We start from the raw sequence: 57009 nt of genomic DNA on the forward strand, positions 1-57009 counted from the left end.
TCGGCAGAACGTCAAAGTCTGATCCTTTGCCGCCAACCCGGTTGTCTACCCGCTCGACGGCAATGCGACGATGGCAGCGTTGGGCACCAAACAGCTCAACCGCCTGTTCCTCAGCCCCATGCCGCTGCGCATCGAACACAATGTGCCCACCTTCGACTGCATGCCGCAGGTGGGCGAGGGCGCTCAGCATGACCCTCTAACCACGAGCCCAGCGGCGCCGCCTGTGCTTAGAGGATGTTCAACGGGTAGCTGACAATCACCCGATGCTCATCACTGTCCCGTTGGGTCGTCACTTCAGTGCGCAACGACGCGTGGCGCAGGGCAATGCTCAGGTTCTTCAACGGCCCCTGCTGGATCACGTAGCTCACCGACAGGTTGCGCTCCCACTCGCTTTTATCCCCTGTGGGCGTGCGGATGTTCGAGCCGCTTTCGTACATGCCCATAAAGTTCAGGCCTGGCACGCCGACCGAGGCGAAGTCATAGCCGTAACGCACCTGCCAGGTGGTTTCCCCGGCGCGCTGGAATTTGCCGATCATCGACTCGGTCATGAAGTAGGCCGTGGAACCGTCACCCTGGTTCAACCACACCGCATCGCTGTCGCCGCTGACCTGCTGCAGGCCGGCGGCAATCGTGTGGCCGTTGACCAGGTAGGTGAATTGGGCGCTGCTCAGGCGGCTGTCGACCTTGCCCTTGGTCACGCCGTCGCCGTAGTAGCCGAAGGTGTAGAACGCCGGGTCGTTGCCGTTGGCGCCGTCGGAACGGTTGTCGAAGTGGCGCAGGTCGGTGCGCAGGGTGCCCGGGCCGATCTGCCAGTCGTACTTGAGGCCCAGGAAGTTCTGTTTGTAGAAGTCCTGCAGGTTGCCGTAGTAGTACTGCAAGGTCAGGTCTTTGGTCGGTTTGTAGTCGACGCCGCCGTAGTAGAACTTGTTGACGAACTCACCGGTACGCGCGTTGTTGGCGCCGGGAATCGACATGCCCATCTGGTCGCTTGAACCACGGCCCTTCACGTGTTCCAACTGGCCGAGGGTGAAGGTGAAATGGTCCAGGTCCTTGGACTGCACCTGCCCGCCATTGAAGGTCTGTTGCAACATGCGGTCGGTGGACATCACCACCGGCAGCATCGGCACCAGAGTGCCGTATTTCAGCTCGGTCTTGGCAAAGCGCGCCTTGGCCGTCAGCCCCAGGCTGCCGAACTCATCCACTGCGCGGCCATCGCTGTCGGTGGGGAACACGTTGCCGTTGAACGCGGTGCTTTGCGGGTTGTAGTGGCGCCCCTTGCCGGAGTCCAGACGCACACCGAACATGCCGATGGCGTCCATGCCGAAGCCCACGGTGCCTTGGGTGTAACCGGACTCGAAGTTGGCGATAAAACCCTGGCCCCATTCCTGGGTGTAGTTGGGGTCGGCGGCGCCGCTGCGGTTGTCGGCGTTGCTGAAGAAGTTGCGGGCCAGCACATTTAGCTTGCTGTCTTCCACCAGGCCTGCGGCGTAGCCCTGCTGGGCGATGATCAGGCCACAGAGGCCGGCGAGTACGGTTGGTGCGCGATTGAAAAGCTCCATTGGTGTCATCCCCATGTGTGATTGGTTTTTTGAGGGCAGTCAAAAGCGGCAGTGAAAGTTTTCTATTTTTTTTCAGGAGCGGGAGCAACGGTGGCCGGCACGACGTGCAGTCGCACCGGCGGTAAGCGGTACAGGATGAACAGGGCGAGCACCCCAATCCCCGCGCACAGCAGCAGGCCCACGCCCACCGATTGGGCCAGCGCATCGCGGGCCAGCTGCAGCCATGGCGTGGCGTCGAGATTGGCGTGCAACAGCACTTGTGGGTCGGCATACAGGGCAATGCCCTCGGCGTGGCCCGCCGCAAGAAACACCCGTTGCAGATGGGTGCTGTAGAGCAGGTTGACCAACACGCCCATGCCGGCAGTGCCGAGCAAACCGCCCACCAGACGCAGGGATTGAGTGAGCGCCGTGGCGATGCCGAGAAACTGCCGTTCGGCCAGGGTCTGGGTGAATACCGTGAGGTTGAGCAGGATGAATCCCAGGCCCAACCCGGCCAGTAGAATCAAGCCAAGCAACTCATTGAACGACGCGCTTCGTCCGACCACTGCCAACCCCAGGCACGCCAGCAGCAACGCGACAAAACCGGCCAGCGGCAACCAGTTTGGGTTGCGCAAACGGGTCACGATGCGGCTGTTGACGATGGCGCCGAGGGTGATGCTCAACGCCAGCGGTGTGATCAACACACCGGCGTCCTGAGGCGAATACCCGTAGGCGCCTTGCAGTAAGAGCGGCAGGTAAAACAGCAGCGAAAACATGATCGCCCCGGCGGCCACCGACAGCGTGAACAGCAGTTGCAGGCTCGGCAGGGTGAACAGCGCGGCCGGCAACAGCGCATGCGGGCAACGCCGCTCCCAGTGCCACAACGCAATGATCGCCGCGATGCACCCCAGACCTAACGCCGCGCTGAGTGCGAGGCTCGAATGCCCCAGCCATTCCACAAACAATTGCAGACTGCCCAACGCCAGCGCGATCAACAGTGCGCCGGGCCAATCCAGACGAATGCTGCTGTGTTGTTGCGGGCGATACCACGGCAGGAAACGCCAGGCAATCAACAGCGCCAGGCAGCCCAACGGTAGGTTGATATAGAACACCGAGCGCCAGCCGAAGGCGCCGGTGAGATAGCCCCCCAGCCCCGGGCCGATGGCATTGACCACGCTGAACAGCGCACTCAACAGCATCTGCCAGCGCAGGCGCTGGCGGGTGTCGGGAAACAGTTCGGGGATACAGGCGAACGCGGTGCCGATCAACATGCCGCCGCCGATGCCCTGCAACGCACGGCCGATCACCAGCACCAGCATGTCGTTGGCCAGGGCGCAGGCCAGGGACGCCAGAGTGAAGATCAACGTGGCGGCCAGTACGAACGGCTTACGCCCGTAGTAATCCCCCAGCCGCCCGAAAATCGGGATGGTGACGATGGACGCCAACAGATAACCAGTGGCGACCCATGCATAGAGTTCAAAGCCGTTGAGCTCGGCCACGATGCTCGGCAACGCGTTGCCGATCACGGTCTGGTCCAGCGCCGAGAGCATCAGCACCAACGAGATGCCAATCATCGCCAGCAAGGCTTGCTTGAAACTCAGGGGAGGGTGGGCCGCCGCGGTCATCGTCGATCCTCAGCGCAACGCGGCAACGGCAGCGGCAATGCGCGCGCAGCCTTGGTCGAGGGTGCTGATGTCGGTAGCAATCGACATGCGAAAGAACGGTGCCAGGCCATAGGCCGTGCCCGCCACTACCGCCACGCCCTGGCTTTCGAGCAGGTACATCACCACTTCGCTGTCGCTGTTGAGGGTTTTACCCTCGGCGGTTTTTTTACCTAGCAGACCGCCGCAGTTCACATACAGATAGAACGCGCCGTCCGGCTTGCGGCAGCTCAGGCCGGGGATTGCATTGAGCAGTTCAAGGCAACGGTCGCGTCGTTGCTGGTACACCTCGACGCTGTGTTTGACGAAGTGTTGGTCGCCGTTGAGCGCTTCCAATGCCGCCGCCTGACTGACTGAGCAGGCGTTACTGGTGGACTGGGATTGCAGGGTCGCCATGGCGCCGATCAGGTCGGCGGGGCCGGCGGCATAACCGATGCGCCAGCCGGTCATGGCGTAAGTCTTGGACACGCCGTTGACCACCAGGGTGCGGTCCTTCAAGGCCGGTTCAATGGCCAGGATGTGTGGGTTGTCCAGACCGTCGAAGCGGATGTGCTCGTAGATGTCATCGGTCATCAGCAGCACCTGCGGATAGTCCAGCAGCACGTCGGCCAGGGCGCGCAGTTCGGCGTGGCTGTAGCTGGCGCCGGTGGGGTTGCTCGGTGAGTTGAGCAGCAGCCAGCGGGTGCGCTCGGTGATCGCTTCGCGCAACTGTGCTGGGGTCAGCTTGAACCCGTTGTGTTCCGGGCAGGCCAGGGTCACCGGCTCGCCTTCGCAGGCCAGGACCATGTCCGGGTACGACACCCAGTAGGGCGCAGGGATCAGCACTTCATCACCGGCGCCTAGGGTGGCGGCGAAGGCGTTGAAGATCGCGCTCTTGGCGCCGCTGGTCACCAGTACATGAGCGGCGGTGTAGCTCAGGCCGTTCTCGCGGGCCAGTTTATCGACGATGGCCTGGCGCAGTTCCGGGGTGCCGGCGTTTTGGGTGTAGCGGGTTTCACCGCGCTCGATGGCCGCGCTGGCGGCTTGGCGGATGTGGGGGGGTGTATCGAAATCCGGTTCGCCCACTACCAGGTTGATGATGGACTGGCCTTGGCGACGCAGCTCGTTGGCGCGGTCGGACGCGGCGCTGCTGGGCGATGGTTTGATGCGTTGCACACGGGCGGCGATGCGGGAGGCGGTCACGGGCGTTCCTCGATGATGGCGTTGATGGCGTCACAGTACGAGGGCCGGGCGAGGGGGCCATAAGACGAGTTTGTTCTGGGTTGATAGGCAGTGCTTATGGCTGGGCTTGCACCAAGCAGGTGCGTCCAGTCCTGGCTGCTCCGAGCGGGTGCTTTGGGTGGGGGATCAGGAGCAACCATAGCAAAGCCTTATGGCTGGTTATGCGGGTGGCCTGTCTTTTGCAAACCTGCCAGGTGTACACAAATCCAAATGTGGGAGGGGGCTTGCTCCCGAAAGCAGTGTGCCAGTCACAGATGCATCCACTGACACTGCTATCGGGAGCAAGCCCCCTCCCACATTTAAGGCATCACTTGTCCCTTACATGAGCACCGCCATTTTGAACCTGCGTCGATTGAAGTATTTCGTAAAACTGGTCGACATCGGCAGCATGACCCAGGCCGCTGATGTGTTGCATGTGGCGCAACCGGCGTTGAGTCAGCAACTGGCAACCCTGGAAGCCGAGTTGCAACAACAATTGCTGATCCGCACCAAGCGCGGCGTGACGCCGACTGAGGCGGGCAAGGTGTTGTATGGCCATGCGCAAATTATCCTGCGCCAGTGCGAACAGGCTCAGAGCGATATCAATGCCACCGGCCATGCCTTGTCCGGGCAGGTGTCGGTGGGGCTGGCGCCGGGGACGGCGGCGTCGACGTTGTCGCTGCCGTTGCTGCGCACCGTGCGCGAACGTCACCCCGGCATTCTGCTGTACCTCAATGAAAACTTCGGCACCACGTTGAGCGAACTGATCATGAACGGCCGCATGGACATGGCCGTGCTTTACGGCGGGCGGGAGGTGCATGGTTTGAGTTTTGTCTCGCTGCTGCGCGAGCCGCTGTACCTGGTGAGTGCCGACCCGGCCATTGCCAGTCGCGAAGACATCCCGCTGGCCGAGTTGGCCGACATGGACATGCTGTTGCCGCGCCCCTACAACGTCATGCGTCGGATGGTGGACGAAGCCTTCCTGCGTATCGGCCTGGGTGTGCGGGTAGTGGCCGAGATTGAATCGTCCACCACGCTCACCGCCGCCGTGGCCGACCACTTCGGTTCGACCATCCTGCCTGAGTCGTCGGCGCGGGTCATGGCCGCGGACCCTTCGGTGCATATGTGCCGCATCGTCGAGCCCGAGGTGGAGGCGCCGTTGGCGTTGTGCCTGTCCGGGCATTTGCCGTTGTCCGTGCCGGCCCAGGCGGTCAAGGCGATTCTGCTGGAGCTGGTGGCGCAGATGCGTGGCAGCGCCGTGTGAGGCGTCATAAGGTCGGCTTATCACCCCAAAGCCAAAGCGTCTTGGCCGCGTTTCGAGGGGCTCGGTAGATTGGGCTCATCCACTCAAGACACGCTCGACAGGCAGGGGCCATACATGGATTCAGCACGTATCAAGGGGTTGATGGATTTGCTGGCCGAATCCGATCTGCTGGAACTGAGCCTCACCGAAGGCGACAGCACGCTGCGGCTGTTCAAGCAGGCGGGGCAGGGGACTACCAGCGTTGCACCCACCGTGGTCGCAGCCCCCAAAGCTGCACCGGCTGCCAGCGCCGTTGAAGTCAAAGCCAGCCTTTATGGCGTGCTGCACCTGACGCCCGCCGTCGGTGAGCCGCCCTTTGTGACCGTGGGGCAAAGCATCGAGGCCGGCCAGACCGTGGCGGTGATCGAGGCGATGAAGATGTTCCACCCGGTAAAGGCCAAGGTGGCGGGCCAGGTGGTTGAGATCCTGGTCGAGGCCGGGGTTGAAGTCGACGCCGGCCAGTCGCTGTTCCGGCTCGGTTGACCCTTACGCGTATTCGTTATTCAGGTGAATCCAATGTTCGACAAAGTGCTGATCGCCAACCGTGGCGAAATCGCCCTGCGTATTCAGCGTGCCTGCCATGGCCTGGGCATCAAGACCGTGGCGGTGTTTTCCGAAGCGGACCGTCACGCCCACTACGTGCAAAACGCTGACGAATCGCTGTGCATCGGTCCGGCCGCGCCAGGCCTGAGCTACCTCAACCAGACCGCGTTGCTGTTCGCCGCCAAGGTCACTGGCGCCCAGGCGATCCACCCTGGCTACGGGTTCCTTTCGGAAAACGCCGGGTTTGCCGAGCGCATCGAAACCGCCGGCCTGACCTTTATCGGCCCGAGCGCAGCCTGCATCCGCACCATGGGCGACAAGGTGGCCGCCAAGCGTGCCATGCGTGAAGCCGGTGTGCCGTGCGTGCCGGGGCCTGATTCGACAATGCCTACCGACGACGCCAGCATTCTCGCCATCGCTGCCGAGATCGGTTACCCAGTGATCGTCAAAGCCGCTGGTGGTGGCGGTGGTCGCGGCATGCGCGTGGTGCAGGCCGAAGCCGAGTTGCTCGCTGCCATCGCGCTCACCCGTGAAGAGGCGCGGTTGGCGTTCGGCAACCCGGAGCTGTATATCGAGAAATTCCTCGGCCACCCGCGGCATGTGGAAATCCAGGTGCTGTGTGATGCCCACGGCCATGCGATCTGGCTTGGCTGCCGCGACTGTTCCCTGCAACGCCGCCACCAGAAAGTGTTGGAAGAAGCGCCAGCACCGGGCATCGATCCCGCATTGATCGCCAAGGTCGGCGAACGCTGCGCCGAGGCCTGCCGCCGGATTGGCTATCGCGGTGTGGGCACGTTTGAATTCTTGTACGAAGACGGCGAGTTCTTTTTCATCGAGATGAACACGCGTCTGCAAGTCGAACACCCGGTCACTGAAATGACCACCGGCATCGACATCGTGCAGCAGCAACTGCGCATGGCCCGCGGCGAAGTGTTGGGCTTGCGCCAGGAAGATGTGCAGCTTAACGGCCACTCCCTGGAGTGCCGCATCAACGCCGAAGACCCGATCACCTTTATGCCCACACCCGGCTTGATTCAGCGTTGGGAAGTGCCCGGCGGATTTGGCGTGCGGGTTGATTCCCATGTCACCACCGGCTACCGCGTCCCGCCGTACTACGACTCGATGGTGGCCAAGGTAATCACCCACGGCGCCACGCGGGAAGAGGCGTTAGCGCGGATGCGCCTGGCCCTGAGCGAAATGATCGTGGACGGCATCAGCACCAATATCCCGTTGCACCGAGACATTCTCGACGATCCGGCATTCTGCGCCGGCGGTGTCGACATTCATCACCTGGAGCGCTGGTTGCAGCAAAGGAGCCCGACATGAACACCGCACCTTCCATCAGCCTGCTGGGCTCCAGCGCGTTGCTGTTCGAGGCGCCGGGCGAGCTCGACCTGGCCCCCCAGCAGCGTATCTGGCGCCTGGCCCTGCAAGCGGGCGAATGGCCGGAAATCCACGAAGCCGTGCCGGGCATGAACAACCTGATGCTGACGTTCCTCACGCCGCCCCGTGAACTCAACAGCGTGTGCCAGCGCCTGCTGGATGCCTGGGAACAGAGCCAACCGCTGCCTCTGGAAGGGCGAATTGTCGAGTTGCCGGTGGTGTACGGCGGCGAATTCGGCCCGCACATGGCAGACGTGATCGCCCACACCGGGCTGGATATCGAGACCATTGCCAACCTGCATTGCGAGCCGCTGTACCCGGTGTACGCCCTGGGCAGCCACCCCGGTTACTGCTACCTCGGTGGCATGGACCCACGCCTGGCCACGCCCCGTCGCCAGGTGCCGGTGCTGAATATCGGTGCGGGCTCTGTGTCCATCGGCGGCGTGCAGACGGGCGTCTCCGCCTCGGCCGGCCCCAGCGGCTGGAACACCATCGGCCGCACCGAGATGGCATTTTTCGACCCCGCCCAAACCCCGCCTGCCATCTTGCGGCCGGGTGATTTCCTGCGCTTGCGCATCGAGAGGATCATTCGATGATCGAGATTCTATCGGCCACCGCCCTGGCCACCGTGCAGGACCTCGGTCGTTTCGGCAGCCTGGGTTACGGCGTAGGTACCTCGGGCGCCATGGACCATCTGGCCCTGGCCTTGGGCAACTTGCTGCTGGGCAATCCCGAAGACGCCGCTGCGATTGAAATCCCGCTGTTTACGTTTGAAGTTCGCCTGCTGCAGGACTGCGCCTTTGCCCTGACCGGCGCCGCCTGCGACGCCACGCTGGACGGCCAGCCGTTGCCGCCGAACTGGGTTTGCCAGGGGCGAGAAGGTCAAGTGTTGAGCCTGGGGTATCCGACGTCTGGCAGCCGCGCTTATCTGTGTTTGGCGGGGGGCGTGGACGTGCCGTCGGTGCTGGGTTCACGCAGCACGCAATTGCGTGGCGAGTTCGGTGGTTTGGACGGCCGAGCGTTGCAGCAGGGCGATCGACTCGCTGCCTTGCGACCAGGCCTCAGCACCTTGGCGCTGGACTTCGGCGTTTTGGCGCCCAGCCTCTCGCTGCCGTTACAAGTAGACGGCGTGCCCGCGATGCGCGTGGTGCCCGCCGCTGAATACGAGCGCTTCCAGGAAACCTCCCGCGCCGCGTTCTGGGCCGGCGAGTGGAAGATCACCACCCAGAGCAATCGCTATGGCTACCGCATGGAAGGTGAACCGCTGCTGCCCATCGCACCGATGGAAATTCGCTCCCACGGCATCGTGCCCGGCGTGATCCAAGTGCCCCATGGCGGTCAGCCGATCATCCAGATGCGCGACGCGCAGCCCAGCGGCGGCTACCCCAAATTCGGCAGCGTGATCGAGGCTGACCTATGGCGTTTGGGGCAGGCGCCGATCGGCAGCAAAGTGCGCTTTATCGAGTGCAGTTATGAAGAGGCCGTTGACGCCTTGGAAACCAATCGACGTTACCTGCGTGAAGTCAGCCGTCTGGTGGAGCTGCACCGTCAAGGAGTGAAAGCATGACGCTTGAAGAGATTCGCCAACTGGCGCTGTGGCTCAAGGAACACCACTTGGCTGGCGCAGAGATGAGCAGCCCTGGCGTGCACCTGACCCTCAAGCGCGGTGCGCCTGCCGTCAGTGTGGTCACGCCAGTCGCGGCTGCGACAGTGGATGACAAGGTGCTGCGCACCACCGGCCTGGGTCGTCTACTGCTGACTCATCCGCAACAAAACCAGCCGTTCGTGGCTGTAGGCGATCAGCTTAGCGCCGGTCAACTGGTGGCCGTGCTGCAAGTGGGTGACCTGTTGCTGCCTCAGCGCAGCCCGAAAGCCGCCAAGGTCGTGGATATACGCGTGCCGTGCGGAACCACCGTCGGCTACGGCGAAGCCTTTCTGGGCCTGGAGTATCCGGTATGAAGATCGATTTGAATGCCGACCTCGGCGAAGGCTTCGGCCCGTGGCGCATGGGCGAGGACGAAGCACTGATGAGCCTGATTTCCTCGGCCAACGTCGCCTGCGGTTATCACGCCGGCGACCCGTTGATCATGGACACCACCGTACGCCTGGCGAAAGCCGGTGGCATCGACCTGGGCGCGCATGTGGGCTTCCCGGATTTGATGGGCTTCGGTCGTCGCCAAATGAACATCGAGATCAAGGAACTGGTCACCTATGTGATCTACCAGCTCGGTGCGCTGGCCGGGATGGCGGCCGTGAATGGCCATCGCATGACCCATATGAGCTTCCACGGCGCCCTGGGCAATATGGCCGCCGCCGATGCGGCGCTGGCCGAGCCGTTGGTGCGGGCGGTGGCGGCGTTCGACCCCACGCTGATCATCAGCTCTTCCAGCAGCCGCGCCATCGAAGGCGCGGCCGAAAAATGTGGTCTGCGCGTTGCCACGACGTTCCTCGCCGACCGCGCCTATGACGATGACTGCCTGCTGGTACCACGCAAGGTCGAGGGCTCGGTGATCAAGGAGCCTGCGGCAGTCTTGCAACGGGTGCGGCAGTTGCTGGAGGAGGGCACCGTGACCGCCCTGAGCGGCAAGGTGCTGCGGGTGCCGGCCCACTCAATCCTGCTGCACGGCGACACCCCCGGCGCGGTCGACCTGGCGCGCACCATTCGCCAGGAAATCGAGCAATTGGGCGGGCGGATTACCCCGATTTCCCAGCTGCTGGCGGCGTCATAAGCAGGCCTTATCGCCACACAATCATCGCGTCTTGGTCCAGCGCCTGAAGGCTGGATAGAGTCGAACCATAACCCGCGACACAAGGATCACCCCATGCCATTTTCCGACTACAAAACCGCACTGGTCACCGGCGCCTCATCGGGCATCGGTGCCGCCGTTGTGGAGCGTCTGTGCCAGGAAGGCGTGCAGGTGCATGCCCTGGCCCGCAGTGCCGACAAGTTGCAGGCACTGGCGGCAAAGACCGGCTGCATTCCCCACGCCATCGACGTGACCGATATTGCCGGCCTGACTCGGTTGTTCGCCGAAAACACCTTCGACATCCTGGTCAACAACGCCGGTGTCGATAAACCCGGCTCCTTGCTCAAGGCCGATGCCGACGGTATCGACCTGCTGATCGACGTCAACCTTCGCGCGGTGTTGCACCTGGCGCGCCTGGCGTTGCCGGGGATGGTCGAGCGCGACTGCGGGCACATCATCAACATCAGCTCGATTGCAGCGGCCTACAACTTTGGCGGCAACTCTACCTACCACGCGACCAAGGCCGCGGTGAGCATGCTCTCGCGTCAATTGCGCATTGATGCCTTCGGCAAGCGCGTGCGGGTTACCGAGATCTGCCCAGGCCGAGTGGCCACGGACATCTTTGCCCATGTGCATGGCGACTCCGAGGAGACCTACAAACGCTTCGTCGAAGGTTTTGAATTGCCCCAGGCCGAAGACATCGCCAACGCCATTGCCTTCGCGATTGCCGCGCCGATTGCCGTCAACGTCGGGCATATGGAAATCACCCCCACCCTGCAAGTGCCGGGCGGGCTTTCTACCGCGCGACCTCAGGATTATCAGGGCTGAAACCAGCCCTCTAAAACAGAACGGATCGATCCGTCATTGCTGCACCGCGCCACGGCCACGCCGGGTGACTTTGATTTCTGCCCTAGCCCAATGCCGATAGGGATTGACCATGAAGCAAGACTTCGATTTGGCCGCGATTCTGCAAGGCGAGTATGCCGAGCTGATCGTCAAGGGCATCGAAATGACCTTGCAGCTGGCGTTGTTCGCCTGGCTGCTGGCGATGGTGCTGGCGCTGACGCTGGTTACGGTGCGCCTGACCGGCAACAAGCTGGCCGACCGTCTGGTGGCGGGGTACGTGTCCTACCACCGCAACGTGCCGACCCTGGTGCAACTGATGCTGTGGTACTTCGGCGTGCCCACGTTGCTCAGCGAGTCCGCGCAACTGTGGCTGGCCAACCACAACACCGAATACCTGTTTTCGGTGATCGCCCTGGGCTTGTGCCAGGCCGCGTATTTCTGTGAAGACATGCGCAGCGGCCTGCGCGCCATTCCGGCCGGGCAGACCGAAGCGTCCAGAGCCCTGGGACTGGGCTACGTGCGCTCAATGCGCTACGTGATCCTGCCTCAGGGGGTGCGCAACTGCCTTCCGTCCTTGATCAACCACACCGTGTTGTTGTTCAAGAACACCAGCCTGGCCATGGCAATTGGCGTGATGGAGCTGACCTACGCCAGCCGCGAAGTGGAGAACTATACGTTCCGCACCTTTGAGTCGTACCTGGTGGCCACGGTGTTCTACCTGGTGTTTTCACTGCTGCTGATGGGCGCCGGGGCGTTGCTCGCTCGGCACTTCAGCAAAGCCCTCGCGAGGTAGATGGCGATGTTCGATATCGTTGAAATCCTGCAGAACAACTGGACGTTGTTCCTCATCGGTCAATACCCCCACGGCCCATTGGGTGGCCTGGCGAGCACCCTGATCCTGGCCGCTCTGGCATTGCTGTTGGCGTTCCCGTTCGGCTTGCTGCTGGCGCTGGCGCGGGTATCGCCGTGGAAAGGTTTGTACTGGGTCGCCACGGTGTGGGTCTACGTGCTGCGCGGTATTCCGTTGCTGATGGTGATCTTTTGGACGTACTTCCTGGTGCCGTTGCTGATCGGCCATAACATCACCGGCTTCATGACCATGCTCTGCACCCTGGTGATCTACCAGAGCGCCTACCTGTGCGAAATCATTCGCGGCGGCATCCAGGCCTTGCCGAGTGGGCAATACGAAGCGTCCCGCGCCCTTGGCCTGGGCTACGTGCGCACCACGCTCTGGGTGATCCTGCCCCAGGCACTGTACAACGCGTTGCCGAGCCTGATCAGCCAGTTCATCTCGATCATCAAGGAGACCTCACTGGGCTACGTGATCAACGTGCAGGAGGTGACGTTTGCCGCCAACCAAGTCAACAACCAACTGCTGACCAAGCCGTTCCAGGTGTTTTTCATCCTGGCGATCATCTACTACCTGCTGTGTTTCGGCCTGACCCGCCTGGCCGGTTATGTGGAACAGCGCATTGCGCGCAAGCGCCTGGGCGACGGAGGGCAAACCCTGCCTGGCCAACCGTTGCTGGCCACCGATAATTGAAGAGGGCTGCGCTCATGCATCCAATGATCATGTTTTCGAAAATCAATAAATGGTACGGCGAGTACCAGGCGCTCACCGACATCACGGCCGAAGTGCAACCCGGCGAAGTGGTGGTGCTGTGCGGCCCTTCGGGGTCGGGCAAATCCACCTTGATTCGCACGGTCAATCGCTTGGAAGACATCCAGGCAGGCCAGATCCTATTCGACGGCCAGGACGTTCACGGCACCGACGCGCAGATCAACCGCCTGCGTAGCCGCGTGGGGTTTGTGTTCCAGAGCTTCAACCTGTTCCCGCACCTGTCGGTGCTGGAAAACATCACCCTGGCCCCCAACAAACTGCGCAACCTCAAGGGCGCGGCGGCCAAGCAAAAAGCCATGGAGCTGCTCGACCGTGTCGGCCTGGCCCACAAGGCCGGTGCCTACCCGGCGCAGTTGTCCGGCGGGCAACAGCAACGCGTGGCAATCGCCCGCGCACTGGCGATGGAGCCGCCGGTGATGCTATTCGACGAGCCCACCAGTGCCCTCGACCCGGAAATGGTCGGCGAAGTGCTGAGCGTGATGAAGGGCTTAGCCAAGGACGGCATGACCATGATGTGCGTGACCCACGAGATGAATTTCGCCCGTGAAGTGGCCGACACCATCTGGTTTATGGATGCGGGGCAGATTCTGGAAAAGAGCAGCCCCGAGGCCTTCTTCACCCAGCCCTCGCACCCGCGAGCGCAACGTTTCATCGCCGACCTGCGGGCCCATTGAGCTGCGGCGGTTTTGCTCCCTCTGCCATTTTGCTGGTCCAACTTTCTGGAGATTTCCCATGGGTATGAAGCATCTGTTTACTGCGCTGGCGTTGGGGCCACTGGCAATCGCGGTCGCACAGGCCGACCAACTGAGCGACATCATGGCCAAGCAATCCTTGAGCTGTGGGGTGTACGCCGACGTCCCGCCATTTTCCGCACCGGACCCGAAAACCCGCGAGCTGGTCGGCATGGACGTCGACCTCTGCAAAGCCCTGGCCAAGACGCTTGGCGTAGCCCTGGAACTCAAGCCACTGTCGGTTGAAGCGCGTATTCCTGAAGTGAAAATGGGCCGTGTCGATGTGATCTTCGCCAACCTGGCCTACACCAAGACCCGCGCCGACCAGATCCAGTTCAGCGACCCTTACTACATCGCCAAGGAAACCCTGGTGGTGCGCGCGGCGAATGCCGACCAGCCGAAAAGCTTCTTCAAGGACAAGCGCATCAGCTCCACCAAGGGCTCGACCTCCGAACAGTCGATCCGCCTTGCCGGCGCCACCCCGGTGACCTTCCAGGACACCGGCTCGGCCTACATGGCCCTGCAACAGAACAAGGTCGTGGGCCTGGTGACCAACACCATGACCGCCCTCAAGCTGGTCAATCAGGCCAAGGCCGGTGGTGTGGAACTGGCGATTGCCAAAGAACCGATGGCCCTGGAGCCGATTGGTGCCGGTATGCGCCGCGACGAGCCCGCGTTTTTGGCCAAGGTCAATGAGTCGCTGATGGCGATGGAAAAGGCCGGGGAGATCGACGCGATCTGGGAGCGCTGGATCGGCCCGAACACCGAGTACAAGATGGTGCGCGAGGACAAGGTGCAGCCTTTGAGCGCGTTGAAGTTCGAGCCGTTGCCTTAAGGGTAATCGGTCACAAAAAAGCCCGCCGTGTGTGATGCACGGCGGGCTTTTTTACTGGGTGCTCCAGACAGGGTTCAGATCCTCATCAATCATCCAGTGCGGCTGGCCAGGTGTGATACGCACGCCGCCGACCCAGCGCTCATGCGTTGCATGGTCGGGCCAATAGGCTCGGCCATGGAGCACGTCCTGCCCCAAGGGGGTCAGCGCCAACATGCGTTGCGGCCATGGTTTTTGTGGGTCTGTCTCGGTCAGCAACGGCTTGTCGCCATCGATCAATGGCCGCAACAGCACCTGAAACATCATGTCCCCCATGGACGGCAGCGGGTCGCGCTTGGCCATCAATTCGGCGAACACGCGACCGAACGGCAACGGCCCAGCTTCGGCGAGGTAGGTGAGGGACAGGCGCTCGGTCAGCGACAGACCATCGTGTGTTCCCGGCAATTCCTGCACCTGGCGCAACAGCGCCGGGGCAAGCAAGGGCAGGGCGGGGTGTTTGCCGTGGGCCAACGCTGCCCATGCCATGGGAGAACTGTCGCAATAGGCTGCCCAGGCCCGTTTGGCCAGTTGCACGGCCTCGTCCCCGATCAGTCTGCGTTGCGGCCAGAGCCAGGCGAGCACGTCCGGCGCCAGTTGGCCGATGCCGATAAAGCGCTCGACGCCGGGAATGCGGTCCACCTCGATCAGCTCCAGTTTGCCCGGTGCTTGTTCAAGACCGGCCAAGGCGCGGATCAGGAACAACTGGTCATAGGCATCTGCCTCACACCACAACACGCTGTGTTCGGCGCTGGCCAGGGTTTCGAGGTGGTTGTATTCATCGTCGACACGGCGCGCTGCATCCGTCTCATTGATGGCAAAGGCTTGGCTGATAAAGGCACTGCGCATCGCACGAAATGCCGGGCTGGGCAGATCACGCACCGGACCCATGCACAGCGGGTCGCTGAGCATGTGGAACCGGCCCTTGAACCCCGCCACCTGCAGGCTATGGGCGATGTCATTGCCGCAGCGCCAGTGGGTGGTGCGCGCTTCATCGCTGGCTGCAAAGTCGGGATGGCGGGCGGCGAAGTCAATGGCGTCGATATGGGCCTTGAGCTTGGGCCAACTGCTGAAACCCAGTTGTTTGGCCACCTGCCATTGGGCCTGGGACAGTGTGGCAGCCGGGTCTTGGCTTTTCAGGTGCCGCAACAGTTCCTTGGCGCGCTTGCGCTGCTGCTCAAGGTTGAGACGGCCATCGGTGTTGGAAGATAGGGGGCGTTGCGACATACGATCTCCTTGCACAGACCTTTTCCGCTTTAAGGTTGGGAGTCGTAGAAATGAGGTGAAGCTTGAGTGTCTTGGGCGCAGCCCTTTCCGCGGAAGGTGGCGTAGAGAGCGCCAGGCGGGAAATATAGGCAGTGTGGCGCACGATTGCAAATCAGGTATGCGCCCCCGATAGGGTTTAAGAATCGTCTTAAAGTCATGCGCTCCTGCTGACGGTTACCGTGTGCACCGTTGAATGATCGACGTTGCTGCCCAACTGTCAGGTTTACCCTATGTCCACTAAAACGCTCCGCCTCTTGATTGCCGATGCTGACCTTCAGCAGCGGATCAGGATTGAGAAGATGCTCAACCTGATGGGCTATCACCGCATCGCGCCCTTGAGCTCGTTCGATGAGTTGCGGGTGCTGACGCGTTCGGGAGGCGTGGCATTCGACCTGTTGATCATCAACAGCGCATTGGTGAGTTCGCCGCAGGAGAACCTGCTGGAGTACTGCCACGCCAACCCGTTGATTCGCCACACGCTGATTTACGATGGGCAATGCACACCGCATGTGCTGGTAGCGGGCAATCAGCCGACCTTGCACCTCTCAGTGCCGCACTTGCCGGACTTTATCGCGCTGCAGCATTGCATGGGTGTCGTCGATCCTGCCCCTCGCATACGCGTGGGTAAGCGGCCGACCTTGCGCGTTGCTGACAGCCCCAATCCAGCATCGGCGCGCTTCCAGGGTGACCCGGCCTTGGTGGCGTGCGCAGTGGGGCTGTCGCCCAGGCGTTGAGGGGGTCAGGGGTTACTTGTCTTTGCGTGCATCCATGGTTTTCTGATGCTCGGCGAGGAACGGCTGCTCCGCCGGATCAAAGCGATCAATGCCGGCCGTAAAACGATGCCAGTACGGATACAACGGTTGGCTCCGCGTCACCGCTTCGATACGCGAGGACTGTTCGTCGGTGAGTTTCAGTTCGGTGGCCGCCAGGTTGTCGCGCAGATGCGCTTCAGTGCGGGCACCGACAATCAGCGAGGTAATCCCCGGACGATCCTTGAGCCACGCCAGGCAAGTGCGCGCCACCGACACGCCGTGTTCATCACCCACGGCGGCGAGGGTTTCGATGATGTCCAGCGCACGCTCCTGGTCATGCACGTAGGGTTCCGGCCAGTCGCTGCCCTGGCGGGTATTGGCCGGCGGTTTTTGCCCACGGCGCGTGGAGCCGGTGAGCAGGCCTTCGCCCATTGGCCCCCACACCAGAGTGCCGACGTTCTGATCCAGGGCCAGCGGCAGCAACTCGTACTCGGCCTCGCGGGATTCCGGGGTGTAGTAGATCTGTTGGGTGATCGGCTTGAGCATGCCGTGCAGTTCGGCCTTGCCCAGGGTTTTCATCATCTGCCAGGCGGTGAAGTTGCTGGTGCCGAAGTAACGGATTTTCCCCGAGCCTACCAACAGCCGCAGGGCTTCGAGGGTTTCCTCGATGGGCGTCATGCCGTCCCAGTTGTGCAATTGGTAGAGATCGATGTGGTCGGTACCGAGGCGCTTCAAGCTCGCTTCGCAGGCGCGAATCAGGTGGTAGCGCGAGGAGCCGGAGTTGTTCGGGTTGCTGTCTACCGGGCTGCGGCCTTTGGTGGCCAGCAGGATATCGTTGCGTTTGTCACCCAGGGCCTTGCCGACCACTTCTTCGGCCAGACCGTGGGAATAGAGGTCGGCGGTGTCGACCATATTGACCCCGGCATCGAATGCGATATCGAACATGCGCTTGGCCTGGGGCACGTCCACCGATCCGCACTTTTCAAACTCGGCGCGACCGCCAAAGGGCACGGTGCCGAGGATGATTTCGGATACCAGCAGGCCCGAATGGCCCAGTTGTCGGTATTGCATGTCGTCTCCTACTTAACGTTGAACCTGAGTTTCTGAACAACGTGGGTGGCGATAGTTTGAATTTTTTCATGAAAACTTCCTGCACCTGCTTCACCATTGCGCCCAACAGGTTTTAAGAGGAATACCGCGTCCATGAGCGCCCTGATAGAAACCCGCGCCCTCACGCGTATCGACGAGCGTCGCCAGGTGGCTTTGCTGCAACCCACGGATTTCACCTTGAAGCGCGCCGACCGCGTCTCCATCACCGGCTCATCGGGCTCTGGAAAAAGCGTCTTCCTGCGTGCGCTGGCTTTGCTCGATACGCCGAGTTCCGGGCAAGTGCTGTGGAACAACCAGCCGATCGTCAACGCGCAGATCCCCCATTACCGCAGCCATATCAGCTACCTGTCTCAACGCCCGGCGTTGCTCGAAGGCACGGTGGAGGACAACCTCAGGTTCCCGTTCAGTCTCAAGACGCTGCACCAACGCCGCTTTGACCAGGACGTGGTGACGACCTTGTTGGGGCATGCCGGCAAGGCAGCGGATTTTTTGACCAAGAACGCGTTGGACCTGTCGGGCGGTGAGTCCCAGGTGGTCTCGCTGATCCGTACACTGCAACTGAACCCCGAAGTGCTGTTGCTCGACGAGCCCACCGCCGCCCTCGACCCTGCGTCATCCCGTGACGTGGAAGCGCTGATCGACGCCTGGTTCGCCGGTAACAAGGCCCGCGCCTATATCTGGGTATCCCACGATCTGGATCAGGCACAGCGCATGAGTGACATCCACTTGCACATGAGTGCCGGTGTCCTCAGCGGAGCGGCCCAACCATGAATTATCAAAACCTCACCGCCCTGGACATGGGCATTGCCGCGTCGCTGATCCTGGTCAACGGCGCGCTGTCGTTGCTGCTGCGCCTGGGCCTTGGACGCCAGTTGTTATGGGCGGCGGTGCGCACCGTGGTGCAACTGCTGGCCATCGGTTACCTGCTGGGCTGGGTGTTTGAATTCGCCTATTGGTACGTGGTGCTGCCGCTGATGTGCGCCATGACCCTGATCGCCGGGCTTTCGGCGGCGGGACGCGGGCGGCGTACGTATCGGGGGCAGCGGGTCGACAGCATTCTGTCGGTGTGGGGCAGTTCGTGGCTGGTGACGGCGGTGGGCTTGTTTGCGGTGATCCGCATTCACCCATGGTACGAGCCGCAATACGCGATCCCGATCCTTGGCATGATCCTCGGCAACACCTTGACCGGCGTGTCCTTAGGGATTGAGCGCATGACCCAGGAACTTACCTCGGGCCGCAACACCATCGAAATGATCCTGGCCCTCGGCGGCTCACGCTGGGAAGCCGCCCAGGAAGCCATTCGCCAGGCCGTGCGCGCCGGGATGATCCCCACGCTGAACCAGATGACCGTGGTCGGCATCGTCAGTCTGCCCGGCATGATGACCGGCCAAGTGCTGGCCGGAGAGAACCCTGTGGACGCGGTGCGGTATCAAATCGTGATCATGTTCTTGATCGCCGCGTCATCGGCGTTGGGCACGGTAGGGGCGGTGTTGCTTACCTATCGGCGGTTGTTTTCGGTGAGCCACCGCTTTTTGCGCGAGCGACTGGAAGAGCGCTGACAAACCAGCCCCTGTGGGAGCCAGCTTGCCGGCGATGGCGGTCGATCAGGCAACCTCAGGTTATCTGGCCCACCGCTTCAATCCACCTCCGCCACACCAAAATCGAGCACCACCTTCATTGCCTGGGTCTTGTCCGCTGCCAGTTCAAACGCCTGCACGGCTTGCTCGAACGGCACCGTATGGGAGATCACCGGCCGTACATCAATGACCTGGCGATTGAGCAAGTCCACCGCCTGGGCAAACTCACTGTGGAAGCGGAAGGTGCCGCGCAGGTCGATCTCGCGGCTGACCAGCAGGTTCAGCGGCAGCGACACTTCACCGCCCAATCCGACAGTGACCAGCACGCCGCGCGGGGCGATGCAGTCCAGGCCGTTGCGCAGGGCTTGGGCACTGCCGGAGACTTCGAACATCACCTCGAAGTAACCCTTCTCGGCGGTGTAGCGTTTGAGCGCATCGATGCCGTCGGCGATGTTATGGGTGCGCGTGGCGCCCATTTTTTCCGCGCAGGCCAGTGCGCTGGCGGACAGGTCCACAGCGACGATTTCAGCGGCACCGGCGGCGCGCAGGCTGCCGATCAGCAGGTTGCCGATGGGGCCGCAACCGGTCACCAGTACGCGCTTGCCGAACACCGCGCCGGCCCGTTGGATCGCATGCAACCCGACCGACAACGGCTCGGCCAGCGCACCTTCGGCGAGGCTGACGTGATCGGCCAGCACATGTGCCTGATGCGTCTCGATCACCAGGCTCTGGCGAAACGCGCCCTGGATATGCGGAAAGGGCATCGCGCTGCCGTAGAAGCGCATGTTCAGGCAATGGTTGGGCAGGCCTTGATGGCAATAGCGGCAAGCGCCGCACGGGCGTGACGGCGATACGGCAATGCGCTGGCCGACCTTGAACAGGCCGGCGTCCGAGCCCACGGCGTCGATCACTGCCGATACTTCATGGCCGAGCACCATCGGCTCGCGCAGGCGCACAGTGCCGAAGCCGCCGTGCTGGTAATAGTGCAAGTCCGAGCCGCAGATACCGCCGCGGGCGATGCGTACACGCAGTTGCTCGGGCCCCAGAGCAGGGGGTTCGTCCTGGGGGCTCACCCGCAGGTCTTTTGAGGCGTGGCAGACAATGGCGTGCATAAGGTTCTCCAGGGTTACAGCGACGCGGTGATGCCACCGTCGACATACAGGATATGACCGTTGACGAAACTTGCGGCATCGCTGGCCAGAAACACCGCTGCACCGGCCAACTCGGCGACGTCGCCCCAGCGGCGGCTCGGTGTGCGCTGCACCAGCCAGTCGCTGAATTCGGGGTTGGCCACCAGGTTGGCGTTCAACTCGGTCTTGAAGTAACCGGGGCCGATACCGTTGACCGTCAGCCCGTGCGGGCCCCAGTCGATGGCCATGCCCTTGGTCAACATCTTCAACGCGCCTTTACTCGCCGCATACGGCGCGATGCCCGGGCGGCCCAATTCACTTTGCACCGAACAGATATTGATGATGCGCCCCCGTTTGCGCGGAATCATCGCCCGCGCCACGGCCTGACCCACCAGGAAGGCGCTGTCGAGGTTGGTGCTGATCAGTTCGCGCCAGTGCTGCTCGCTGTAGTCTTCCAGCGGCCCACGGCGTTGCATGCCGGCGTTGTTTACCAGGATGTCCAAGGGGCCGAAGCGTTCCTCGATCGTTGCCACCCCGTCCTGGATTGCTGCGCTGTCGGTCACGTCGAAGGCCTGGGTGTGCACCTCCAGGCCTTCGAGGGTCAGCAGGGCGGCGGCGTCACGCAATGTGCTGCGGTTACGCCCGTTGAGCACCACCCGTGCGCCCGCTTGGGCCAGGCCGCGGGCGATGGCCAGGCCGATACCAGCACTGGAACCGGTGACCAGCGCCAGCCGGCCGTCGAGGCGAAAGGTGTCTAGAACGCTTTGCATGGGCATATTTCTCCGCGCGCGCTTGTGATAATCAAAACGCTGTCTGATGGGCTTAACTTCACCTCGGTGTAGGGCGCAGGTCCAATGTTCATTTATGATCGGCTGATCAATATCCGTGATAACCAGGAGGGCTGGATGGAACTCAAGCACTTGCGCGCCTTTGTGGTACTGGCCCAGGAGCTGCATTTCGGCCGGGCGGCGGGGCAGTTGTCGATTGTGCAACCGGCGCTGAGCATGCAGATCAAGCAACTCGAAAGTGGCTTGGGCGTACGCCTGCTGGACCGCAATCGGCACTCGGTGACGTTGACCGATGCCGGCCGGGTGTTCCTGCCGGAAGCCCAGGCGACCCTGCACCAGGCCGCGCGGGCGGCGGAGGCGGCGCGGGCCTCCAACCGGGGGGAAATCGGCCGAGTGCGGCTGGGCTTTGTGTCGTCGGTATTGCCACAACTGTTGCCCGAGTTGATCCGCGCGGTGCATCAGCGCTACCCGCGTATCGAGCTGGAACTCAAGGACATGCCTGGCCCCGACCAAGCCGCCGCGTTGAAGCATGGCCGCCTCGATTTCGGCTTGATGCGCCTGCCCGCCGCCTACCCCGGTGTGCAGACCCGTGTGGTGTTGCGCGAGCCGTTCTGTGTGGCCTTGCCGATGGATCATCCGTTGGCCGCACAGGATTCGATCCAGCCCGGCGATCTGCTCGACGTGCCGGTGTACATCCTCGCGCGGCGCTATGCGCCGGGGTTCTACGACGAATTTATCCAGGCCGTGGGCATCCCGCTGCAGATTGCGTCCGAGCTGGGCGAGTTCACCACCATGCTCGCGCTGGTCTGTGCCGGGTTGGGGGTCGGGGTTTTGCCGCAGCAGGCTGCGCGGGCGTTGCCAGCCAACTGCGTGTCGCGGCCGCTGGTATTGGGAGCGTTCCAGGCCAGCACGGGGTTGGCTTGGACCGAGTTGGACAGCGCAGTGAAGGCCACGCTGTTTACGCTGATCATTGAACTGTTTGGCGAGTGATTGTTTCACCGGGTGAAATGCTGGATTGTAAAACCTGGTGATTCCATTGATCGGCGCAGCGGTGGAACATCTCAGGTGTCGGAACCCCCACCTTTTGGAGCCTTACATGTCCCAGCCTGCGATCAAACTCTATGGTTTTCCACTGTCCGGCCATTCCCATCGGGCCGAGCTGATGCTGTCCCTGCTGGGGCTGCCCACCGAATTCATCCTGGTGGACCTCAAGCAAGGCGTCCATAAATCCGCTGATTTCACGGCGACGATCAATCGCTTCGGCCAGGTGCCGGCGATTGACGATAACGGCACGGTGCTGGCGGACTCCAACGCGATCCTGGTCTACCTCGCCACGAAATACGGCAACGGCCACTGGCTGCCAAGCGACCCGGTGGGGCAGGCGCGTGTACAGCGTTGGTTGTCGGCGGCTGCCGGGCAGCTGCATGCCGGGCCCGCGACTGCACGGTTGGCCACGGTATTTGGCGCCGACGTGGACGCGGCGGCCGCCATCAGTCGCGCCCATGCCTTGTTGGAACTGGTGGAACAGCAACTGAGCGAAACCCGCTTCCTGGCTGGCGAGCAGCCGAGCATTGCAGATATCGCGTTCTACACCTACGTCGCCCATGCGCCGGAAGGTAATGTGTCGCTGGTCGACTACCCTAAGGTGCGCGCCTGGCTTGCCAGTATTGAGGCCCTGCCAGGTTTTGTGGGCATGCCGCGTACGGCGGTAGGTTTGCAATCACAGTAACCTTCCTGAGGCGCATCGATGGACCGATTTCACGAAATGCAGGTGTTCCTGGCGGTGGCCGAGGAGGAGGGTTTCGCTGCCGCCGCGCGCCGCCTGAACACCTCGCCGCCCAGCGTGACCCGCGCCATCGCGGCCATGGAACAACGCATCGGCACCCAACTGCTGGCGCGCACTACGCGCAGCTTGCACCTGACCGAAGCCGGCCAGCGTTACCTCGCAGATTGCCGGCGCATCCTCGCCGAGTTGGACGAAGCCGAAGAAGCGGCGGCGGGCAGTTATTCGATCCCCTGTGGCCACCTTACGGTGACCGCACCGGTGCTGTTTGGCGAGCTGTATGTGGCGCCGGTGCTGGGTGACTATCTCGACCGCTTTCCCCAGGTGAACATCAATGCCTTGCTGGTGGATCGGGTGGTCAACATGGTCGACGAAGGGATTGATGTGGCTGTGCGTATCGGCCATCTGCATGAACCGGGGCAACAGGCGATCAAGGTGGGCGAGGTGCGCCGTGTGGTGTGCGCGTCGCCTGGTTATCTCGACCAGCACGGTCGCCCGCTGCACCCCGAGCAATTGCGTGCAGCGCAAATCATCGGCCTATCCTCCAGCCATTTGGTCAGTGAGTGGGCGTTTGTCGACGCCGGCCAGCCGCTGACGGTACCCATCGAGCCACGCCTGGTGGTCTCGGCGAACAACGCGGCAATCAACCTGGCGCGCCTGGGTTGGGGCATGACCCGTGTGCTGTCGTATCAAGTCGCGGCAGCGGTGGCGGCCGATGAACTGGAGATTGTGCTGGAGGCTTTTGAACCGGCGCCGCTGCCGATCCAGGTGGTGTTCCAGAGCAGCGGGCGCGTGCCGGCCAAGGTCAGTACGTTTGTGGATTTTCTCAGCCAGCGCCTGGGCCAGGACGCCGCGCTCCAACGGCACGGCTGATGGAGCGCTTTCGCGATATGCAACTGTTCGCCGCCATGGCCGGGCAACCGAGCCTGGCCTCGGCGGCGCGCCGTGCGTGCGTCTCCGGCCCGACCTTGGTACGTGCCATTGCGCGGTTGGAAGCACGCCTGCACGTGACGTTGCTGCAACGCAGCACTCAAGGCGTGAGCCTTACGGACGCCGGCAGCGCCTACCTGGCCGACTGCCTGCAACTGCTGGCCAGCGTGGACGCCGCCGAAGCCTCGGCCAAGGGCGCGCATGTGCAGGCTCAGGGCAATCTGCGGGTGTTCTTGCCGCTGTTGTTCAGCCGTTACCTGATGGCGCCGGTGTTGGCCGACTATCTGGAGCGGTACCCCGACATGCGCGTAGTGGCGCGTTATCACGACTATGACCCCAACCTGCATGAGGAGGGCCTGGACGTGGCGATCCTGGTGGGCGAGCTGCCCAGCTCGTCACTGATCGCGCGGCCGCTCGGGCAGGTGCGGCAACTCCTTTGCGCCAGCCCCGATTATCTCGCCACCCACGGCGAGCCCCGGCACCCGAGCGAGCTTAAGCAGCATCGGCTGATCGCCAGTGCCGAGCACGTGCATTGGGATTTCCCAGGCTATTTGCTCAAGGCGCGCGCGCGGTTGAGTTGCTCCACGGTACAAGGCGCAATCAATGCCGCCGTGCAGGGGGCGGGCGTGGTGCGTTGCCTGAGCTACCCGCTGCACGGGCCGTTGGGCAGCGGGCAATTGCGCCGGATCTTGCCGGCCTATGAAGGGCCGCCGCTGCCAGTCAATGTGGTGTATCGCGAGGGCCGCAACGCGCCGATGCGTGTGCGCAGTTTTGTCGACCATTGCGTGGCGGCGTTGCGGGAACACCCAGCATTTCAGTTGGCGTAACAGTGGATTGTCTGGGGTGGTTATTCCCTCTGTTGGCGGGCAGGGCGCAGCATCGCAGCATCTAACGGGAGGTCATCGCCATGAATCCAATCGAACTATCCCCCTGGCATGCCGGCGAACGGCAGATGCAGGAAAGCGCCGGCGTCGCTGAGCGCATGGCTGTGGTCGGGCCCAAAGTAATTCGTGATCACTTGCCTGAGCAGCACCGGGATTTCTACCCTTTGCTGCCATACCTGTTGCTGGGTGTGGTGGACGAACAGGGCATTCCGTGGGCGACGATGGTTGAGGGCGCACCGGGTTTCGCCCATTCGCCCGAGCCGCAGACCCTGCAGATCGACAGTCTGCCCAATACCAGCGACCCCGCTCGCAATGCCGTGCGGCAAGGAGCGTCCGTGGGGCTGCTGGGCATCGACCTCAACACCCGCCGCCGCAACCGCATGAACGGCCGCATCGGCGCCCTCGATCACGAAGGTTTTTCGGTGGACGTGGTGCATACCTTCGGCAACTGCCCTAAATACATCCAACTGCGGCCGGTGGACGGTATCGCACGCAAACCCGGCACCGTGGCCGAGCGCTCCAGCAGCCTCGACGCTGGCGCCCAAGCGATGATCCGCAACGCCGACACCTTCTTCGTCGCCAGCTATGTGGACGCTGAAGGCGAACGTTCGGTGGACGTGTCCCATCGCGGCGGCAACACCGGCTTTGTGCGCGTCGACGGCAACGTGCTGACCATCCCGGACTTCGCCGGCAACCTGTTCTTCAACACCCTGGGCAACCTGGCAGCCAACCCGGTGGCGGGTCTGCTGTTCATCGACTTTGATTCGGGCGACGTATTGCAGATTGCCGGAAGCACCTCGCTGATCCTCAGCGGTCCCGAAGTGGCAGCGTTTGAAGGCGCGCAGCGGTTGTGGACGGTGACCGTGGAACACGTGGTAAGGCGCCCGGCGGCGTTGGCGTTGCGTTGGGAGTTTGAGCAGTTTTCGCCGTTCAGTCTGGCGATGGGGGGGTGGTAGTGCGCGTGCCGTTCTGGTCGAAGTGAACCCTGTACTAATGACCACAGGTAATAAGAAACGCGTGTTTAAACCTGTCATAAGTCACAGGTTACAACTCACGTTTATTCCACTTTAATACCGGTTGAACGCGCGGCGACCTCACATTGATAGTGGAGCGGGAGATCAACATGTTTGAAGACATCGAACTGTATAAGTCTAATAAAGGGACGGCCACCGGTACCATGAACGGCAAGGTCGTCAGCCTGAGCGATGATCAAACGTATCCCTTTAAGGCGACATGGATCTACCGTGACAACCAAAATGGGACGTTGAGTCTCCGTGGCACAGTGGATGATCTGGAAAGCCCTGGTCGGACATCGCTCATTGGACTGGCACTCACTCCTGAGAGCGCTCCCAGCGGCACCTATAGTATCGGCGTAAACCCTGTGACGCTGACGTTGCTTTACATGACTTTTATCCGAGACACCGGTGTCACCACAGATTACGAAGGGATTGAGGGTTGGGTTGAGCTGATAAGCGCCTACCCTGCAAAACCGATCAGCGGAAAGCTGTGGTTTAGAACAAGACCACGCGTGGGACGTGCGTACGAGGTCGAGCTGGACTTCAATATCCCAGACTTTTAAGACGTAGAGCTTCAGGTGCTTGTCGGTTTAATTCAGTCTGGCACTGAGGGAAGGTCAGGCCGGGTCGTACCGTAGACCACTTCCGGGAACAGCTGGTTGGTCATCTCGATGATCTTGTTCTGTGCGTCGATAAACTTGCCCATCCGTGCGCCACCTGAAGTCGAGTCGTACAGCGCCTGGCCGACCTGGCGGCCGTTCTCGAACACCTGGATCTGGGCAAAGCTCATGTACAGCGCCATGTCCCAGCTCCATTTGCCAATGTAGGTGGTCGACAACGCACAGCTGGCAGGCGGGCTCCCGGGCGGCAATTCGCGGGTGTGAAAACCTTTGCTGCGCAGTTGCGCGGTGTAGGTGGTGTTGAATCCTTCGCGCAGGCCTTCTGCGGGGATCGTGCAGATCTCCGGGGACTGGGTGGTGGACAGGGAAACTGGGGTGACGGTTTGCGTGATACTGCAGCCGGTAAGGGCCAGGGCAAGTGCGGGAGCTGCGATCAGGCGCATAGTGACGTCCATGTGGGGAGTAATGGCTGGATGATAGCAGTGAAGTCCTGAGGGCGATTACGATCTGCAGTACTCAGCGTCGCGAGTGCACACATTGTGTTGTGGCAAGCGGGCTCTTTGTAGTGAGCAGGCTTGCCCTGCGCTGGGCTGCGCAGCAGCCCCAAAACCCATCACTGCGGAGTGTCTGGCAAACGGCATTCCTCAGTACTGGGGCCGCTTCGCAGCCCAGCGCAGGGCAAGCCTGCTCACCACAATAAACCTGCTCACGTCCATGTGGGGAGTAATGGCTGGATGATCGCAGTGAAGTCCTGAGGGCGATTACGATCTGCAGTACTCAGCGTCGCGAGTGCACACATTGTGTTGTGGCAAGCGGGCTCTTTGTGGTGAGCAGGCTTGCCCTGCGCTGGGTTGCGCAGCAGCCCCAAAACCCATCACTGCGGAGTTTCTGGCAAACGGCATGCCTCAGTACTGGGGCCGCTTCGCAACCCAGCGCAGGGCAAGCCTGCTCACCACAATAAACCTGCTCACGTCCATGTGGGGAGTAATGGCTGGATGATCGCAGTGAAGTCCTGAGGGCGATTACGATCTGCAGTACTCAGCGTCGCGAGTGCACACATTGTGTTGTGACAAGCGGGCTGTTTGTAGTGAGCAGGCTTGCCCTGCGCTGGGTTGCGCAGCAGCCCCAAAACCCATCACTGCGGACTGTCTGGCAAACGGCATTCCTCAGTACTGGGGGCCGCTTCGCAGCCCAGCGCAGGGCAAGCCTGTTCACCACAAAGAGCCTGCTCACCAGCACAAGTCCACTCACCATCGCGGCCACTTCTTCTTGTGTGATTGCCAGCCGTGCGCAACTGGATGGCATTGGGTGGTATTTTCATTTGCCGAGTTTTCTTTTGGGATCATTTTCAGCGCAGCTGCTGTACGCGCTGGGTGGGGCGACCATCAGAAAATGCGTGTCGAAAACCCGGACTTTACTCTGCTTAACCGAACGAGCGGTGTTTGTCTCATTGGCTTCGCTGCCTGGCAGATGTATCGCTTATTGAGACTTGAAACTGTTTGAGTCAGCCTTACGCTCCAACTAACAACAAGGACCCGTTATGCAACGCAATGTCATCAATCCCGCAAGCGTATTCAACTCTCTGCAATATGGCTTCAGCCAGGCAATTGAGGTTCCCGTTGGCCGGCGCATTCTGCTTTCAGGCCAGGTCGGGGTGGATGCCCAGGAGTGTACGGTCGGCCCAGGCATGGCCGAGCAAATTGCTACCTCGCTGGACAATATCGAAAAGATCTTGGCCGAGGTCGGTGGTGATCTGTCCCATGTGGTGATGCTGCGGCTATATATCGTTGAGTCCGCACGTGATCAGCAGGAGCCGATAGCTGAGGCCTTGCGTGAGCGCTTTCCCCATAACCCGCCGCCTTCTTCGTGGATTATCGTCAGCGGCTTGTCGTTGCCGCAATGGTTGATCGAGGTCGAGGCGGAGGCGGTGATTACGCTGAAGTAGGGTTTCTCGATCATCGTTGTGAGCGGGCTTTCGTAGTGAGCAGGCTTGCCCTGCGCTGGGCTGCGCAGCAGCCCCAAAACCCATCACCGCGGAGTGTCTGGCAATCGGCATTCCTCAGTATTGGGGCCGCTTCGCAGCCCAGCGCAGGGCAAGCCTGCTCACCACAATAAGTCTGCTCACCGCAGTAGGCCTGCCCACCACAATAAGTCTGCTCACCACAGTAGGCCTTCTCACCACAATAAAGTCTGCTCACCACAGCAAGCCTGCTCACCACTGTAGGCCCGCTCGACAGCACTCACTCGACAGTTCCGCTAGCGCTGGCTCGTCAGCACCGCCCCATCCCCCCATGCACCGCCCAGCGCGGTATACAGGTTCACCTCCGCCACCAGCTGCGCCAGCCGGTCCACGATCAATGCCTGTTGCGCGCTGAACAGCGAGCGCTGGGCATCGAGGAAGGTCAGGTTGCTGTCCACGCCGCTGCGATAACGGTGTTGGGCCAAGTCGTAATACGCCTGGTTGGCGGCGACGAAGTCCCGTTGCGCGTTGAGTTGGTCGGTAAAGGTCTGCCGGGCCGCCAGGCCGTCGGCGACTTCCTGGAAGGCGGTCTGGATGGACTTTTCATACTGCGCCACGCCGATGTCTTTTTGCAGCTTGGCGTAGTCGAGGCTGGCGCGCAGGCTGCCGGCGTTGAAGATCGGCAGGTTGATTTGCGGCTGGAAGGTCCAACTGCCGGAGCCGCCCTTGAACAGCCCTGACAGTTCGGTGCTGGTGCTGCCGGCGTTGGCCGTAAGGCTTACCGACGGGAAGAATGCCGCACGGGCGGCGCCGATATTGGCGTTCGCCGCGCGCAACTGGTATTCGGCCTGAAGGATATCCGGGCGGCGTTGCAGCAGGTCCGACGGCAGCCCGGCGGGCACACGGGCTACCAGGTCATCCGCCAGAGGACGGGACGGCAGGGTTTGGTTCACCGGGCCGCCCACCAGCAGGGCCAGGTTGTTGAGGTCTTGCGCAACCTGGCGCTCATACCGTGCCACGCTGGCGCGGGTGCTTTCTACGCTGGTGCGCGCCTGCACCACGTCCAGGGCCGAGGCTTTGCCCGCCGATTTGCTGCGGCTGGTCAGGTGCAGGCTGTGGTCGTTGGCCGCCAGGGTTTGCTGGGCCAGGGCCAGCAGTTCCTGGTCGGCGCGCCAGGTGAGGTAGGCATTGGCGACGTTGGCCACCAGGCTCAATTGCGCACTGCGCCGTGCCTCTTCGGTGCCCAGGTAAGTGAGCATCGCCTGTTCGCTGAGGCTGCGCACGCGGCCGAAAAAATCCAGCTCATAAGCGCTGATGCCGAGGGTGGCGGAATAGGTGGACGTAATCGCCGGTTTACCGGTGCCGTTCACAGCCCCAGGCACACGCTGACGGGTGCCGGCACCTGTGGCGGACACCGCCGGGAGCAGATCGGCCCGTTGGATGCGGTACTGCGCCTGGAAGGCCTCGACGTTCAGCGCTGCCACCCGCAGGTCACGGTTATTGACCAGCGCCTCGCGGATCAGCTGTTGCAGTGCGGGGTCATGGAACAACTGCTGCCAGTCCGAGGAGGGCGTCAGCGTGCCGGCTTGTGCCAGCGCATACACACCGCTCTGGGGGTACTGGCCAGGCGTCGGTGCTTCGGGCCGCTGGTACTCGGGGATCAGCGAGCAGCCACCCAGCACGAAGACCATGCCGGTGAGGGTGAGTTTTTTCATCAAGCGCCTACCATCCATTTGGCCAAACCATGCCGGCCACTCACACCCAGCTTGGCGGCGGCGCGCTTGAGGTAGGTCTCGATTGAGCTGTTTTTAACACTGAGTTTTTCCGCCAACTGCGGCACGGTGCCGCCGGTCAACAGCCCGAGGCACACCTCCTGCTCGCGGGCCGACAGGGTGATGTCTCCGAGAGAAAGGCGCTTATAGAACTCACGCTGCAATTGCGATTGCTCAAGCAGTGTATGGCCCGGCTCGGACTGGTCGTGCGGCGCCTGGCGCAGGATCTGGGCGTGGCGTTCGATCAGCGGCAGAAGCGTGTCCGACAGGCACTTGAGAAACGACAACTCGGCCAGGGAAAACCCGCGCTGGGTCGGCGGCCGGTAGAACGAAATCACGCAGCGCCGGTTACCCTGGCGCGACACGAGGTTGCACTGGTGCGAGGTGCCGCGCGGGTGTGCGCTGTGGGGTCTGGCGTTCATCTGGATCAGCAGTGGGTCCTGCATGCTGAGCATTTGCAGTAGCAGCGGGTGGTCATCCAACTGGCACACCGCCAGGGGCGGCGGCAAGTCCTGCTTCTGGCCGGCGCTGCCGAGCAGCTTGATATCGAGCACGCGATCGCGCAGCTCGTCGAGGGTCCACTCACTGAGGTCCACCAAGTGGATCGGCACCCATTTGCTGACCAGATGCAGCATATGGTCGGCAAACGCCTCATGGCCGCTGTGTGCAATCAATTCACCCATTTCAGCGAAGAAATTCGGGCTCTGTGTGTTACCCATGCTGCGCTTCAAACTCATAGCCATCTCATCCTTGATGTCGAAAACCGTCAACGAACTCCCTGGGCCTCTGGGGGGCGATCCGTTCCTCATGAACGAGAGTCGGCACTCGAGATTTTATTTAGCCAGGGGATTCTTCCTACGTATGTAGCGGAAACGAGGGACACAAACTGCCATAAAAACCACGTCATTAATTCGACGTTTCTGAGAGCTGTTTCCGACTAAGTGAACGGCTGAGTCTTTTTGAATTTAACTTAACTTGCTGATTTAAATAGAAAATATACTTATCGAAATGAGGTTGTAAAAAATCAGTAGCGACCGCGTATAGCCAATTTCCTACAGCTCTTTAATCGTTTCAGCTGTGAACCTTCAGTCAACCGGGATCCATCCATTTGAATGTCCGGGTTTAGGGTGACAGACAGCCCCAACCCCCCATGCTCAAATCCGGCAATTTCGCCGTAATGGGGCTCCCTGCGCGGCCAGTGCCTGACACCCATGAGAAGGATCTTATGCAGCAATTTTCCAGCCTGCCGGCCAGTTTTCCCCTCACCGCGGCCCAACAGGACATCTGGCTCGACCAACTGCGGATGGGCGATTCGCCGCTGTACAACATCGGCGGTTATGTCGACTTCGAAGGTGCAGTGGTGCCTGAATTGATTCAACGAGCTGTCGAGCAGTTGGTGGCCCGGCACGATGCGCTGCGCACTCAACTGCACAGTGACGACCACGGCTTGCCTCGACAAACCTTCGCCCCCGCGTTGTTGACCGAAGTGGCGCAGTACGATTTATCCGCATTGCCCGACCCGCAGGCCGCCAGCCAGGCCTTGATGCAGGCGCACATGGCGCGGCCTTATCAGAGGGAGGGCGCGCCGCTGTTCCACTTCTTCCTGGTCAAACTCGCCGACAACCACTACCGCCTCGGCACCCAGGCCCATCACGTGATCCTTGATGGCTGGGGTTTTGGCCAGATGCTGCAATCCCTGGCGCAGCTCTACACCGCCCTTGAACAAGGCCGTTCATCGGAGCCGGCGGCACCGTCCTATATCGACTTTATCGACGCCGACCAGCGCTACCGCAACTCGTCCCGCTTCGTCCGCGACCGCGCCTACTGGCTGGACAAATACCAGGTGCTGCCGGAACCGTTGCTCACGCCCAAGCAGCTCGCCAACGCGACCAGCAACACCCTGGCGCAACCCTTTTCGGTTGCTTTGCTTGACCGCATGGAACAGGTGGCCAGCCGTTATCAGGCCTCGGCGTTTCATGTGCTGTTGGCGGCGATGTATGTGTACTTCGCCCGCACCGCCCAGCGCCCGGATTGGGTGGTCGGGCTGCCGATTCTCAACCGCTCCAACGCGCGTTTTCGCGCCACCGTAGGGCTGTTTGCCCAAGTCAGTGCGGTGCGTTTTCAGTTCGATGAACAACTGCCGTTCGGCGCCTTGGTGCGCGGCGTGCGCGACCAGCTCAAGCAGGATTTGCGTCACCAACGGTTTCCGTTGAGCGAGATGAATCGCGAACTGGGCCTGCGCCGTGCGGATCGCGCCCAACTGTTCGACCTGTCGGTGTCCTTCGAGCAGGACGACCATGAACTGCGCTACGGCGCCATCCAGGCCCGCGCGATCAAGGTGTCCAACCACCATGAACCGCTGCCGATTGCCATCCACCTGCGCAGCAACCGCTGCCAGGGCACCGCGACGCTGCATTGCGTGTACAACGAGGCGTACTTCCAGCACGACGAGGTGCTCGCCTTGGCCCAGCGCTTTACCGGGTTGCTGGAGCAAGGGCTGGATAACACCGAGTTGCCTGTCGGTGCGTTCTCCATGGTTACGCCCGCCGAACAGGCCCGACTGCACGAGTGGAACGCCACCGCACAGCCGATTGCGCAGCCGCACACCCTGCACGCGCGCATCGAAGCCCAGGCCGTGCGCACGCCGGACGCAGTGGCTGCGATCTACCAGGGCCGTCAGTTGACCTATGCCCAACTCAATCAAAAAGCCAATGGATTGGCCCATCAACTGATTGAGCTGGGCGTGCAGCCCGATGATCGCGTGGCGGTTCTGGCCCGGCGCAGTTTGGACACGCTGGTGGGCCTGCTGGGGATTCTCAAAGCCGGCGCCTGCTACGTGCCGGTCGACCCGGCCCATCCCGCTGAGCGCTTGAGCTATCTGCTGCAAGACAGCGCGCCGGTGGCGGTGCTCACCCAGCACGATTTGCGGCATCGCCTGCCTGCCCTGGCGCTGCCGGTGGTTGAGTTGGACCGACCGACGCTGCAGGTGGGTGCCAACCCGCACGTTGCGGTCAAACCGTCGAACCTCGCCTACGTGATCTACACCTCCGGCTCCACCGGCTTGCCCAAGGGCGTGATGGTCGAACACCACAGCGTCTGCAACCTGGTGGACTGGCACTGCCAGGCCTTTAATCTGCAGGCGGGCAGCCACACCGCCAGCGTCGCCGGCTTCGGTTTTGACGCGATGGCGTGGGAAGTCTGGCCGGCGTTGTGCGTGGGGGCCACGTTGCACCTGCCACCGGCCCATGACGGCGCGGAAGACATCGACGCGCTGCTCGGTTGGTGGCGCGCGCAGCCGTTGGACGTGTGCTTCCTGCCGTCCCCCGTGGCCGAATACGCCTTCAGCCAGCGTTTGGAGCATACGACCCTGCGCACCTTGCTGATCGGCGGCGATCGCCTACGCAGCTTCACACGCGCACAAACCTTTGACGTGATCAACAACTACGGCCCCACCGAGGCCACCGTGGTTGCCACCTCCGGTCGCGTCGATGCGGGCCAGCCGTTGCACATCGGTGCGCCCGTCGCCAACGCAACCGTTTACTTGTTGGATGACCAGCAGCGCCCGGTGCCCATCGGCGTGGCGGGGGAGTTGTACGTTGGCGGTAAAGGCGTGGCGCGCGGTTACCTGAACCGCCCGGAACTGAGTGCCGAACGCTTTCTCGACAACCCCTTTGCGCCGGGCCGGATGTACCGCACCGGTGATCTTGCGCGCTGGCTGGCCGACGGTCAGCTTGAATACCTGGGCCGCAATGACGACCAGGTGAAAATCCGTGGCATGCGCATCGAGCTGGGGGAGATCGAATCGGCCCTGGCCACCCACGCGGACGTCCAGGAAGCCGTGGTGCAGTCTCGCGACGGGCAATTGCTCGCCTGGTTTATCCCATGCCAGGCCGTCGACATCGAAACCCTGCGCACCCATCTGCAAAACTCATTACCGGACTACATGCTGCCAGCGGCCTACATTCCCCTGGACGCGTGGCCCCTGACCTCCAACGGCAAACTCGACCGCAAGGCACTGCCGGCGCCGACCCAGGCGGCATTCGTCACTCGACGGTTCGAAGCGCCGCGGGCCGGTGTGGAGACCGTCCTGGCGCAGCTTTGGGCCGAGCTGTTGCAGGTGCAGCACGTGGGCCGTCACGACCATTTCTTCGAACTGGGTGGGCACTCGTTGCTCGCGGTGCAATTGGTGCAACGCATGCGCCAGGCCGGTTTGCGCGCCGATGTGCAAGTGCTATTCGGCCAGCCGACGCTGGCGGCGTTGGCGGCGGTGAGTGAAGGCAGCGAAGTGCAAGTGCCGGCCAATCGCATCCCTGCTGACTGCCGCCACATCACCTCGGATTTACTGGCGCTGGCCGAGCTGGATCAAACCAGCCTGGACGGCATCGTCGCGGCTATTCCCGGGGGCGCGGCCAACGTGCAGGAAATCTACCCCCTGGCGCCGCTGCAGGAAGGTTTGCTCTACCACCACCTCACCGATGAGCACGACCCGTACCAGCAACAGGCACTGTTCAGCTTTGAACGGCGCGAGCAACTGGACGCCTTTGCCCAAGCCTTGCAACAGGTGATCGACCGCCACGATATTTTGCGCACCAGCCTGGCCTGGGAAGCCTTGGAGCAGCCGATGCAGGTGGTGTGGCGCGCGGCGCGCTTGCGTGTTGAACCGTGGCGTGAGGGTGATAGGCCTTTGGACTTGCGCCAGGCACCGTTGATGGCGCTGGACTATGCCGAAGCGCCCGCGGGTTGGGTCGCCCGATTGCGCTTTCATCACTTGGTGAACGACGCCACGTCTACCACGATTCTGATGCAGGAAATTCGCGCCCATCTGCTCGGCCAACAAGCGCAATTGCCGACGCCGGTGCCTTATCGCACGGTGGTGGCGCAGTCTCGTTCACCGGCGCGCCAGGCGGCCCATGAGGCGTTCTTTCGTGAGCTGTTGGGGGATGTGGACGAGCCTACGTTGGCCTTCGGCCTGCAGGAGCGCCAGGCCAATCGTAGCGACACCGAAGAAGCCCAGCGTGCCCTGAGTGATGACCTCAATCTGCGCTTGCGTGCTCAGGCCCGTAGTTTGGGCGTCAGTGCAGCCAGCCTGTTCCACCTGGCCTGGGCCCAGGTGCTCAGCCGCGTAGCGGGCCGTGATGATGGCGTGTTCGGCACCGTGTTGCTCGGCCGTTTGCAGGCAGGCGAGGGCGCCGACCGGGCCTTGGGCATGTTCATCAATACCCTGCCATTGCGTCTGCATCTGGCCGGGCAAAACGTCGCGGACGCATTGCGCGACACCCATCGCCAACTCAGCGCCTTGCTCGCCCATGAGCAAGCTTCGCTGGCCTTGGCCCAGCGTTGCAGCAGCGCGACGCCGCTGTTCAACAGCCTGCTCAATTACCGTCATACCGATGCCGAGCGCGACCTCGTCCTCGTGCCGGGCATCGCTTTGGTCAGCGCCGAAGATATCCTCAGCTACCCGCTGATGCTCAGCGTGGACGACACCGCCAGCGGTTTTCATCTCAAGGCCAAGGCACCGCGCAAGGTCGGCGCCGAGCGAATCCTGGACTATCTGGAAACGACGCTGATCAACCTGGCGGATGCATTGGAAAATACACCGCAAGCACCGTTGCGGGACGTGCAGGTGCTGCCCGCCCGTGAAGTGCAGACACTGCTGTTGGACTTCAACGCCACCGCAACCGACTACCCCGAAACCCTTACCGTCCAGGCGCTTTTCGAGGCCCACGCTCGCCACATTCCGCACGCGGTGGCGGTGCAGGCCGGCGAGCAGAAACTGACGTATCGCGAACTCAACGAGCGCGCCAACCGGCTGGCTTTTTACCTGCGTGAGCGTGGCGTGCAGCCGGATTCCCGCGTGGCGCTGTGCGTCGAGCGCGGCCTGGACCTGGTGGTGGGGTTGCTCGCCATCCTCAAGGCCGGTGGCGCCTATGTGCCGCTGGACCCCGGTTACCCCCGCGAACGCCTGGCTTATATGCTCCAGGACAGCCAACCGGTGGCGCTGCTGGTGCACGCGGCCACCCGCGACTTGCCGGGTGAAGTCGCCATCCCGGTGATCGACTTTGACCACTGTGCCTGGAGCCACGCGCCGGAGGGCAACCCATCGGTGCCGGGGCTGAGCGTCGCCAACCTGGCCTACGTGATGTACACCTCCGGCTCCACCGGCACGCCCAAAGGCGTGATGATCGAACATCGCGGCCTGGGCAACCTGATGCACTGGGGCTCGCAACTGTGCCCTAACGCCGAGGGCGGAGCGCTGTTGCAGCGGGCGCCGTTCAGCTTCGACGGATCGGTCTGGGAGCTGTTCTGGCCGCTGGCCAATGGCATGCGATTGGTTCTGGCGCGGCCCGATGGTCATCGTGAGCCGGCCTACCTGGCGCAAGTGATTCGCGAGCAGCAGATCACCGTGATCAAATTCGTACCGGCGATGTTGCAGCAGTTCCTTGAGTTGGAAGAATCCGCCCTGTGCACCAGCCTCACCGATGTGCTGTGTGGCGGCGGCGAGCTCACCGAAGCCCTGGCCCGTGGCGTGCAGGCGCGCTTGCCCAAGGTGCGCCTGCACAACGTCTATGGCCCCACCGAAGCCACCGTAGACAGCAGCGCCTGGACCCTGGAGCCCGGCGCGCCAGTACCCGCGCTGCAATTGCCCATCGGCCGTGCGATCAACAACACGCGCCTGTACGTGCTGGATGCACACGACGCGCCGGTGCCCATGGGCGTCAGCGGCCAGTTGCATATCGGCGGTGTCGGCGTGGCCCGTGGGTATCTGGGGTTGGAGCAGATGACGGCCGAGCGCTTTATCGACAGCCCGTTTGTACAAGGGGATCGGCTGTACCGCACCGGCGACCTGGTGCGCTACCTGCCGGACGGCAACCTGGAATTCCTTGGGCGTAACGACTTCCAGGTCAAGCTGCGCGGCGTCCGTTTGGAACTGGGGGAAATCGAATCGTGCCTGTTGGCACATCCGGCGCTGCGTGAGGTGGCGGTGTTGATTCGTGATGAGCGTCTGCTTGCCTACTTCACCGTGCGCGGCCCGGCGCCGAGCCTGGAAGACTTACGCACCCATGTGCTGGCGCAGTTGCCGGAATACATGGTGCCGTCGGCTTTCGTACAGCTTGATGAACTACCGCTCAACCCCGCCGGCAAACTCGACCGCAAGGCCCTGCCAGAACCAGGGCTGGAGGCGGTGCTCAGCCGCGCCTATGAAGCGCCCCAGGGCGAAGTGGAAACCTTGATGGCCGGGATCTGGGCGCAGGTGCTCAAGCTGGAGCGGGTAGGGCGCCACGACCACTTCTTCGAACTGGGCGGGCATTCGTTATTGGCCGTGAACCTGGTGGCGCGCCTGCGCAAAGCGGGGTTGGAGGTGGATGCGCGGACGTTGTTCAGCCAGCCGACGCTGGCGCAGTTGGCTGCGTGCACGGTGGCGCAGGTGGTGAAGGTGGAGGTGCCGCAGACGGCGATTCCGCAGCTTGGTCGTCGGCGTCGGATCTGAAAAAGCCGCTTGCCCATGTTGATCCTTAGTGAGGCTCAGGGATAAACGCTACGCTGCCCTCTTCACGCCTCTGAAACAGCCGCTCGCCATTGTCCGGCTGGGTGGTGATCCGCTGATGGTCGGCACCCAGATAAGCCAGCGGCGTCGGATCATCCTTGGAAAACTGCGCGACGATGATCGTACGTTGCGGGTCAAAGGCCTGGCCGCTGGTTTTTTCCAGCCAGGCCATCAACGCGGCGCTGTCGCCCTGGCGGGGGAAGTCCTGGGTCTCGGCGATGTAGTAGAACGGCTTTCCGCCATTTTGAAGGTACATCGGCAGTTTGTTATCGACCTCTATCAGCACCATCTGCCATTGATTCCAAGGCGCGGTTTTGCGCGCTTGGGCTTGCACATCCTCGGCGAAGCGGGTCACGCCGCCGTTGCCGTTGGACCAGGGATAGGCCACGCCGAGTATCAACAGCATGAGTGCGGCCGCGATCCCCAAACCCTTCTGCCAGCGCGGCCAGCCGGCGGGCTTTTTCAGCACGCGCTCACTTACCCACCACGCAGCCAGCAACTGGGCAAATGGCACCAGCGGCAGCACGTAGTAGCTGCGCCGGCTGCCGCTGGCGGTGAAGAACACAAACAACAGGCCCAGGCCCCATACCAGCCAGCGCACGTTCGGCGGGGTATGGCGCCAGTGGCGCACCGCCAGCCACAGACCGAGCAGCCAACAAGGGGTCCAGGGCAGGGTGTAGGCGGGCAGGTAGATCAGGTAGGTGTAGATCGGCCCCATATGGTCGAACGGGTCGAAGAAACGCACTACGTTTTCCCGAAACACCAACGCCAGGCCGCTCTCGCCATAGGTCGGTGCGCCGTAGAAGTGCGACAGCACGAACGGCACGGCATACACCGCTGCGGCGATCAGCACGGCCAGCACCAGGCGTAGGTTGAGGTGGCGCTTGTAGCGCTGTTCGCTGAGCAGGTGCGGCAGCAGCACCAGGCCGGGCAGTACAAAACCGATCAGGCCCTTGAGCAGCGACGTCAGGGCCAGTAACAGGAAAAACACCGTGTAGCGCCACAGGCGTGCGTCGTCGGGGCCACGCCAATACCAGGCGACTGCCGCCAGCACGCCGCACACGGTGAGCACATCCGCTGTGGCCACGCGGGCCCAGAACAGGAAGTAGAACGTGGTGGCGAGCATCCAGCCGGCGATCAGCCCCGTGCCCTTGCGGAACAGGCGTTCGCCGATCACGTACACCAGCCACACACTCAACCACGCGCCGATGACCGATGGCAGGCGCAACGACCAGGGGCCGAGGCCCCCCATCAGGTGGGCCGCACCGGTGATCAGCCAGTAGGAGGGCAGGGGTTTGTCGTAATACGGCAAGCCCTTGAGATACGGATCAAAATAGTCACCGCTCTGCAGCATCTGCAAGGCGATGTTCGCCCAGCGGGTTTCCGCGCCCCACAGGTCGCGCGCGCCCAGGCCGGTGAGCAGCAGCAGGGCCGAGACGCCCAGTAACAGCAGCAGGGCGCCGCGGTCAGTCTTGAAATACCCCAGCATCATGGCGCCTGCGGGTAGAGGATAAGTTCCAGGTAGCCCTTGTGATAGCGTTTGCCTCCGGGTGGCAGTTGCCCGGCCTCGCGCATTTCACTGGTGCTGTTGACCCGCAGCAGCACGCCTACGGAGCCGTGCTGGCGCGCCTCTTTGAGCCAGTCCTGAACCTGTTCCAGCTCCACTTTACGTGTTACCGAGCCGGCGTATTGCAATCCGTAGCGCAACTCGCCTTCGGTGTCATACAGCGCCACGTCGGCGCGTTTCAAGCGCCAGGCCAATGCGCTGGCACTCCCCAGTTCATTGCTCAGCAGTGTATTGGTTTGCTGCAACTCATCCAGGTGCTCCAACACGAATTGGTCGGGCATTTCGTTATCTGCGATATAGGCTGGCATGCTCGACGGCAGCATTACCACCAGCAGGCCAATGCCCAAGGCCGGCATTGCCCACAGCGTCAGTGGCCGTATGCTTTGCAACAGGTTGGTGAGGATCCATCCCAGCAGCACGATAAACGCCAGCGACAGGCTGAACATCTCTGCATGGCTGTTGCTGTACAGCGGCCTGGCGACTTGCAGGTAGATCAGGCTGACCATCGCGGCCATGCCGATGACGAAGTTGAACAGGCCATTGAGGCGTAGTGTGCGGGTTTTGCCTTGGATGACCAGGTCGCTCAAGGTATGCCCCATCAGCAACGCCAGGGGCAGCAGGCACGGCATGATGTAGGTCGGCAGTTTGCCGTTGCTCAGGCTGAACAAGCCCAGCGGCAGCAGCAACCACAGGGCCAGGAAGGCGATTGCCGGCTGGCGTTTTTGTTTCCAGGCCTGGTGCAGGGTGTTGGGCAGAAGCCCGGTCCACGGCAAGCAGGCCACCGCCATGATTGGCAGGAAAAACCACCATGGCCGCACATGTTGGGCGTCGTCGGCGCTGAATCGGCGGATGTGTTCATTCCAGAAAAAGAAGCGCCAGAAATCCGGTTCCTGGTTGTGGATCGCCAGCACCCAGGGCAAGCACACCAGCACGGCCACGCCGATGGCCAGCGGGCCATACCGCAGCAGCTCGCCCAGGCGCCGTTGCCAAAGCATATAGGGCAGGACGATCAGCACTGGCAGCGCCCACGCCAGGAAACCCTTGGTCATGAACCCCATGGCACACGCAAATCCCAACACGGCCCAGGCACCCAGACGGCTGCGCAGGGTGTGGCTGTCGAGGGCAAACCACAGCGCCACCAGGCTCAGGTTGACCCACAAGGTGAATTGCGGATCGAGGTTGGAGTACCCCGCTTGCCCGGCCACCAGGCCAAAACTCAGGTAGAGCAGGGCGCAGGCGAAAGACTTGCGTGGGTCGTTCCACAGGCGCCGGGCGATCAGGTACGCCAGCAGCACGCTCAATCCGGTGGTCAAGGCCGAGGCGATGCGTACACCGAACAGGTTCTGGCCAAACACCGCCTGGCCCAGGGCGATCAGCCAGTAACCGGCGGACGGTTTTTCGAAATAACGGATACCCATGAAGTGCGGCGCCACCCAGTTTCCGCTTTGAAGCATCTCCTGGCTGATCTGGGCGTAACGGGTTTCATCCGGTATCCACAAACCATGCAGGCCCAGTGGTAATAGATAAAACGCGACGAAGGCCAGTAATAAAACCGGCAGGGGTTTAAAGCGGGTCATGACAACGTCGCTCCTTGACGTCTGGTGGTGGTTTTTTCAACTAATGAAGTAAAGGCGAAAGTCGTCACAGCGTTCACTGAATAACGGGAAATAGTCATAACGACCTTAAAAAAGGGCGCAACTAAACATGCCCGAATAGGGCTGTCTTTTTGCTGAACATAAGCCGTAGTGGCAGGAAGGGAATGCGTTAGATTTGTTTGAGCGCGGCCGGCCAATCCTGGTTTTTCATGATGCCCAGGGCCTTGAACTTGCCGTTGGCCAGCACCTGCACGAATAGCGCGCTGCCGTACTCGGAAAACTTGGCGTGGGGGAAGCCCAGGGTGGTTTCGAAGTCAGCAATGCAGCCGCTGTGAGTGACGAAGACGAGGTTGCGTCCGGCCTGTTTGTGGCTTAGCAACTCTTCGCCCATGGCCTTGCCGCAGACGGCTTGTTCGCTGGCGGTCATCTCGGTTTTGCCGAACATGAAGCGCGAGGTCTGGGCGGTGCGAATGGCGGGGCTGGAGAGTACGTCGGTGCCGTCCATGCCCAGTGATTTAAAGGCTTTGCCCATGTTTTCCGCGTGCTGGCTGCCATTAATCGTCACGCCTTCCACTGGGCCCAGACAAGGGTTGCTCGAACGGTCGCAGCGCTCTTCATGACGCACCAGCACGATCAGATCGCCGTCGCGCCACAGTGGCAGCACCTCGGACGTCAGCAGACGATTGCCTACGCCCAGATCCCGTGGCGAGGTCGGCCAGAACAGCGCGCAAGTGAGCAGCGCTCCGACCACGGCAAGCCCGAGCCAAAGCGGTTTGAGGCGCTTGAGAAAGGCCCGGCGCGAGCGTGGTTTAATCAGGGTAATGTCAACCACTTCATTCACCTTGGACGCTGTTGGCAATCTTGTATTAGTTAGGCGCAACGTGTTGGCGAATAGCCGCAGTGGAGCAGAAGGCTGTCACAGGGCTGCTGTCTTTTCGCTGAACATGCTGCGGTTAAAAGTTGCCAGGGTTGGCAACTAAGAAGTTGCCGACGAGTGACGCTTGGCCGGTAATTTAAAGTGCGGTGGGTCGGTGGCCGGTGAAAAGCATGTGAAAAATTTGCGTGGCCTCGATTCCCAACCGTTATTCTCGATGGCCACCCCTCCGATGAGTGTTCCCATGCTGCAGGCGCAAGGTGTCTTCAAAAGCTATGCCACCCCTCAAGGCCCGTTGGCGGTGTTGGCAGGTGTGGATTTGCACCTGGCCGCACGCAGCAGCCTGGCGTTGATGGGCGAGTCGGGCAGTGGAAAAAGCACCTTGTTGCACTTGGTGGCGGGGCTTGATCGGTTGGATCGCGGCAGTATCCAAGTGGGTGAGCAGCGCCTCGACCAGATGAGCGAGGCGCAACTGGCTCACTGGCGGCGCACTGAAATTGGCCTGGTGTTCCAGCAGTTCAACCTCATTGGCAGTTTGCGCGTCGACGACAACCTGGCGTTCCAGGCCCGGCTGGCGGGGCGCTTTGATCCGCTCTGGCAGGCGCAGTTGGTGGAACGCCTGGGCCTGGGCGACTTGCTCAAGCGCTATCCGGAACAGCTCTCGGGCGGCCAACAACAGCGGGTCGCGGTAGGGCGTGCCTTGGCGTCGCGGCCAGGCTTGCTGTTGGCTGACGAACCCACCGGCAACCTCGACGAAGCCACCAGCGACGAGGTGTTGCAACTGATGCTGGACCTGTTGCGCGACAGCCCCACCAGCTTGTTGATGGTCACCCACAGCCCCCGTATCGCCGCACGGCTGGACCAGCAGGTGGTGTTGCATCACGGCCGCGTCCTGCCTGCGGATGCTCGCTGAAATGGCGGTGTTTTATTGGACACTGCGCGCGTTGCTCAGCCATTGGCGGCGCCACCCGGTGCAGTTTTTCAGTGTGCTCACCGGCTTGTGGCTGGCCACCGCACTCTTGACCGGCGTGCAGGCCCTCAACAGTCAGGCGCGCGACAGCTATGCCCGCGCCAGCCAGTTGATCGGCGGCGAACCCCAAGCCAGTCTCAGTGCGCCGGACGCTGCCGGTTTCCCGCAAACGCTGTTTGCCGAACTGCGCCGCGCGGGTTGGCCGGTGTCGCCGGTGGTGCAGGGGCGGTTGCAGCTCAAGGGGCATGAGGACGTGCGCCTGCAATTGATGGGCCTCGACCCGCTGTCGTTGCCCGGCAGCGGCGCGGTAGCGGGGCAGCGCTTGAGCCAGGCGCAGATGCTCGCCTTCTTTGACCCTCCGGGGCGTACCTGGATCGCGCCGCAAACCTTGCAGGCCCTGGGGCTGCACGAAGGGCAGCAACCCCTGGCGCTGAACGGGCAACGCCTGCCGCCGCTGCAAGCCCAGCCGGACATGGCGCCCGGGCTGTTACTGACCGATATCGGCTTTGCTCAACCTTTGCTTGAGATGCCTGGGCAGCTGTCGCGGCTGCTGCTGGACAAGGCCTTCGCCGCCAGCCATCCCACGCCTCCCGCCGGGCTGCAACTCCGGCAGGGCGAGGACAGCAACTTGGCGCGCCTCACCGAAAGCTTCCACCTGAACCTTGATGCGCTGGGCTTCCTGTCCTTTGTGGTGGGGCTGTTTATTGTGCACGCCGCCATCGGCCTGGCCTTGGAGCAACGCCGCGGACTGCTGCGCACCTTGCGTGCCTGTGGGGTCAGTGCGCGTTTGTTGATCCTCGGGCTTGGGGTGGAATTGGGCGCGTTATCGCTGCTGGGCGGCGTGCTCGGCGTCGCCAGCGGATACCTTCTGGCCAGCCTGCTGCTGCCGGATGTGGCTGCCAGCCTGCGCGGGTTATATGGCGCCGAAGTACCGGGACAGTTGAGCCTGAGTCCATGGTGGTGGCTGGCGGGGTTGGGCTTGAGCCTGTTGGGTGCCTTACTGGCCGGTGCCAGCAGCGTGTGGCGGGCGGCGCGCTTGCCGTTGCTGGCGCTGGCCAACGCCCAGGCCTGGCACGAGGCCCATGGTCGCTGGTTACGGCGTCAGGGCTGGGTCGCCGGAATGGCATTGCTGATCGCGCTGTTGGCGCTTTGGCTGGGCGACAGCTTGGCGGCGGGGTTTGTATTGATGGCGACCTTACTGCTCGGCGCGGCCTTGGGCTTGCCGGTATTGCTCAACGGGCTGCTCAAGGCCGTGTTGGGGCGCAGCCGTTCAGTGCTTGGCCAGTGGTTTCTTGCCGATTGCCGCCAACAACTGCCGGCTTTGAGCCTGGCACTGATGGCGCTGCTACTGGCCCTGGCCGCGAATATCGGTGCGGGCTCCATGACCTCGGGCTTTCGCCACACCTTCAATCATTGGCTGGAACAACGCCTCACTGCCGAGCTGTACCTCAACCCGCAAACCCCGGCCCAGGCGGATCAGCTCAGCACTTGGCTGGCGCACCAACCGTTGGTGCAGAGGGTGTTGCCTACCTGGCAGATCGCCGTGCAAGTGCAGGGCTGGCCAGCGGATCTGTTCGGGGTGGTCGACGATCCGACCTATCGCGAGCACTGGCCCTTGTTGGACGCTGCCGATGCACCTTGGGACCGGTTGCAGCGTGACGACACCTTGATGCTCAGCGAGCAGTTGGCGCGCAGGCTTTCAGTCAGGCTCGGGGATTCGATTGATATCCCCACGCCTCAAGGCGTCTGGTCACCCAAGGTGGTGGGGATTTACGCGGATTACGGCAATCCCAAGGGGCATATCCTGGTCAATTCCGAACACCTGCTGGCGCACTGGCCAACGCTCTCACCTGCGCGCTTCAACCTGCGCGTCGCGCCGTCTGATGTAGCGCCACTGGTGCGAGAAGTGCAGCGCGCATTTGCCCTGGACGACAGCCGCATCGTCGATCAACAGCAACTCAAGGGCTGGTCGAGCCAGGTGTTCGAACGCACCTTCGCCGCGACTGCGGCCCTCAACAGCCTGACCTTGGGCGTGGCCGGCGTAGCGCTGTTCATTAGCCTGCTGACCCAGAGCCAGAGCCGCCTTGGCCAACTCGCACCGCTGTGGGCGCTGGGCGTGACACGTCGACAATTGATGTTGCTGAACCTGGGCCAGACCTGGCTGCTGGCGGTGCTCACCCTGATGTTGGCGTTGCCGCTGGGGGTGTTGTTGGCATGGTGCCTGGACGCGGTGATCAACGTGCAGGCCTTTGGTTGGCGGCTGCCGTTGCAGGTGTTCCCGTGGCAGCTCGCACAATTGCTTGGGCTGGCGATGCTCGCCACATTGTTGGCATCGGCCTGGCCGCTGTGGCAGCTGTACCGCAGCCGTCCGGCGGATTTGCTGAGGACCTTTGCCCATGAAGATTAAGACGTTGATGTGCGCGTTATTGCTGCTGGCGGCTTGTGACAAAGCCCCCGCGCCCCAAGAGAGCTTTGCAGGCCTGGGCAGCGATGCGGCGGACTTTGCCCAAGTGCTGCCCGGCAAGGTGTTCAGCTTTCCCGGGGACCATGGCCCCCATGACGGCTTTCGCATCGAGTGGTGGTACGTCACCGCCAATCTGAAGGACGCCCAAGGCAATGTGTTCGGCGTGCAATGGACGCTATTTCGCAACGCCTTGAAAGCCGGGCCGACCCAGGCCGGCTGGCGGGATTCGACGGTGTGGCTCGGCCATGCCGCCGTCACCTCCGCCAACCGCCACTACGCCGCCGAACGGCTGGCCCGTGGCGGCGTTGGCCAGGCCGGTGCCCAGGCAGCGCCGTTCAATGCGTGGATTGACGATTGGAACTTTGCCAGCCGTCCTGGCGCGGTCAGTGCATTGGCGGATATGCAACTCAAGGCCAGCGCAGAGCACTTCGCCTACGACTTGCGGCTGACCTCCAGCCGTCCATTGGTGTTGCAAGGTGACAACGGCTACAGCCGTAAATCCGACCAGGGCCAGGCGTCGTATTACTACAGCCAGCCGTTCTTCACCGCCAATGGCAGCGTCAGCATCGATGGCACAACCTATCAAGTCACTGGCCCGGCGTGGCTCGACCGCGAATGGAGCAGCCAACCACTGAGCGCCAGCCAGACTGGTTGGGACTGGTTCTCCCTGCACCTCGACCGGGGCGCGCAACTGATGCTGTTTCGCGTACGCCAGAAGGACGGCGGCGGTTATCTCACCGGCACCTGGATCGACGCCCAGGGACGTACAGAGACCTTGCATAACGCTGACATCCAGCTGACACCGCTGGAAACCACGGCCATCGATGGGCGCAACCTGCCGACGCGCTGGTCGCTGAAAATACCTGGCAAACAGCTGGATATCACCACTGAAGCCGTCAACCCGAACGCCTGGATGAACCTGAGCATTCCGTATTGGGAAGGGCCGGTGAGGTTTGACGGGGGCGTGGGCTACCTGGAAATGACCGGGTATTGAGGGTACTTCCGTAAGGGCTTGTCCGCGTTGACGTAGGTAACTTCCCAAATGTTATTCAGCCTTCCTCGGGTTGTGTCCGGGGTGTATCTGCTTGCTTATATTTCGACGCCATCTTCATTGCATCCCGGATGTAAGGCATGGCGCAGAGCTATCTCAACGACCGCACGATGGACTATCCGAGTGTGAAATCCCGCTTGATGGGTAGTGCTCCGAGCCGGCAGCGTTCTGATCATTTTGATGTGTTGAATCGGCACCTGCGCTATGGGCTGGTGACGCCGGGTCAGATGGTGATTATTCCCGATGCCTACAGCGTGACGTGTTCGTTGGAGGAGGCCTGGTTGATGCGCCGGGCGGAAGAAATTCACCGGCAGTTGGCGCAAGACGCGTCAGTCGGAACGGCGGTGATCAATAACTATGACTTGCTGCAGAGCTTTCTGGCGTACAGCTCGATCGGGGTGGGCAGCGTGACGTCGGCGTGGTCGCGGCATCTGGACGAGGTGGCGCATACGCTGGAGGACATTGAGCGGTTGCATCAGCGCTTTCGGGACGGTGGGTTGGACCGGCAGGCATTTTTTCGCCAGCGCCAGGTGTTGTTGTCGCTGTTGGACACCCAATTGCAAGGCGCGGCGCGCTATGGCACGGGTTTGCAGGGCAATCAGGGGTTGAAGAAGCTGCTGGGGATTTCCACGAAAAGCTATCTGAAGAAGGGTGAGATCGCTGGGTACGCGCAGCGGATTCGGGAGATCGCGCAGATGTCAAAGTGGTTGGGCAAAGGCACGTATGTGGGGTTGGCGCTGGACGTGGGCGTGGCGGGATTGGAGATCAAGGAGGCGTGTGTGACGGGGCGGGAGGCGCAGTGTCGGAGGGCGAAGTATGTGGAGACGGGGAGGTTGGTGGGGGCGGTTTCGGGGGCGGCTGTAGCTGCGAACTTTGGCGGGAAACTAAGTCGTCGTGCATGCAATATTTTTTTAGGTATTGCGGCTAAAGGACGTGGTGAACTGATTTGCAGCGTTATCGGAGGCGCTGCGGGTGGGTATGCAGGAGGCAACGTGCTAGGCGACGGCGGAGCGTTTCTGGGAGGAAAGATCGTAGAGGTCGATGGTGACTTGATATTCCAGCCAGAGGGGGCTTAGCCATGGATTTTTTTCTGGTCTATACCGTTGTCTGGTTTGTCGGGACGTTTGTTTTCTTAGGATTGGTACTGTTTGCCGAATATACGAAGCTCGACGAGCTGGAAAGTTACTTCAGTGAAAATGAAAAGGTTCGTAGACATAAGCGTTTTTGGAAAAGAAATCAGCGAATCGACCGGTATCATCGCATGGGGTTGATGGTCGACATTCTGTCGATGCCCAAGGCCTTCCTGAAAGCAGGCCTTGTGACTGAGGCCGAACTGGCATCTGTTCCTTTAGCGCTTAAGCGTTGGGCGTTGTGGCCGTATCGTCTTGGTTATGTTTGGACTATTGCCGCAGTCGTCTGGGCGGTTTGGCGAAGCTGGTGCGACATCCCGATTGATTGAATCTCAACGGGCAGCTTGACCGCATAAATAGCTGTCGGCCTACGTGGTTGACCGGGCGACTTCAGATTAAAGGCAGAAGCGCGGCAGCCTTAGAGTCGATCGATTTTTTAGTGAACTCAGTCCAGATGTGCGATGGGGCCTGACCCCAGTGGCAGTGGGTCAGTCATAGATGTATCAACTGACACTCCCTCATCGCGGGCAAGCCCACTCCCACATTTGATCTTCATGCATCAGATAGACCTCCGGCTGGCTTAGGCTTGCTCTCTGCTTTTGATTTTGATCTCAGGCGCCCCGTCCGGACCAAACTGACCCTCTCTTCACTCCGGCTTTAACGCCAGTTGCAACGGCACGCGCGCCATGCTCGTGTTCGTCAGCGAGCCCAGATACAACCAGTCGCCATACTCCCGCGCCGTGGTAATCGGTGAGTAGTTGCCCGCGCTGCCATCCTGCAAGTTGGCGATGACCTTGCCGTTGGTATCCAACCCCAACACAAAGGCTTTGCGCTCGATGGGCTTGGGCACCACCATCAGTGCGCGCACCATCACTTTGCGCAGCAGCGGGTAGCCGGCGAAGCTGTCCAGCAACGGGTTGCGCGGTGAGTAGAGCGCTACCCAGAAACGGTCCCGGCCATTGAAACTCAGGTTGTCCGGCAGGCCGGGCAGGTTGTCGATAAACAGGTCGTGGCTGCCAGCACGTTCGCCTTTGATCCAGTAACGGCTGATGCGGTAGGCGCCAGTTTCATTCACCAGTACGTAGCTTTCGTCCGGGCCCAGGGCTACGCCGTTGGCGAATTGCAGCTGGTCGAGCAACACCTCGGTGTTGCCGTTGCTGAAGTCGTAACGCAGCAGTCGCCCATCGCCGCCATGTTCGATCACCGCTTCGCCGTCTTGCCCATAACCCCAGCGGCTCGACGCATCGCTGAAATACCCATAGCGGCCGCTGGCGTCCACGATGACGTCATTGGTAAAACCGAAGGGCGCGCCATTGGCGCTGGTGCTCAGGGAAGTGAGTTGGTGGTTCGAGTCCAGCGCGAGCAGGCCTTTCACCCCATCGGCAATGATCAAGCGCCCATCCGGGTGCATCGCCAGGCCCAGTGGGCGACCGCCCGTATTGGCCAGTACTTCCAGGCTTTGACTGTCGGGCGATGTGCGGATGATGCGCCCGTCATGCAGGCCGCTGATGAGCAAACCCTGTGCATCCAACAGCAACGCCTCCGGCCCGGCGATGTCCTGGGCGCCGATTTTCCGTACAGCCTTGAGTCGCTGGTTTTCGGCGAAAGGCCCATCCTTCATCGATGGCGCTTTGGGCGGTGACCAGTTCACCGGTTGTACCTTGGTGGGCATCAGCAGCAGAAAGGCGACCGCCGCCAGCAGCAACACAAACAGCAGATGGCGCAGTTTTTTTGGACGGGTACTCATGACGATTCCTGGTTGTCGTTGGGGTTCGGCTCCCAGTGCAGGGTGCCGAACAGGTAATCCATCAGGGGAAGGACGATATTGAAATTGCGCCCCTGCATTAGCTCGCGACGATGGTGCAAGGCATGCAGCCGGTGCATCTGGCGAATCCACGGCAGGCGCGCCACCGGATGCTCCGCAGGCAGGTGCTCGCAGGCGTGGAACACTTCGTAGAACAGGTAGCCCAGGAGCATGCACCCGGCAAACAGCCCAGCAACGTTGGGGCTCAGTTGCTTGAGCAGCCACCAGGCGGGGAGCGTGATGGCCAGGCTGTGCAGCACGATCAACCAGGCCGGGAACAGAATCACCCGCCAGTCCCGTGGGCTGTCGTAAGTCATGTGGCCAGGGGTGAAGAAACTGTGGTGGTCACCGGTATGGCGTGCGTAGAACAAGCGCGCAAAGGCGTGTTTGTGATGGCCGAGATGGCGGTGCACGAGGTAGATGCAGAGGTTGAAGAACAGCAGGGTCAACGGCACGGTCAGCCATTGCAGCGCTGTGATCTGCTCAGTGGTGGACCAGGCCAGGGTGATGCAGGCGATGCCGTAACCCAGTACAAAAAAACCATGAAGCCAGGGGTTGTAGCGAGCGGAAACCGCGGCGCGGTAGCGGGCACGGAAAGCCTCGGTAGCGTCGGGCATGGTCGGGACTCATATTATTTTTGGGTGGTGACTGAGCTTAGTCCGCCTTCGCGATTGTGCGAGTCCATAGTCCGTTTCACATCAGCGGATCCCAGCGTTGCGACCAGTCACCTTCGGCCTTGACCACGTCGCGCAGTAACTCCAGGGCCTGCTGCAACACCGCCGAATCCCGTGCCCGCGAATACACCAGGTAGGTTGGGAAACTGAACTCCGGCGCCTTGGCCACACGCTGCATCACACCGCTGTCCAGGTAGCTTTGCACCACCCGCGTGCGGAAATACCCGGCGCCGCCGTTTTCGAGGATGTACTGCAAGGCCAAAGGCCCGAGGTTGAAGCTCACCGCAGCGCGGGCCTTGTCGGGCAGGGCCGCGTCATGTTGCTGGCGAAAGCCCGGGCCCCAGTCGATGTAAACGTACGGCGCCGGCTTGCTGACCAATTGCACCAGGATCAACTTTTCTTCCAGCACCTGCTCCACCTGCAACCCCGGCCAGTACTGCGGCTGGAACACCAACGCAGCGTCGAGCACGCCCAGTTCCAGTTGGCGCAACAGGTATTCGCCTTCACGCACTTCGGTGCGCAATGCGTGGCCGGGAATATGCTCGCGCAGCGCCTGGGCCCAGCCGAGCATCAGCGGGTTGCACAGGCTGACCTCTCCGCCGATATGCAGCACATTGCGATAGCCATCGGGCAACGGCAGGTCGCGGCGCGCGGCTTCCCAGGTTTGCAGCAACTGGTTGGCGTACACCACGAAGGCCTCGCCGTCAGCGGTCAGGCGCGCACCCGCGCGGTTGCGGATGAACAGCGTACTGCCCAGTTGGCTTTCCAGGCTTTTGACCCGTGCGGTGATGGCGGTCTGGGTGACGTGCAGTTTCTCGGCCGCCGCCGCGAGGCTGCCGCAGCGGGTGATTTCGAGGAAGGTGCGTGCCAGTTCGATGTCCATGAAACCCCCTGGGGATGAATGGGGGGCATTGTAGAACTGATCACTGAAGAGGGGGGCGTGGAATGCAATTCAACGGTGGACCTACTCCAAGGCATGCCCGTCAAGACAGCGAGTGGAGGGCGGCGGCTGTTTGCCAAGGGCCAGGAAATCGCCCACCCATCGGCTGATACACCCTCCGCCGTCCGGTTTGGCGGGCTCCCTGAGGCGCAGGTGTGTGACTTGAAAGGCGTCTGCCGTGCCCTGTTCAGCGTTGACCAGCACCATGCGTGCGACGCGTTCGGGAAACTGCACCGCGTAACGGCTGCCCAGGCGGGTTGCGTGGCCGTTACCCAAAAAGTGCAATCGTGGGTCGCCCAGTTGTGCGCGTACATACTCCATGTCCTGAACTGCCTGTTCGACGTCATGGGCCTGAGTGAGTTCGCGAGGGCTGAGTTCAATCACATCGTAGCGGTTGAGCAGAGTGCGGTAGGCCTGTGTGTAGTAGGTCTCCCAACGGCTGACGAGGTGAATGCTGAACGTACTTGCGCTGTTTTCCTGCAGTGTGTCACCGGGTTGGACGAATACCACACCTTCACGACTCAGTGGCTCACGGGCGCCGACACGGGTCAGGTACAGGCGTTGAGTGCCTTCCCCGGGGGCCGCGTGGTTACGCGGTACTGTCACGACGCCGCACTGGGTGCGCGCCAGCACCTCAGGTGCCATCTGTTCGTCTGTGGGGAGGGTGCAATCGAGCAGCCAATCGATGGCGGTGGGCTTGATCAGTGACTCTGCCTGGACAAGATGAGTGACCAGCCAGAGACAGCCGCATGCGAGGTGTTTTGCAACATTCATCAGGAGGTCCCGGGCAGCCGTGTGGAAGCGGCTTTTTACCAAGGATCCTGAGGTGACGAATGTAGGGGCGTGAGACGACTGGTGTACGAAACAAGAGTTTCGTTTATCAGATATTAGTCTTCCAACCGCCACCCAATGCCTTGTACAGCGCAATGCTGGCCTGCAGGCGTGACAGTCGCAATTGCACGTTCAAGTCCTGGGCAGTATAAAGCGTGCGCTGGGTTTCCAGTACCGTAAGCAGGTCCTCGGCGCCCGCCTGGTAGCGGCTTTCAGCAATCTGGAAGGCGGTCTGGGCCTGCTGCAATTCTTCCGTTTGCCATTGGCGCTGCTGGTCCAGGCGCGTGATGCTGCTGAGGGCTTTTTCCACATCGGCAAAACCGTTGATGATCGCACCGCGATAGGCGTACAGCAGCTCATCCTGGCGCGCTCGGGCCTTGTCGCGTTCGGCGCTTAAACGGCCGTTGTTGAAGATCGGCCCTGCCAGTCCGGCAGTCAGCGTGTAATACGGGCTGCGCAGGATGTCCACGGCCTTGTAGGCGTCGGAGCCCAGTGTGGCGCCGAGGGTCAAGGCTGGCAGCATCGCGGCGCGCGCCACGGTGACGTCCGCTTGCGCGGCGGCCAGTTGGGCCTCTGCCTTGGCAATATCGGGGCGGCGGCTGAGCAACTGGCTGGGCATGCCGGTGCCGATGGTTGGCCATGTCAGGGCCTGGAAGGGCTCGGCGCCCAGGTCCAGGGTTTGAACCGGCTGGCCAAGGAGAGCCGCGAGGGTGATCTGGGATTCTTCGGCCTGTTGCTGAATCAATGGCAGTTGGCGTCGCTGGCTGGCTACCAGGCTTTTCTGTTGGGCCAGTTCCAGCGCCGTGGCGGAGCCCGCGTCGTAGCGGGTTTGCACCAGGTCGAGCACGTTGCGTGCATTGGCCAGGTTCAGCTCGGCGATTTGCTGGCGCTGATGTGCGGCCAGGGTTTGCGCGTAGCGGTCGGCCACGTTGCTGAGCAAGGTCAGTTCCACGGTGGCCTGATCGAACTCACTGGCCCGCAGGCCCTGCAGGGCGCTGTCTCGGGCGGCGGCGCGGCCGCCCCAGAAATCCACTTCATAACTGGCCGTCAAGCTGGCGCCGAAATTGTCGACCGCGTCGTCGCTCTGCGAGACGTCCAGGTCTGGTCCGCCCTGGCCGTGCAGCAGCTTCTGGTGGCTGGTGGCGAGGTCGAACTTCACCTCGGGTAACAGCGGCGCCCCGGCGATCACGGCACTGGCCTGGGCCTGCCGCACACGGGCCATGGCGGCGGCCACGTCGACACTGTCACGCCGGGCCTGTTCGACCAGCCGGTTCAACTGCGGGCTGCCGAATTGCGTCCACCAGTGCTGGTTGGTGCTCTGGGCCGCGTCGCGCTCGGCGAACTGCCAGGCGGCCGGCGGCGCAATACCGCTGTCCACCGCGGGTGGATCGCCGGCGCAGGCATTGAGCAGCAGGCACAGGCTGATCAGGGACAGCTGCGAGGGGATGGATCGTTTATTCACTGGTCAACGCCTTAACCGGATCGAGCCGGGCAGCTTTACGGGCCGGCATAAAGCCGAATACGACGCCGGTGACCAGCGCACAACCAAATGCGCCAAGCACCGCCACCAGGGAAAACTGCACCGCCACGTTGGCCAGCACCAGTACGCCGCCCACCAGCAGGGCCAGGGCAATGCCGCACAAGCCGCCGACCACCGAGAGCATGACCGCCTCGGTAAGGAACTGGCGCAGGATGTCGCGTTGGCGCGCACCGGTGGCCATGCGGATGCCGATTTCGCGGGTGCGCTCGCGCACGGTCATCAGCATGATGTTCATCACGCCAATACCGCCCACCAGCAAGGAAATCGCGGCAATTGAGCCCAGCATCAGCGACAGGGTGTTCTGGGTACGGGCCTCGGCCTGGATCATTGCGGCGTTGTTGGTCAACTCGTAGTCGGGTTTGCCGTTGTGCAGCTTCTGCATAAGTTGGTCGATGGCCACTTCGGCTTCGTGGACCCTGCCTGCATCGGCGGCGGCAATCACCACGTATTCGGGGTCGTAGCTGCCAAACAAACGCACGCTGGCGGCGGTGTAGGGGATGGCGATACGGTCGTCGCTGTCCTTGTCACCGGAGGCGGCGCCTTTTTCCGCCAGCACGCCGATCACCTGGAAGGGCACGTTCTCGATCAGGATGTATTGTCCGATCGGATTGACCTGGCCCTTGAACAGCTTTTCGCGGATACGGTGGCCGATCACCGCGACCGTAGCCCCGCTGCGCTCGTCGGCGGTGGTGAAGTAGCTGCCCTCGACCACCGGCCAATTGAAGATATCCGGGAAGTTGGTGTCGTTGCCGCCCACGTACGCCATGTAGTCGACGTTGCCATAGCGCACGCCTGCTTTGCTGCCGTTGACCGGCATGATGCGCTTGACCTGGGGCAATGCACCCAGTGCCTCGACGTCATTGAGGGTGATGACGCCCAGTGGCGTGCGTGGGTTGGGCGATGCACCGCTCAGATAAAGAATGTTGGAGCCGAACGCGCCCATCTGCGCCATGACCTGGCGCTTGCTGCCTTCGCCGACCGCCAGCATCACCACCACCGACGCCACGCCGATGATGATCCCCAGCAGGGTCAATGCGGTGCGAAAACGGTTGATCCACATCACCCGCCAGGCGGCTTGTACCGCGTCCACCAATTCGGCTTTCCACGCGCCGTTATGCTCCGCACCGTCGACCAGGCGTTGACGCAGGTCCACGGCTTGCAACGCGCCGCTGGCGGCGGGCGGGGCGGCTTCACTGTCATCGGCCGAGTCGCTGATGATCAGGCCATCGCGAATCTCGATGATGCGGTTGGCCCGCGCGGCGACTTCGCGGTCGTGGGTGATCAGGATCACCACGTGGCCCTGGCTCGCCAGTTCGTCGAGCAGGGTCATCACCTCGGCGCCGCTATGGCTGTCGAGGGCACCGGTGGGTTCGTCGGCGAGAATGATATGGCCGCCGTTCATCAGTGCGCGGGCAATGGACACCCGCTGCTGCTGACCGCCGGACAGTTGATGTGGACGGTTACCGGTACGCTCAGCCAGGCCCAGGCGGGTCAGCAGGGCGTTGGCTCGGGCATGGCGTTCGGCCGCGCTGATACCGGCGTAGATCGCCGGCATCTCGACGTTCTCCTGGGCCGTGCCTGAAGGAATCAGGTGGTAGCCCTGGAACACAAAACCAAAGGCCTCGCGGCGTAGCCAGGCCAATTCATCACTGTCCAGGTGGGCGACGTTTTCCCCGGCAAACAGGTAGTCCCCGACCGAGGGCCGATCGAGGCAGCCGAGGATGTTCATCAGCGTGGACTTGCCGGAGCCGGACGCGCCGACGATGGCGACGAATTCCCCGGCATGGATCGACAGGTCGATGCCGCGCAACACGTCCACCTGTGGGCTGTCGCCACCGCCGTAGGACTTGCGGATGTTCTTGAGTTCGATCAGAGGCGTGGTCAACTCAACCCCCGCTGCCAGCAGCCGGGCCGATCAACAGGTGGTCGCCTTCATTCAGTCCACCGAGTACCTGCACCCGCAGGCGATCACTGATGCCCAGTTGCACCTCGCGCTCCTCGATGCGGCCGTTCTCCGTGACAACACGGGCGATCTGTTTGTCGGCGCTGTGGCTGCCCAGCAGGGCGGCGACCGGCGCGGTCAGGGCGTCCTTGACCTGGCTGGCGACAAAAAACACTTGGGTGGTCATTTCGGCCATCAACGCGTTATCGCCGTTGTCGACATCCAGCAGCACGGTGTACAGCACCACGCGGCCGGTGCCGCTTTTTCCGGAGCTATTAGGGCTGCCGCTGCCCTGGGTTTCGTTCAAGGGCTGGGGTGGAATCGGCAAGATCTGGCGTACGGTGCTGGTCCAGCGCCGGTTGCCGCCGCTCAGGGTGGTGAAGTACGCCGTCATGCCGGGTTTTACATGGCCGATGTCGGCCTCCGAGACTTCGGCCCACACGGTCATCGGCGACAACTTTGCGATGCGCAGGATCAACGGCGTCTGCTGCTGGGCATTGAGGGTCTGGCCGACCCGCGCGTCCACGGCAACCACCGTGCCGGTCATTGGCGCGTAGATGCGCGTATAGCCCAGCTCCGCTTCGTCGCTGCGCAGGCTGGCCTGAGCCTGGAGGATCTGCGCCTGGAACATATTGACCCGGGCCTGGGTGGCGCTCAGTTCCGCCTTGGCGGTCTGGACATCCTCTTCGCGGGTGGCGTTGCCGGCGACCAGACGCTGCTGGCGCTGGTACTTCTGCCGCGCCAGTTCGTGCTGGGCCTTCTGCTCCTGCAACTGTGCCTTGAGGTTTTCGATGGCGTAGCGGCTGGCATCGAGCTTGGCTTTTTGCGTCGAGGGGTCGATCTCTACCAGCAATTGGCCTTCCTGCACCTGGTCGCCGGCTTCAACGTGGATCTTGCGAATCTGCCCGGAAGCCTGGGCGCCCACGTCCACGTAACGACGTGGTTGCAGGGTGCCCAAAGCGGTCACGCTGTTTTCGATATCGCCGCGGGTCACGGTGACGGTGGTCAGCGTGTCGCGGCCGGTCGGCAGTACTTGCCAGGCGGCGACCGCGATGACGGGAATCAGGCACGCCACAACTAGCAGGGCGCGTCGGGCAGGTCGAGGGCGTTTCATGCTTAGGTTCCAGCCAGGAAAGTTCGGAGCGCAGTTGCGCAGAGCTGACAGTTAAACGAGAGAAACGCGTGAGGATTTAGGCTGTTACACACTGTGTAACGGGTCGTTTGCGTAAAAAAAACGACCGGTGGCGCAAGACTTGTTTAAAAGTAGATGAGAATTACTATAAATTGCACGCACCCAAACTGCCATTACGCTATGGGTTGTCATTTTCAGGTACTCAAGGAACGGATATCGCCTTTCTGTGGCGGTCGGGAGTCATGTTGGAAAACTACTATCGCGAGCTGGTGTGTTTCCTCAACGCCAAGCTGGGCAACCGTCAGGTGGCCGAAGATGTGGTGCATGACGCCTACGTTCGGGTACTTGAGCGTTCCAGCGCTGTCCCCATCGACCAGCCCCGCGCGTTTTTATACCGCACGGCGCTGAACCTGGTGATCGACGGGCATCGGCGCAACGTACTGCGCCAGCACGAGCCGCTGGAAATACTCGACAGCGAAGAACGCTTCTCCCCCAGTTCCCCCCACGCCAGCCACGACCAAGGCCAACGCCTGGAGCTGCTTGATCGTGCCCTGGCCGAGTTGCCGAAAGCCTGCCGCGACAGCTTCCTGCTGCGCAAACTCGACGGGCTGACCCACCTGCAGATTGCCGAGCGCCTGGGTATTTCCCGCGCCCTGGTGGAAAAACATATCGTCAACGCCATGAAGCACTGTCGGGTGCGGATGCGCGAGTGGGAAGGGCACTGATCGCTGATCAGGTAAATTTTATTTCACTGTCCTCGTTTCCTATCAACACATGACCTGTTGTGCAGGTCTTGAAGGTATTCCTGCCCCATCGCCAAGGGGCTTATCCAGAGGACACTGGAATGACACAGGCAATTGCTTCGCCCGCGGTTCACGACCTTATCGGTATCGGTTTCGGCCCATCGAACCTGGCGCTGG

Annotated in this window: 51 protein-coding genes (2 of these 51 only partly in view); 31 read left to right on the forward strand and 20 right to left on the reverse strand. The window is 62.1% G+C overall.

Translation table 11 applies throughout. The annotated features are described in order from the left end of the window. A protein-coding gene (locus ACKZ62_RS09875) for an Hcp family type VI secretion system effector (protein WP_032887259.1) crosses the window boundary here: on the forward strand, positions 1–22 show its 3' portion. It extends 467 nt beyond the left edge of the window; only the last 22 of its 489 coding nucleotides appear in the window; the start codon falls outside the window, past its left edge; it ends in the stop codon at positions 20–22. 205 nt (positions 23–227) lie between these two features. Here the strand turns inward: ACKZ62_RS09875 and ACKZ62_RS09880 are convergent, their stop codons facing one another. The 3 genes from ACKZ62_RS09880 to ACKZ62_RS09890 all read right to left on the reverse strand — a co-directional run bounded on the left by ACKZ62_RS09880 (position 228) and on the right by ACKZ62_RS09890 (position 4381). After that, the gene (locus ACKZ62_RS09880; protein WP_447096601.1) at positions 228–1559 is read right to left on the reverse strand and encodes an OprD family porin; all 1332 of its coding nucleotides are present in this window, start codon (positions 1557–1559) and stop codon (positions 228–230) included. Positions 1560–1621: 62 nt separating this feature from the next. Continuing rightward, the gene (locus ACKZ62_RS09885) at positions 1622–3163 is read right to left on the reverse strand and encodes an MFS transporter (protein ID WP_032887261.1); all 1542 of its coding nucleotides are present in this window, start codon (positions 3161–3163) and stop codon (positions 1622–1624) included. Positions 3164–3172: 9 nt separating this feature from the next. Next, on the reverse strand, positions 3173–4381 hold the full coding sequence (locus tag ACKZ62_RS09890) for an aspartate transaminase (RefSeq protein WP_099600910.1): 1209 nt from the start codon (positions 4379–4381) through the stop codon (positions 3173–3175). Positions 4382–4757: 376 nt separating this feature from the next. Between ACKZ62_RS09890 and nac the strand changes: the two genes are divergently transcribed. The 12 genes from nac to ACKZ62_RS09950 all read left to right on the forward strand — a co-directional run bounded on the left by nac (position 4758) and on the right by ACKZ62_RS09950 (position 14408). After that, on the forward strand, positions 4758–5663 hold the full coding sequence (gene nac / locus ACKZ62_RS09895) for a nitrogen assimilation transcriptional regulator NAC (protein WP_032887298.1): 906 nt from the start codon (positions 4758–4760) through the stop codon (positions 5661–5663). Positions 5664–5777: 114 nt separating this feature from the next. Next, positions 5778–6185 carry an acetyl-CoA carboxylase biotin carboxyl carrier protein gene (locus ACKZ62_RS09900; RefSeq protein WP_032887263.1) on the forward strand — a complete coding sequence of 136 codons (408 nt, stop codon included), beginning with the start codon at positions 5778–5780 and terminating at the stop codon, positions 6183–6185. Positions 6186–6218: 33 nt separating this feature from the next. Further along, a complete protein-coding gene (gene accC, locus ACKZ62_RS09905) occupies positions 6219–7571 on the forward strand; it encodes an acetyl-CoA carboxylase biotin carboxylase subunit (RefSeq protein WP_447096602.1) in 1353 nt (450 codons plus the stop codon). Beyond that, positions 7568–8224 (forward strand): 5-oxoprolinase subunit PxpB, encoded by a 657-nt coding sequence (pxpB, locus tag ACKZ62_RS09910; RefSeq protein WP_442117475.1) that lies wholly within the window; start codon positions 7568–7570, stop codon positions 8222–8224. Before accC ends, pxpB begins: the two co-directional genes overlap by 4 nt. After that, entirely contained in the window at positions 8221–9195 is a 975-nt protein-coding gene (locus ACKZ62_RS09915; RefSeq protein WP_179178726.1) for a 5-oxoprolinase subunit C family protein, read from the forward strand. Before pxpB ends, ACKZ62_RS09915 begins: the two co-directional genes overlap by 4 nt. Next, positions 9192–9587: a biotin/lipoyl-containing protein gene (locus ACKZ62_RS09920; RefSeq protein WP_122752860.1), complete on the forward strand. Its 396-nt coding sequence runs from the start codon at positions 9192–9194 to the stop codon at positions 9585–9587. Before ACKZ62_RS09915 ends, ACKZ62_RS09920 begins: the two co-directional genes overlap by 4 nt. After that, positions 9584–10357, forward strand: a complete 774-nt coding sequence (locus tag ACKZ62_RS09925; protein ID WP_447096603.1) for a LamB/YcsF family protein — start codon at positions 9584–9586, stop codon at positions 10355–10357. Before ACKZ62_RS09920 ends, ACKZ62_RS09925 begins: the two co-directional genes overlap by 4 nt. 93 nt (positions 10358–10450) lie before the next feature. After that, positions 10451–11203 carry an SDR family oxidoreductase gene (locus tag ACKZ62_RS09930; protein WP_032887269.1) on the forward strand — a complete coding sequence of 251 codons (753 nt, stop codon included), beginning with the start codon at positions 10451–10453 and terminating at the stop codon, positions 11201–11203. Between the two features lie 109 nt (positions 11204–11312). Then, positions 11313–12014, forward strand: coding sequence for an amino acid ABC transporter permease (locus tag ACKZ62_RS09935; protein ID WP_095185631.1), 702 nt, complete (start codon positions 11313–11315; stop codon positions 12012–12014). Between the two features lie 6 nt (positions 12015–12020). Next, complete coding sequence (locus ACKZ62_RS09940) at positions 12021–12764, forward strand: amino acid ABC transporter permease (RefSeq protein ID WP_032887299.1); 744 nt, start codon at positions 12021–12023, stop codon at positions 12762–12764. Positions 12765–12787: 23 nt separating this feature from the next. Then, entirely contained in the window at positions 12788–13516 is a 729-nt protein-coding gene (locus ACKZ62_RS09945) for an amino acid ABC transporter ATP-binding protein (protein ID WP_177434288.1), read from the forward strand. Between the two features lie 58 nt (positions 13517–13574). Further along, complete coding sequence (locus ACKZ62_RS09950; protein ID WP_032887272.1) at positions 13575–14408, forward strand: ABC transporter substrate-binding protein; 834 nt, start codon at positions 13575–13577, stop codon at positions 14406–14408. 51 nt (positions 14409–14459) lie between these two features. On the opposite strand, the gene ACKZ62_RS09955 is transcribed toward ACKZ62_RS09950, so the two are convergent. Further along, positions 14460–15668, reverse strand: a complete 1209-nt coding sequence (locus tag ACKZ62_RS09955) for a DUF1835 domain-containing protein (RefSeq protein WP_447096604.1) — start codon at positions 15666–15668, stop codon at positions 14460–14462. Between the two features lie 269 nt (positions 15669–15937). Between ACKZ62_RS09955 and ACKZ62_RS09960 the strand changes: the two genes are divergently transcribed. Then, positions 15938–16441: an ANTAR domain-containing protein gene (locus tag ACKZ62_RS09960; RefSeq protein ID WP_122752858.1), complete on the forward strand. Its 504-nt coding sequence runs from the start codon at positions 15938–15940 to the stop codon at positions 16439–16441. Positions 16442–16453: 12 nt separating this feature from the next. On the opposite strand, the gene ACKZ62_RS09965 is transcribed toward ACKZ62_RS09960, so the two are convergent. After that, positions 16454–17530 (reverse strand): aldo/keto reductase, encoded by a 1077-nt coding sequence (locus tag ACKZ62_RS09965; protein ID WP_447096605.1) that lies wholly within the window; start codon positions 17528–17530, stop codon positions 16454–16456. Positions 17531–17662: 132 nt separating this feature from the next. Between ACKZ62_RS09965 and ACKZ62_RS09970 the strand changes: the two genes are divergently transcribed. Both ACKZ62_RS09970 and ACKZ62_RS09975 read left to right on the forward strand, forming a co-directional pair. Beyond that, positions 17663–18340 (forward strand): ABC transporter ATP-binding protein, encoded by a 678-nt coding sequence (locus ACKZ62_RS09970; RefSeq protein ID WP_095185634.1) that lies wholly within the window; start codon positions 17663–17665, stop codon positions 18338–18340. Further along, a complete protein-coding gene (locus ACKZ62_RS09975; RefSeq protein ID WP_447096606.1) occupies positions 18337–19128 on the forward strand; it encodes an ABC transporter permease in 792 nt (263 codons plus the stop codon). Before ACKZ62_RS09970 ends, ACKZ62_RS09975 begins: the two co-directional genes overlap by 4 nt. Before the next feature lie 77 nt (positions 19129–19205). Here ACKZ62_RS09975 and ACKZ62_RS09980 read toward each other — a convergent pair whose 3' ends face one another. After that, a complete protein-coding gene (locus tag ACKZ62_RS09980) occupies positions 19206–20258 on the reverse strand; it encodes an L-idonate 5-dehydrogenase (RefSeq protein ID WP_032887278.1) in 1053 nt (350 codons plus the stop codon). A 14-nt stretch (positions 20259–20272) separates the two neighbouring features. Then, positions 20273–21046 (reverse strand): glucose 1-dehydrogenase, encoded by a 774-nt coding sequence (locus tag ACKZ62_RS09985; RefSeq protein WP_032887279.1) that lies wholly within the window; start codon positions 21044–21046, stop codon positions 20273–20275. A 135-nt stretch (positions 21047–21181) separates the two neighbouring features. On the opposite strand from ACKZ62_RS09985, the gene ACKZ62_RS09990 reads away from it, so the two are divergent. The 6 genes from ACKZ62_RS09990 (at position 21182) to ACKZ62_RS10015 (ending at position 26240) form a co-directional block, all read left to right on the forward strand. Continuing rightward, a complete protein-coding gene (locus ACKZ62_RS09990) occupies positions 21182–22054 on the forward strand; it encodes a LysR family transcriptional regulator (protein ID WP_447096949.1) in 873 nt (290 codons plus the stop codon). A 106-nt stretch (positions 22055–22160) separates the two neighbouring features. Further along, complete coding sequence (locus tag ACKZ62_RS09995) at positions 22161–22793, forward strand: glutathione S-transferase family protein (RefSeq protein ID WP_447096607.1); 633 nt, start codon at positions 22161–22163, stop codon at positions 22791–22793. Between the two features lie 18 nt (positions 22794–22811). Continuing rightward, entirely contained in the window at positions 22812–23720 is a 909-nt protein-coding gene (locus ACKZ62_RS10000) for a LysR family transcriptional regulator (protein ID WP_032887281.1), read from the forward strand. After that, entirely contained in the window at positions 23720–24604 is an 885-nt protein-coding gene (locus tag ACKZ62_RS10005) for a LysR family transcriptional regulator (protein ID WP_179178730.1), read from the forward strand. The genes ACKZ62_RS10000 and ACKZ62_RS10005 overlap by 1 nt, the downstream gene beginning before the upstream one ends. A gap of 80 nt (positions 24605–24684) precedes the next feature. Continuing rightward, positions 24685–25617 (forward strand): pyridoxamine 5'-phosphate oxidase family protein, encoded by a 933-nt coding sequence (locus ACKZ62_RS10010; protein ID WP_099600919.1) that lies wholly within the window; start codon positions 24685–24687, stop codon positions 25615–25617. Positions 25618–25784: 167 nt separating this feature from the next. Beyond that, positions 25785–26240: a hypothetical protein gene (locus ACKZ62_RS10015; RefSeq protein WP_447096608.1), complete on the forward strand. Its 456-nt coding sequence runs from the start codon at positions 25785–25787 to the stop codon at positions 26238–26240. A 32-nt stretch (positions 26241–26272) separates the two neighbouring features. Here the strand turns inward: ACKZ62_RS10015 and ACKZ62_RS10020 are convergent, their stop codons facing one another. Further along, positions 26273–26740: an Sbal_3080 family lipoprotein gene (locus ACKZ62_RS10020; RefSeq protein WP_050442838.1), complete on the reverse strand. Its 468-nt coding sequence runs from the start codon at positions 26738–26740 to the stop codon at positions 26273–26275. A 1097-nt stretch (positions 26741–27837) separates the two neighbouring features. On the opposite strand from ACKZ62_RS10020, the gene ACKZ62_RS10025 reads away from it, so the two are divergent. Continuing rightward, positions 27838–28242: a RidA family protein gene (locus tag ACKZ62_RS10025; RefSeq protein ID WP_099600922.1), complete on the forward strand. Its 405-nt coding sequence runs from the start codon at positions 27838–27840 to the stop codon at positions 28240–28242. Positions 28243–28553: 311 nt separating this feature from the next. Here the strand turns inward: ACKZ62_RS10025 and adeC are convergent, their stop codons facing one another. Both adeC and ACKZ62_RS10035 read right to left on the reverse strand, forming a co-directional pair. Next, positions 28554–29972: an AdeC/AdeK/OprM family multidrug efflux complex outer membrane factor gene (adeC, locus tag ACKZ62_RS10030; RefSeq protein ID WP_447096609.1), complete on the reverse strand. Its 1419-nt coding sequence runs from the start codon at positions 29970–29972 to the stop codon at positions 28554–28556. Then, positions 29972–30766 (reverse strand): helix-turn-helix transcriptional regulator, encoded by a 795-nt coding sequence (locus tag ACKZ62_RS10035; protein WP_447096610.1) that lies wholly within the window; start codon positions 30764–30766, stop codon positions 29972–29974. Before ACKZ62_RS10035 ends, adeC begins: the two co-directional genes overlap by 1 nt. A gap of 488 nt (positions 30767–31254) precedes the next feature. Here ACKZ62_RS10035 and ACKZ62_RS10040 point away from each other — a divergent pair, with 488 nt between their 5' ends. Continuing rightward, positions 31255–37518, forward strand: coding sequence for a non-ribosomal peptide synthetase (locus ACKZ62_RS10040; RefSeq protein WP_447096611.1), 6264 nt, complete (start codon positions 31255–31257; stop codon positions 37516–37518). A 25-nt stretch (positions 37519–37543) separates the two neighbouring features. On the opposite strand, the gene ACKZ62_RS10045 is transcribed toward ACKZ62_RS10040, so the two are convergent. From ACKZ62_RS10045 to pmrG, 3 genes are all read right to left on the reverse strand, one after another. After that, the gene (locus ACKZ62_RS10045; protein ID WP_442117502.1) at positions 37544–39064 is read right to left on the reverse strand and encodes an ArnT family glycosyltransferase; all 1521 of its coding nucleotides are present in this window, start codon (positions 39062–39064) and stop codon (positions 37544–37546) included. After that, on the reverse strand, positions 39064–40719 hold the full coding sequence (gene arnT, locus ACKZ62_RS10050) for a lipid IV(A) 4-amino-4-deoxy-L-arabinosyltransferase (protein ID WP_447096612.1): 1656 nt from the start codon (positions 40717–40719) through the stop codon (positions 39064–39066). Before arnT ends, ACKZ62_RS10045 begins: the two co-directional genes overlap by 1 nt. 187 nt (positions 40720–40906) lie before the next feature. Then, a complete protein-coding gene (gene pmrG / locus ACKZ62_RS10055; RefSeq protein ID WP_241150126.1) occupies positions 40907–41578 on the reverse strand; it encodes a lipopolysaccharide core heptose(II)-phosphate phosphatase PmrG in 672 nt (223 codons plus the stop codon). A 277-nt stretch (positions 41579–41855) separates the two neighbouring features. On the opposite strand from pmrG, the gene ACKZ62_RS10060 reads away from it, so the two are divergent. From ACKZ62_RS10060 to ACKZ62_RS10080, 5 genes are all read left to right on the forward strand, one after another. Beyond that, on the forward strand, positions 41856–42524 hold the full coding sequence (locus tag ACKZ62_RS10060; RefSeq protein WP_032887293.1) for an ABC transporter ATP-binding protein: 669 nt from the start codon (positions 41856–41858) through the stop codon (positions 42522–42524). Position 42525: 1 nt separating this feature from the next. Next, complete coding sequence (locus ACKZ62_RS10065; protein ID WP_447096613.1) at positions 42526–44988, forward strand: ABC transporter permease; 2463 nt, start codon at positions 42526–42528, stop codon at positions 44986–44988. Further along, positions 44978–46039 (forward strand): lipocalin-like domain-containing protein, encoded by a 1062-nt coding sequence (locus ACKZ62_RS10070; protein ID WP_447096614.1) that lies wholly within the window; start codon positions 44978–44980, stop codon positions 46037–46039. Before ACKZ62_RS10065 ends, ACKZ62_RS10070 begins: the two co-directional genes overlap by 11 nt. Positions 46040–46176: 137 nt before the next feature. Then, positions 46177–47172, forward strand: a complete 996-nt coding sequence (locus tag ACKZ62_RS10075; RefSeq protein ID WP_447096615.1) for a hypothetical protein — start codon at positions 46177–46179, stop codon at positions 47170–47172. A gap of 2 nt (positions 47173–47174) precedes the next feature. Beyond that, the gene (locus tag ACKZ62_RS10080; protein ID WP_032888179.1) at positions 47175–47555 is read left to right on the forward strand and encodes a hypothetical protein; all 381 of its coding nucleotides are present in this window, start codon (positions 47175–47177) and stop codon (positions 47553–47555) included. 317 nt (positions 47556–47872) lie between these two features. Here ACKZ62_RS10080 and ACKZ62_RS10085 read toward each other — a convergent pair whose 3' ends face one another. The 7 genes from ACKZ62_RS10085 to ACKZ62_RS10115 all read right to left on the reverse strand — a co-directional run bounded on the left by ACKZ62_RS10085 (position 47873) and on the right by ACKZ62_RS10115 (position 56071). Next, complete coding sequence (locus ACKZ62_RS10085) at positions 47873–48973, reverse strand: SMP-30/gluconolactonase/LRE family protein (protein WP_447096616.1); 1101 nt, start codon at positions 48971–48973, stop codon at positions 47873–47875. Continuing rightward, a complete protein-coding gene (locus tag ACKZ62_RS10090; protein ID WP_095184345.1) occupies positions 48970–49647 on the reverse strand; it encodes a sterol desaturase family protein in 678 nt (225 codons plus the stop codon). Before ACKZ62_RS10090 ends, ACKZ62_RS10085 begins: the two co-directional genes overlap by 4 nt. Positions 49648–49723: 76 nt before the next feature. Continuing rightward, positions 49724–50587 carry a LysR family transcriptional regulator gene (locus ACKZ62_RS10095; RefSeq protein ID WP_032888174.1) on the reverse strand — a complete coding sequence of 288 codons (864 nt, stop codon included), beginning with the start codon at positions 50585–50587 and terminating at the stop codon, positions 49724–49726. Between the two features lie 81 nt (positions 50588–50668). After that, on the reverse strand, positions 50669–51418 hold the full coding sequence (locus tag ACKZ62_RS10100; protein ID WP_447096617.1) for an alpha/beta fold hydrolase: 750 nt from the start codon (positions 51416–51418) through the stop codon (positions 50669–50671). Between the two features lie 106 nt (positions 51419–51524). Continuing rightward, complete coding sequence (locus ACKZ62_RS10105) at positions 51525–52937, reverse strand: efflux transporter outer membrane subunit (protein WP_447096618.1); 1413 nt, start codon at positions 52935–52937, stop codon at positions 51525–51527. Beyond that, the gene (locus tag ACKZ62_RS10110; RefSeq protein ID WP_447096619.1) at positions 52930–54900 is read right to left on the reverse strand and encodes a MacB family efflux pump subunit; all 1971 of its coding nucleotides are present in this window, start codon (positions 54898–54900) and stop codon (positions 52930–52932) included. The genes ACKZ62_RS10105 and ACKZ62_RS10110 overlap by 8 nt, the downstream gene beginning before the upstream one ends. 1 nt (position 54901) lies before the next feature. Then, positions 54902–56071: an efflux RND transporter periplasmic adaptor subunit gene (locus ACKZ62_RS10115; protein ID WP_032888167.1), complete on the reverse strand. Its 1170-nt coding sequence runs from the start codon at positions 56069–56071 to the stop codon at positions 54902–54904. Positions 56072–56331: 260 nt separating this feature from the next. Here ACKZ62_RS10115 and ACKZ62_RS10120 point away from each other — a divergent pair, with 260 nt between their 5' ends. After that, positions 56332–56814, forward strand: a complete 483-nt coding sequence (locus tag ACKZ62_RS10120; protein ID WP_099600935.1) for a sigma-70 family RNA polymerase sigma factor — start codon at positions 56332–56334, stop codon at positions 56812–56814. Positions 56815–56933: 119 nt separating this feature from the next. After that, positions 56934–57009, forward strand: the 5' portion of a protein-coding gene (locus ACKZ62_RS10125; protein WP_032888163.1) for a lysine N(6)-hydroxylase/L-ornithine N(5)-oxygenase family protein. It continues 1262 nt past the right edge of the window; only the first 76 of its 1338 coding nucleotides appear in the window; its start codon is at positions 56934–56936; the stop codon falls past the right edge of the window.

The organism is Pseudomonas sivasensis (assembly GCF_052938085.1).

Coding starts and splice junctions, on each gene's coding strand:
- ACKZ62_RS09880 (WP_447096601.1), bottom strand. CDS start 1,559: ATGGAGCTTTTCAATCGCGCACCAACCGTACTCGCCGGCCTCTGTGGC.
- ACKZ62_RS09885 (WP_032887261.1), bottom strand. CDS start 3,163: ATGACCGCGGCGGCCCACCCTCCCCTGAGTTTCAAGCAAGCCTTGCTG.
- ACKZ62_RS09900 (WP_032887263.1), top strand. CDS start 5,778: ATGGATTCAGCACGTATCAAGGGGTTGATGGATTTGCTGGCCGAATCC.
- accC (WP_447096602.1), top strand. CDS start 6,219: ATGTTCGACAAAGTGCTGATCGCCAACCGTGGCGAAATCGCCCTGCGT.
- pxpB (WP_442117475.1), top strand. CDS start 7,568: ATGAACACCGCACCTTCCATCAGCCTGCTGGGCTCCAGCGCGTTGCTG.
- ACKZ62_RS09915 (WP_179178726.1), top strand. CDS start 8,221: ATGATCGAGATTCTATCGGCCACCGCCCTGGCCACCGTGCAGGACCTC.
- ACKZ62_RS09920 (WP_122752860.1), top strand. CDS start 9,192: ATGACGCTTGAAGAGATTCGCCAACTGGCGCTGTGGCTCAAGGAACAC.
- ACKZ62_RS09925 (WP_447096603.1), top strand. CDS start 9,584: ATGAAGATCGATTTGAATGCCGACCTCGGCGAAGGCTTCGGCCCGTGG.
- ACKZ62_RS09930 (WP_032887269.1), top strand. CDS start 10,451: ATGCCATTTTCCGACTACAAAACCGCACTGGTCACCGGCGCCTCATCG.
- ACKZ62_RS09935 (WP_095185631.1), top strand. CDS start 11,313: ATGAAGCAAGACTTCGATTTGGCCGCGATTCTGCAAGGCGAGTATGCC.
- ACKZ62_RS09940 (WP_032887299.1), top strand. CDS start 12,021: ATGTTCGATATCGTTGAAATCCTGCAGAACAACTGGACGTTGTTCCTC.
- ACKZ62_RS09945 (WP_177434288.1), top strand. CDS start 12,788: ATGATCATGTTTTCGAAAATCAATAAATGGTACGGCGAGTACCAGGCG.
- ACKZ62_RS09950 (WP_032887272.1), top strand. CDS start 13,575: ATGGGTATGAAGCATCTGTTTACTGCGCTGGCGTTGGGGCCACTGGCA.
- ACKZ62_RS09955 (WP_447096604.1), bottom strand. CDS start 15,668: ATGTCGCAACGCCCCCTATCTTCCAACACCGATGGCCGTCTCAACCTT.
- ACKZ62_RS09960 (WP_122752858.1), top strand. CDS start 15,938: ATGTCCACTAAAACGCTCCGCCTCTTGATTGCCGATGCTGACCTTCAG.
- ACKZ62_RS09965 (WP_447096605.1), bottom strand. CDS start 17,530: ATGCAATACCGACAACTGGGCCATTCGGGCCTGCTGGTATCCGAAATC.
- ACKZ62_RS09970 (WP_095185634.1), top strand. CDS start 17,663: ATGAGCGCCCTGATAGAAACCCGCGCCCTCACGCGTATCGACGAGCGT.
- ACKZ62_RS09975 (WP_447096606.1), top strand. CDS start 18,337: ATGAATTATCAAAACCTCACCGCCCTGGACATGGGCATTGCCGCGTCG.
- ACKZ62_RS09980 (WP_032887278.1), bottom strand. CDS start 20,258: ATGCACGCCATTGTCTGCCACGCCTCAAAAGACCTGCGGGTGAGCCCC.
- ACKZ62_RS09985 (WP_032887279.1), bottom strand. CDS start 21,046: ATGCAAAGCGTTCTAGACACCTTTCGCCTCGACGGCCGGCTGGCGCTG.
- ACKZ62_RS09990 (WP_447096949.1), top strand. CDS start 21,182: ATGGAACTCAAGCACTTGCGCGCCTTTGTGGTACTGGCCCAGGAGCTG.
- ACKZ62_RS09995 (WP_447096607.1), top strand. CDS start 22,161: ATGTCCCAGCCTGCGATCAAACTCTATGGTTTTCCACTGTCCGGCCAT.
- ACKZ62_RS10000 (WP_032887281.1), top strand. CDS start 22,812: ATGGACCGATTTCACGAAATGCAGGTGTTCCTGGCGGTGGCCGAGGAG.
- ACKZ62_RS10005 (WP_179178730.1), top strand. CDS start 23,720: ATGGAGCGCTTTCGCGATATGCAACTGTTCGCCGCCATGGCCGGGCAA.
- ACKZ62_RS10010 (WP_099600919.1), top strand. CDS start 24,685: ATGAATCCAATCGAACTATCCCCCTGGCATGCCGGCGAACGGCAGATG.
- ACKZ62_RS10015 (WP_447096608.1), top strand. CDS start 25,785: ATGTTTGAAGACATCGAACTGTATAAGTCTAATAAAGGGACGGCCACC.
- ACKZ62_RS10020 (WP_050442838.1), bottom strand. CDS start 26,740: ATGCGCCTGATCGCAGCTCCCGCACTTGCCCTGGCCCTTACCGGCTGC.
- ACKZ62_RS10025 (WP_099600922.1), top strand. CDS start 27,838: ATGCAACGCAATGTCATCAATCCCGCAAGCGTATTCAACTCTCTGCAA.
- adeC (WP_447096609.1), bottom strand. CDS start 29,972: ATGAAAAAACTCACCCTCACCGGCATGGTCTTCGTGCTGGGTGGCTGC.
- ACKZ62_RS10035 (WP_447096610.1), bottom strand. CDS start 30,766: ATGAGTTTGAAGCGCAGCATGGGTAACACACAGAGCCCGAATTTCTTC.
- ACKZ62_RS10040 (WP_447096611.1), top strand. CDS start 31,255: ATGCAGCAATTTTCCAGCCTGCCGGCCAGTTTTCCCCTCACCGCGGCC.
- ACKZ62_RS10045 (WP_442117502.1), bottom strand. CDS start 39,064: ATGCTGGGGTATTTCAAGACTGACCGCGGCGCCCTGCTGCTGTTACTG.
- arnT (WP_447096612.1), bottom strand. CDS start 40,719: ATGACCCGCTTTAAACCCCTGCCGGTTTTATTACTGGCCTTCGTCGCG.
- ACKZ62_RS10060 (WP_032887293.1), top strand. CDS start 41,856: ATGCTGCAGGCGCAAGGTGTCTTCAAAAGCTATGCCACCCCTCAAGGC.
- ACKZ62_RS10065 (WP_447096613.1), top strand. CDS start 42,526: ATGGCGGTGTTTTATTGGACACTGCGCGCGTTGCTCAGCCATTGGCGG.
- ACKZ62_RS10070 (WP_447096614.1), top strand. CDS start 44,978: ATGAAGATTAAGACGTTGATGTGCGCGTTATTGCTGCTGGCGGCTTGT.
- ACKZ62_RS10075 (WP_447096615.1), top strand. CDS start 46,177: ATGGCGCAGAGCTATCTCAACGACCGCACGATGGACTATCCGAGTGTG.
- ACKZ62_RS10080 (WP_032888179.1), top strand. CDS start 47,175: ATGGATTTTTTTCTGGTCTATACCGTTGTCTGGTTTGTCGGGACGTTT.
- ACKZ62_RS10085 (WP_447096616.1), bottom strand. CDS start 48,973: ATGAGTACCCGTCCAAAAAAACTGCGCCATCTGCTGTTTGTGTTGCTG.
- ACKZ62_RS10090 (WP_095184345.1), bottom strand. CDS start 49,647: ATGCCCGACGCTACCGAGGCTTTCCGTGCCCGCTACCGCGCCGCGGTT.
- ACKZ62_RS10095 (WP_032888174.1), bottom strand. CDS start 50,587: ATGGACATCGAACTGGCACGCACCTTCCTCGAAATCACCCGCTGCGGC.
- ACKZ62_RS10100 (WP_447096617.1), bottom strand. CDS start 51,418: ATGAATGTTGCAAAACACCTCGCATGCGGCTGTCTCTGGCTGGTCACT.
- ACKZ62_RS10115 (WP_032888167.1), bottom strand. CDS start 56,071: ATGAAACGCCCTCGACCTGCCCGACGCGCCCTGCTAGTTGTGGCGTGC.
- ACKZ62_RS10120 (WP_099600935.1), top strand. CDS start 56,332: ATGTTGGAAAACTACTATCGCGAGCTGGTGTGTTTCCTCAACGCCAAG.